The organism is Streptomyces sp. NPDC098781 (assembly GCF_044759995.1).
Lineage (GTDB): Bacteria > Actinomycetota > Actinomycetes > Streptomycetales > Streptomycetaceae > Streptomyces.
Genome location: NZ_JBIWAK010000014.1, coordinates 2,944 through 59,194 on the forward strand (window position 1 = coordinate 2,944; position 56,251 = coordinate 59,194).

General features: G+C 70.8%; 50 protein-coding genes, 1 tRNA gene and 2 pseudogenes (1 of these 53 cut by a window edge). 29 read left to right on the forward strand and 24 right to left on the reverse strand.

The features are described 5' to 3' along the window. The 3 genes and pseudogenes from ACIQWG_RS38400 to ACIQWG_RS38410 all read left to right on the forward strand — a co-directional run. Positions 1–112, forward strand: a pseudogene (locus ACIQWG_RS38400) (LacI family transcriptional regulator); the annotation flags it as partial. 74 nt (positions 113–186) lie between these two features. After that, positions 187–354, forward strand: a pseudogene (locus tag ACIQWG_RS38405) (substrate-binding domain-containing protein); the annotation flags it as partial. Positions 355–438: 84 nt separating this feature from the next. Next, positions 439–1,479 (forward strand): sulfotransferase family protein, encoded by a 1,041-nt coding sequence (locus tag ACIQWG_RS38410; protein ID WP_404105272.1) that lies wholly within the window; start codon positions 439–441, stop codon positions 1,477–1,479. Between the two features lie 349 nt (positions 1,480–1,828). On the opposite strand, the gene ACIQWG_RS38415 is transcribed toward ACIQWG_RS38410, so the two are convergent. Beyond that, positions 1,829–2,395 (reverse strand): GPR1/FUN34/YaaH family transporter, encoded by a 567-nt coding sequence (locus ACIQWG_RS38415; protein WP_404105006.1) that lies wholly within the window; start codon positions 2,393–2,395, stop codon positions 1,829–1,831. A gap of 150 nt (positions 2,396–2,545) precedes the next feature. Then, the gene (locus tag ACIQWG_RS38420) at positions 2,546–3,073 is read right to left on the reverse strand and encodes a universal stress protein (RefSeq protein ID WP_404105009.1); all 528 of its coding nucleotides are present in this window, start codon (positions 3,071–3,073) and stop codon (positions 2,546–2,548) included. A 362-nt stretch (positions 3,074–3,435) separates the two neighbouring features. On the opposite strand from ACIQWG_RS38420, the gene ACIQWG_RS38425 reads away from it, so the two are divergent. The 5 genes from ACIQWG_RS38425 to ACIQWG_RS38445 all read left to right on the forward strand — a co-directional run bounded on the left by ACIQWG_RS38425 (position 3,436) and on the right by ACIQWG_RS38445 (position 6,847). Next, positions 3,436–3,753, forward strand: a complete 318-nt coding sequence (locus tag ACIQWG_RS38425) for a hypothetical protein (RefSeq protein ID WP_404105011.1) — start codon at positions 3,436–3,438, stop codon at positions 3,751–3,753. A 377-nt stretch (positions 3,754–4,130) separates the two neighbouring features. Continuing rightward, positions 4,131–5,372, forward strand: a complete 1,242-nt coding sequence (locus tag ACIQWG_RS38430) for a helix-turn-helix domain-containing protein (RefSeq protein WP_404105014.1) — start codon at positions 4,131–4,133, stop codon at positions 5,370–5,372. 97 nt (positions 5,373–5,469) lie between these two features. Further along, positions 5,470–6,072 (forward strand): oligoribonuclease, encoded by a 603-nt coding sequence (gene orn / locus ACIQWG_RS38435; protein ID WP_404105016.1) that lies wholly within the window; start codon positions 5,470–5,472, stop codon positions 6,070–6,072. A gap of 117 nt (positions 6,073–6,189) precedes the next feature. Next, a tRNA-His gene (locus ACIQWG_RS38440) sits at positions 6,190–6,262 on the forward strand. A gap of 69 nt (positions 6,263–6,331) precedes the next feature. Next, complete coding sequence (locus ACIQWG_RS38445; protein WP_404105019.1) at positions 6,332–6,847, forward strand: GNAT family N-acetyltransferase; 516 nt, start codon at positions 6,332–6,334, stop codon at positions 6,845–6,847. 31 nt (positions 6,848–6,878) lie between these two features. Here ACIQWG_RS38445 and glmS read toward each other — a convergent pair whose 3' ends face one another. Both glmS and ACIQWG_RS38455 read right to left on the reverse strand, forming a co-directional pair. Further along, positions 6,879–8,696 (reverse strand): glutamine--fructose-6-phosphate transaminase (isomerizing), encoded by a 1,818-nt coding sequence (gene glmS / locus ACIQWG_RS38450; RefSeq protein WP_404105021.1) that lies wholly within the window; start codon positions 8,694–8,696, stop codon positions 6,879–6,881. A 14-nt stretch (positions 8,697–8,710) separates the two neighbouring features. Then, positions 8,711–8,968: a hypothetical protein gene (locus tag ACIQWG_RS38455; RefSeq protein ID WP_030944376.1), complete on the reverse strand. Its 258-nt coding sequence runs from the start codon at positions 8,966–8,968 to the stop codon at positions 8,711–8,713. A gap of 175 nt (positions 8,969–9,143) precedes the next feature. On the opposite strand from ACIQWG_RS38455, the gene ACIQWG_RS38460 reads away from it, so the two are divergent. Further along, entirely contained in the window at positions 9,144–10,706 is a 1,563-nt protein-coding gene (locus ACIQWG_RS38460) for a purple acid phosphatase family protein (protein WP_404105024.1), read from the forward strand. Between the two features lie 22 nt (positions 10,707–10,728). Here the strand turns inward: ACIQWG_RS38460 and ACIQWG_RS38465 are convergent, their stop codons facing one another. Continuing rightward, positions 10,729–11,586 carry a DUF4429 domain-containing protein gene (locus ACIQWG_RS38465; RefSeq protein ID WP_404105027.1) on the reverse strand — a complete coding sequence of 286 codons (858 nt, stop codon included), beginning with the start codon at positions 11,584–11,586 and terminating at the stop codon, positions 10,729–10,731. Between the two features lie 143 nt (positions 11,587–11,729). Here ACIQWG_RS38465 and ACIQWG_RS38470 point away from each other — a divergent pair, with 143 nt between their 5' ends. Then, positions 11,730–13,259: a beta-N-acetylhexosaminidase gene (locus ACIQWG_RS38470; protein WP_404105275.1), complete on the forward strand. Its 1,530-nt coding sequence runs from the start codon at positions 11,730–11,732 to the stop codon at positions 13,257–13,259. 137 nt (positions 13,260–13,396) lie between these two features. On the opposite strand, the gene ACIQWG_RS38475 is transcribed toward ACIQWG_RS38470, so the two are convergent. The 10 genes from ACIQWG_RS38475 to ACIQWG_RS38520 all read right to left on the reverse strand — a co-directional run bounded on the left by ACIQWG_RS38475 (position 13,397) and on the right by ACIQWG_RS38520 (position 26,631). Continuing rightward, positions 13,397–15,166 (reverse strand): IucA/IucC family protein, encoded by a 1,770-nt coding sequence (locus ACIQWG_RS38475; RefSeq protein WP_404105029.1) that lies wholly within the window; start codon positions 15,164–15,166, stop codon positions 13,397–13,399. Further along, positions 15,163–15,702, reverse strand: a complete 540-nt coding sequence (locus tag ACIQWG_RS38480) for a GNAT family N-acetyltransferase (protein WP_404105032.1) — start codon at positions 15,700–15,702, stop codon at positions 15,163–15,165. Before ACIQWG_RS38480 ends, ACIQWG_RS38475 begins: the two co-directional genes overlap by 4 nt. After that, positions 15,699–16,976, reverse strand: a complete 1,278-nt coding sequence (locus ACIQWG_RS38485; RefSeq protein WP_404105034.1) for a lysine N(6)-hydroxylase/L-ornithine N(5)-oxygenase family protein — start codon at positions 16,974–16,976, stop codon at positions 15,699–15,701. The genes ACIQWG_RS38480 and ACIQWG_RS38485 overlap by 4 nt, the downstream gene beginning before the upstream one ends. Beyond that, a complete protein-coding gene (desA, locus tag ACIQWG_RS38490; protein WP_404105037.1) occupies positions 16,960–18,402 on the reverse strand; it encodes a lysine decarboxylase DesA in 1,443 nt (480 codons plus the stop codon). Before desA ends, ACIQWG_RS38485 begins: the two co-directional genes overlap by 17 nt. 144 nt (positions 18,403–18,546) lie before the next feature. Further along, positions 18,547–19,356: a siderophore-interacting protein gene (locus tag ACIQWG_RS38495; RefSeq protein ID WP_404105039.1), complete on the reverse strand. Its 810-nt coding sequence runs from the start codon at positions 19,354–19,356 to the stop codon at positions 18,547–18,549. Positions 19,357–19,385: 29 nt separating this feature from the next. Beyond that, entirely contained in the window at positions 19,386–20,432 is a 1,047-nt protein-coding gene (locus tag ACIQWG_RS38500; RefSeq protein WP_404105042.1) for an ABC transporter substrate-binding protein, read from the reverse strand. A 558-nt stretch (positions 20,433–20,990) separates the two neighbouring features. Beyond that, the gene (locus ACIQWG_RS38505) at positions 20,991–22,151 is read right to left on the reverse strand and encodes an acyl-CoA dehydrogenase family protein (protein ID WP_404105046.1); all 1,161 of its coding nucleotides are present in this window, start codon (positions 22,149–22,151) and stop codon (positions 20,991–20,993) included. A gap of 6 nt (positions 22,152–22,157) precedes the next feature. Next, complete coding sequence (locus ACIQWG_RS38510; protein WP_404105049.1) at positions 22,158–23,093, reverse strand: hydroxymethylglutaryl-CoA lyase; 936 nt, start codon at positions 23,091–23,093, stop codon at positions 22,158–22,160. Beyond that, the gene (locus tag ACIQWG_RS38515; protein ID WP_404105052.1) at positions 23,093–25,003 is read right to left on the reverse strand and encodes a biotin carboxylase N-terminal domain-containing protein; all 1,911 of its coding nucleotides are present in this window, start codon (positions 25,001–25,003) and stop codon (positions 23,093–23,095) included. The genes ACIQWG_RS38510 and ACIQWG_RS38515 overlap by 1 nt, the downstream gene beginning before the upstream one ends. An 11-nt stretch (positions 25,004–25,014) precedes the next feature. After that, entirely contained in the window at positions 25,015–26,631 is a 1,617-nt protein-coding gene (locus ACIQWG_RS38520; protein WP_404105055.1) for a carboxyl transferase domain-containing protein, read from the reverse strand. A 95-nt stretch (positions 26,632–26,726) separates the two neighbouring features. Between ACIQWG_RS38520 and ACIQWG_RS38525 the strand changes: the two genes are divergently transcribed. Beyond that, complete coding sequence (locus tag ACIQWG_RS38525) at positions 26,727–27,323, forward strand: TetR/AcrR family transcriptional regulator (protein ID WP_404105058.1); 597 nt, start codon at positions 26,727–26,729, stop codon at positions 27,321–27,323. A gap of 16 nt (positions 27,324–27,339) precedes the next feature. On the opposite strand, the gene ACIQWG_RS38530 is transcribed toward ACIQWG_RS38525, so the two are convergent. Both ACIQWG_RS38530 and ACIQWG_RS38535 read right to left on the reverse strand, forming a co-directional pair. Continuing rightward, complete coding sequence (locus ACIQWG_RS38530; RefSeq protein ID WP_404105061.1) at positions 27,340–27,996, reverse strand: response regulator; 657 nt, start codon at positions 27,994–27,996, stop codon at positions 27,340–27,342. Positions 27,997–28,087: 91 nt separating this feature from the next. Continuing rightward, positions 28,088–29,218 carry a sensor histidine kinase gene (locus tag ACIQWG_RS38535; protein ID WP_404105064.1) on the reverse strand — a complete coding sequence of 377 codons (1,131 nt, stop codon included), beginning with the start codon at positions 29,216–29,218 and terminating at the stop codon, positions 28,088–28,090. A gap of 385 nt (positions 29,219–29,603) precedes the next feature. Between ACIQWG_RS38535 and ACIQWG_RS38540 the strand changes: the two genes are divergently transcribed. The 4 genes from ACIQWG_RS38540 to ACIQWG_RS38555 all read left to right on the forward strand — a co-directional run bounded on the left by ACIQWG_RS38540 (position 29,604) and on the right by ACIQWG_RS38555 (position 32,965). Continuing rightward, positions 29,604–30,233: a DedA family protein gene (locus ACIQWG_RS38540; RefSeq protein ID WP_404105277.1), complete on the forward strand. Its 630-nt coding sequence runs from the start codon at positions 29,604–29,606 to the stop codon at positions 30,231–30,233. 43 nt (positions 30,234–30,276) lie between these two features. Beyond that, positions 30,277–30,783, forward strand: a complete 507-nt coding sequence (locus ACIQWG_RS38545) for a pyridoxamine 5'-phosphate oxidase family protein (RefSeq protein WP_404105067.1) — start codon at positions 30,277–30,279, stop codon at positions 30,781–30,783. 96 nt (positions 30,784–30,879) lie between these two features. Further along, positions 30,880–32,037, forward strand: coding sequence for an acyl-CoA dehydrogenase family protein (locus ACIQWG_RS38550; protein WP_404105280.1), 1,158 nt, complete (start codon positions 30,880–30,882; stop codon positions 32,035–32,037). 61 nt (positions 32,038–32,098) lie between these two features. Further along, complete coding sequence (locus ACIQWG_RS38555) at positions 32,099–32,965, forward strand: acyl-CoA thioesterase (RefSeq protein ID WP_404105070.1); 867 nt, start codon at positions 32,099–32,101, stop codon at positions 32,963–32,965. 19 nt (positions 32,966–32,984) lie between these two features. Here the strand turns inward: ACIQWG_RS38555 and ACIQWG_RS38560 are convergent, their stop codons facing one another. The 3 genes from ACIQWG_RS38560 to ACIQWG_RS38570 form a co-directional block, all read right to left on the reverse strand. Continuing rightward, positions 32,985–34,178 (reverse strand): acyltransferase family protein, encoded by a 1,194-nt coding sequence (locus ACIQWG_RS38560; protein WP_404105073.1) that lies wholly within the window; start codon positions 34,176–34,178, stop codon positions 32,985–32,987. Between the two features lie 151 nt (positions 34,179–34,329). Continuing rightward, positions 34,330–35,121, reverse strand: a complete 792-nt coding sequence (locus ACIQWG_RS38565; protein WP_404105076.1) for a phosphatase — start codon at positions 35,119–35,121, stop codon at positions 34,330–34,332. Between the two features lie 114 nt (positions 35,122–35,235). Beyond that, entirely contained in the window at positions 35,236–37,053 is a 1,818-nt protein-coding gene (locus ACIQWG_RS38570) for a PucR family transcriptional regulator ligand-binding domain-containing protein (protein ID WP_404105079.1), read from the reverse strand. 190 nt (positions 37,054–37,243) lie between these two features. Here ACIQWG_RS38570 and ACIQWG_RS38575 point away from each other — a divergent pair, with 190 nt between their 5' ends. From ACIQWG_RS38575 to ACIQWG_RS38585, 3 genes are read left to right on the forward strand one after another with little or no spacing between them, the layout of a single operon-like run. After that, positions 37,244–38,704 (forward strand): sodium:solute symporter, encoded by a 1,461-nt coding sequence (locus ACIQWG_RS38575; protein ID WP_404105082.1) that lies wholly within the window; start codon positions 37,244–37,246, stop codon positions 38,702–38,704. A 57-nt stretch (positions 38,705–38,761) separates the two neighbouring features. Beyond that, the gene (gene speB, locus ACIQWG_RS38580) at positions 38,762–39,730 is read left to right on the forward strand and encodes an agmatinase (protein WP_404105085.1); all 969 of its coding nucleotides are present in this window, start codon (positions 38,762–38,764) and stop codon (positions 39,728–39,730) included. Next, positions 39,727–41,415, forward strand: a complete 1,689-nt coding sequence (locus tag ACIQWG_RS38585; protein WP_404105088.1) for a thiamine pyrophosphate-binding protein — start codon at positions 39,727–39,729, stop codon at positions 41,413–41,415. The genes speB and ACIQWG_RS38585 overlap by 4 nt, the downstream gene beginning before the upstream one ends. A gap of 4 nt (positions 41,416–41,419) precedes the next feature. Here ACIQWG_RS38585 and ACIQWG_RS38590 read toward each other — a convergent pair whose 3' ends face one another. The 3 genes from ACIQWG_RS38590 to ACIQWG_RS38600 form a co-directional block, all read right to left on the reverse strand. Beyond that, positions 41,420–41,647 carry a hypothetical protein gene (locus tag ACIQWG_RS38590; protein ID WP_404105091.1) on the reverse strand — a complete coding sequence of 76 codons (228 nt, stop codon included), beginning with the start codon at positions 41,645–41,647 and terminating at the stop codon, positions 41,420–41,422. A 117-nt stretch (positions 41,648–41,764) separates the two neighbouring features. Next, positions 41,765–42,574 (reverse strand): endonuclease I family protein, encoded by an 810-nt coding sequence (locus ACIQWG_RS38595; RefSeq protein ID WP_404105094.1) that lies wholly within the window; start codon positions 42,572–42,574, stop codon positions 41,765–41,767. A gap of 205 nt (positions 42,575–42,779) precedes the next feature. Further along, positions 42,780–45,062 (reverse strand): ArnT family glycosyltransferase, encoded by a 2,283-nt coding sequence (locus tag ACIQWG_RS38600; protein ID WP_404105097.1) that lies wholly within the window; start codon positions 45,060–45,062, stop codon positions 42,780–42,782. Positions 45,063–45,298: 236 nt separating this feature from the next. Here ACIQWG_RS38600 and ACIQWG_RS38605 point away from each other — a divergent pair, with 236 nt between their 5' ends. Further along, on the forward strand, positions 45,299–46,150 hold the full coding sequence (locus ACIQWG_RS38605; protein ID WP_404105100.1) for a serine hydrolase: 852 nt from the start codon (positions 45,299–45,301) through the stop codon (positions 46,148–46,150). A 68-nt stretch (positions 46,151–46,218) separates the two neighbouring features. Further along, the gene (locus ACIQWG_RS38610) at positions 46,219–47,253 is read left to right on the forward strand and encodes an esterase-like activity of phytase family protein (protein WP_404105103.1); all 1,035 of its coding nucleotides are present in this window, start codon (positions 46,219–46,221) and stop codon (positions 47,251–47,253) included. A gap of 182 nt (positions 47,254–47,435) precedes the next feature. Here ACIQWG_RS38610 and ACIQWG_RS38615 read toward each other — a convergent pair whose 3' ends face one another. Beyond that, positions 47,436–48,476, reverse strand: coding sequence for a LuxR C-terminal-related transcriptional regulator (locus ACIQWG_RS38615; RefSeq protein WP_404105106.1), 1,041 nt, complete (start codon positions 48,474–48,476; stop codon positions 47,436–47,438). 122 nt (positions 48,477–48,598) lie between these two features. Between ACIQWG_RS38615 and ACIQWG_RS38620 the strand changes: the two genes are divergently transcribed. The 9 genes from ACIQWG_RS38620 to ACIQWG_RS38660 form a co-directional block, all read left to right on the forward strand. Continuing rightward, positions 48,599–48,757, forward strand: a complete 159-nt coding sequence (locus ACIQWG_RS38620; protein WP_404105109.1) for a hypothetical protein — start codon at positions 48,599–48,601, stop codon at positions 48,755–48,757. A gap of 86 nt (positions 48,758–48,843) precedes the next feature. After that, a complete protein-coding gene (locus ACIQWG_RS38625; RefSeq protein WP_404105112.1) occupies positions 48,844–49,032 on the forward strand; it encodes a lysine biosynthesis protein LysW in 189 nt (62 codons plus the stop codon). Beyond that, a complete protein-coding gene (locus tag ACIQWG_RS38630; RefSeq protein ID WP_404105115.1) occupies positions 49,029–49,913 on the forward strand; it encodes a RimK family alpha-L-glutamate ligase in 885 nt (294 codons plus the stop codon). Before ACIQWG_RS38625 ends, ACIQWG_RS38630 begins: the two co-directional genes overlap by 4 nt. Before the next feature lie 243 nt (positions 49,914–50,156). Continuing rightward, positions 50,157–50,786, forward strand: a complete 630-nt coding sequence (locus tag ACIQWG_RS38635) for a degT/DnrJ/EryC1/StrS aminotransferase (protein ID WP_404105118.1) — start codon at positions 50,157–50,159, stop codon at positions 50,784–50,786. Next, on the forward strand, positions 50,786–52,105 hold the full coding sequence (locus ACIQWG_RS38640; protein ID WP_404105121.1) for a DegT/DnrJ/EryC1/StrS family aminotransferase: 1,320 nt from the start codon (positions 50,786–50,788) through the stop codon (positions 52,103–52,105). Before ACIQWG_RS38635 ends, ACIQWG_RS38640 begins: the two co-directional genes overlap by 1 nt. After that, complete coding sequence (argC, locus tag ACIQWG_RS38645; RefSeq protein WP_404105124.1) at positions 52,098–53,159, forward strand: N-acetyl-gamma-glutamyl-phosphate reductase; 1,062 nt, start codon at positions 52,098–52,100, stop codon at positions 53,157–53,159. The genes ACIQWG_RS38640 and argC overlap by 8 nt, the downstream gene beginning before the upstream one ends. After that, a complete protein-coding gene (locus ACIQWG_RS38650; RefSeq protein ID WP_404105127.1) occupies positions 53,156–55,054 on the forward strand; it encodes a M20/M25/M40 family metallo-hydrolase in 1,899 nt (632 codons plus the stop codon). The genes argC and ACIQWG_RS38650 overlap by 4 nt, the downstream gene beginning before the upstream one ends. Then, the gene (locus ACIQWG_RS38655; RefSeq protein ID WP_404105130.1) at positions 55,051–55,893 is read left to right on the forward strand and encodes a thiamine pyrophosphate-dependent enzyme; all 843 of its coding nucleotides are present in this window, start codon (positions 55,051–55,053) and stop codon (positions 55,891–55,893) included. Before ACIQWG_RS38650 ends, ACIQWG_RS38655 begins: the two co-directional genes overlap by 4 nt. After that, a protein-coding gene (locus ACIQWG_RS38660) for a transketolase family protein (RefSeq protein WP_404105133.1) crosses the window boundary here: on the forward strand, positions 55,890–56,251 show its 5' portion. It continues 649 nt past the right edge of the window; only the first 362 of its 1,011 coding nucleotides appear in the window; its start codon is at positions 55,890–55,892; the stop codon falls past the right edge of the window. Before ACIQWG_RS38655 ends, ACIQWG_RS38660 begins: the two co-directional genes overlap by 4 nt.

Consider the following 56,251-nt stretch of genomic DNA (forward strand, 5'->3'; position numbering starts at 1 on the left):
GATCGACCTGCTGCTGACCGAGATCGCGGACCGGCGTCCGGCGGTGTCGCGGGGGCTGGAGCGGACGCAGGCGGTGCTGGCGACGGAGCTGGTGATGCGGGCGTCGTCGTAGGGGACGGGTCACGCGTCCGGGGAGGTCGGGGCGGTGAAGGTCCCCATGACGGGCCGGCCGCCTCCACCCGCCGCATGGACCCGCCCCTCACCAGCGTCCGCCAGCCGATAGAGGAGATGGGCCGCCGCATGATCGACCTGCTGCTGACCGAGATCGCGGACCGGCGTCCGGCGGTGTCGCGGGGGCTGGAGCGGACGCAGGCGGTGCTGGCGACGGAGCTGGTGACGCGGGCGTCGTCGTAGGGGACGGGTCACGCGTCCGGGGAGGTCGGGGTGGTGAACGGCACCCATGGCGGGGCCGGCCGGTACAGAATGCGGAGGGTGACCATGCGTTCCCTGACCTTCGTCGTCGGTACGGGACGGAGCGGCTCGACCGCGCTGTCGCGCATCCTCAACCGCCACCCGGACGTACTGAGCCTCAACGAGTTCATGGCATCCGTGGGCGACGCCTCCTTCCCCGAAGGCAAGGTGAGCGGTGCCCAGTTCTGGCAGACGCTGTACCGGCCCGCCCCGCACTTCGACCGGATGATCCGCAGCGGGCTGCCCCTGCCGGAGTTCCTCTACACGCGCCGCCCCGGCAGATACTCGGCGGACACCACCGGCATCCCCGCGCTCTCCCTGATGGTGCTGCCGCACCTCACCGACGACCCGGACGCGCTGCTGGACGAACTCGGCGAGGCGGTGGTCCGGTGGCCGGAGCGTACCGCGGCCGAGCACCACCGGGCGCTGTACGACCTCCTGGGCGGGCGGTTCGGACGGACGGCCGTCGTCGAGCGGTCCGGCTACTCGACCGGCTGGGCACCGGGGCTGCGGGAGGCGTTCCCGGAGGCGAAGTTCGTGCACCTGTTCAGGGACGGTCCGGACTGTGCCCTGTCCATGAGCCGCCACCCCGGCTACCGCACGATCCTGCTGCTGCGCGAGATCAAGGCGCGAGCCGGCATCGACAGCTTCGCGGACCTGACCCCGGACCACGTACGCGCGCTCCCCGAGGACTTGGCGCCGCTGCTCGACGACCGCTTCGACCCCGCCCTCGTGCGCGACTGTGACATCCCGCTGCGCAGATTCGGCGCCCTGTGGTCCGAACTCGTCGCCGACGGCACGGAGTTCCTGGCCCGACTGCCCGCCGGTCAGGGCACCACGCTGTCCTACGAGGACCTCCTCGACCGTCCCGAGGAGGAGCTGACCCGCCTGGCCGGGTTCATCGGTGTCGATCCTCTGCCGCAGTGGCTGGACTCCGGGTCGGCATTGCTCGACCCCACCCGACGCGGCTCCGCACGCAGGCTGCCCGCCCCGGATCTCGCCGAACTGACGGAGAGCTGCGCCCCGGGCACCCGCGCGCTGCACGACGGTCGGGCAACGCCCCGCTAGGGCCTGTCGTTTGGATCATGCCGACCCGAGCGGGGTCTGGCACGCACATCTGCCGCGTTGTCGTCACTCGCCGACGCTCCGCGTCGACTCCCTCCTCCGCCTTGCAGTTGCACGCACCAGACCCCGCTCGGGTCGGCCGAGAGGCGCAGTTCCTCTCAGCCGGCCTGATCCAAACGACAGGCTCTAGGGGCGCGGGGCTGTACTGAGTGCGGCTCCGCCGCACGGGCGCGACCAGCCCCAACCCACCGGCAGCGGCCGGACAAACGGACGGACCCCCACGTGATGCCACCACTCACGGGGGGTCCGTATCGGATCGCCGGGGGGCCGCCCAACCCCCCGGCCTGCGCGGCTAACCGGTGGCCGTCACTCCCCGGCCCGCAGCGCGTCGAGGAAGTGCCGTCGGCCAGTGCGCGAGGGCCGCGGTCGCGGCGTACCAGGCCACCGCGCCCGCCGCGACGGCGAACCAGCCGCCCACCTTGGTGAGTCCGTCGTTGTCGGCGAAGCCCGCGATGGCCATCAGCAGCAGGGCGACGAAGAACAGCCCGTACATGCCCTGACCGAGCTGGTCGCCACCGGCGACGGTGAGGGACAGGGCCACGAGGGCGAACAGCAGCAGGAAGAGCCCTGCGGCATTGGTGGACACCTGGTTGTCGGCGGCGACGGCCCAGGTGAACCAGAGGGCGCCGAGCGCCACGAACGCGGTTCCGTTCGCCGCGTCACGTTCGCGCAGCGCCATCACTCCGGCGACGAAGAGGGCAATGCCGCCCACGTACTGGGCGATTGATACGGCGTCAGCGGCCGACACGCCGTCGATGACATCGGTGTACCCCAGGCCGAAGGCCAACAGGGTGATGCCCAGGGCGAGTCGGCCGACCACGGTGGTGATTCCGCTTCCCGCAGAGACGTCGTTGTCCACGGCGGGCTCCCTTCATGCATGTGCAGTTGTGCGGTGTGCCATATATGCCCTTCACAAGGGCACAAACACCTCTACGCGTGAGTAGGTTCACGCTTCGCACAACGGGATCCGCCGACTCGAACGGCTCATCTCACCTGGGACAACGGCGAGTTACGGAATGACAACGACAGGACGCTTGGCGCGCTTGGCGAGCCGCCCCGCCACGGACCCGAAGATCCGTCCGACGATGCCGTGGGTGGAACCGACGACGATCGCGTCCGCCTCGTACTCCTGCCCGACCTCTTCGAGTTCGTGGCAGATGTCGCCGCCGCGCTCGACCAGGATCCACGGCACCTCGGTGAGGTAGTCCGCGCACGCGAGTTCGAGACCGAGCACCTCGGTGCGGTGGTCCGGTACGTCGACGAAGACCGGTGGCTCGCAGCCGGCCCACACCGTGGTGGGCAGCCGGTTGGCGACATGGACGATGATCAGGCCCGACCCGGAGCGATGGGCCATGCCGATGGCGTACGCGAGGGCGCGCTCACTGGAGGTGGAGCCGTCGAAGCCGACGACGACGCCGTGCTTGAAGGCGGGATCGCAGGAATGGCGTGGCTCTTCCGCCGCCAGGGGCTCGGCCGCCGTGGGGTCGGCGACGGGCCGCTTGCGGTCCGCTGGTTCGAAGAATTCGTGACCGGCCATGGCTGTCTCGGCGTCTTGATCCTTTTATGGGTGGCCCGCGAGCGGAGCTCGTTGACAGATGGGGGCAGTGTGCGGCGGAGCTGTGTCCGGGAATCGTCTTCCCAACCCCATACCCCAAGGGTACGGCGGCACGCCTCCTTAGCCCAGATACCCGCTCACGGTCGGTGCGGGTTCCAGGGAGCATGCACGAGGGGCGGCCCGTAACGCAATGGTTGCTGCGGTGTACAGGCGGTTTGCACAGGATTCACTTGCGTGCGTCGTGCGTACGGCCAGGTACCGGCGGTCCGGCACCAGTGACCGACCGCTCCGGCGCGCGTTGATCACCACGAGCCACCGCCCAGGGAGCCCAGGAGCACGCACCCATGTCCGGACCCCGCACCCCCGCCGAGGACAGCGTCACCGATGTGGTCCGCTGGGCGGCCTTCAGCTGCGTCCTGGTCCCCGTGGTGCTCCTCTGGTACGGCACCTCGCTGGCCGGCGCCACCGGCACGGCCCTCGGTCTCGCGGCCGTGACGGGCGTCTGCCGGTTGCTGTTGCGTCAGTCGGAACGCGGCGCGGCACGGCTGCGGCAGGAGCAGCGCCACGGTCCGTCACCCCGGCGGCGCGGGCGTCACCACAGGACGGGAACCGGGGCCCATCGAGGCGGACGTCACACTGGGGGAAATACACCGGTCGGCTGACCGGTTTCCGCGCACGGGCACGCTACTTTTCAGCCAACTTCTGGCGCGCATGCATCCCCCGTCCAGAACACCCCCCAACCCCCGTTCCACCTGCACGGAAAGGGCCTCAGGGCACCTGCGCACCCTACGTGGATTGGCCACTGCGACAAGGCGCACTTCCCTGCACGGCCCGTGAGTGCAACGCTTCGTGATCGAATGCTTCACGCCAAGTTGCCAAGTCGACAATGTGCCGAGTGATGAACCGGCCACTGACGCACGACGCGACACAGTAGATTCGATCTTGACTGTCTACGGCGGGGGACTCGTGCAGGACCGAGGGGAAACGTGCAGGAGCGACACAACCGAGGAGCCGCGACCACCGAGGGGGGCTTAGCAGTATGAGCCACGACTCCACTGCCGCGCCGGAAGCCGCGGCCCGGAAACTTTCCGGGCGTCGCCGCAAGGAGATCGTCGCGGTGCTGCTGTTCAGCGGCGGCCCCATCTTCGAGAGTTCCATACCGCTGTCGGTGTTCGGGATAGACCGCCAGGACGCCGGCGTGCCGCGCTACCGCCTATTGGTGTGCGGCGGCGAGGAAGGCCCACTGCGGACCACAGGGGGCCTGGAACTCACCGCGCCACATGGCCTGGAGGCGATCTCACGGGCGGGCACGGTCGTCGTGCCGGCCTGGCGTTCGATCACTTCGCCGCCGCCCGAGGAGGCGCTCGACGCGCTGCGCCGGGCGCACGAGGAGGGCGCCCGCATCGTCGGGCTGTGCACCGGCGCCTTCGTCCTCGCGGCGGCGGGCCTGCTGGACGGCCGTCCCGCGACGACGCACTGGATGTACGCACCGACGCTGGCCAAGCGCTATCCGTCGGTGCACGTGGATCCGCGCGAACTGTTCGTCGACGACGGCGACGTGCTGACATCGGCCGGCACCGCGGCCGGAATCGATCTCTGTCTCCACATCGTGCGGACGGACCACGGCAACGAGGCGGCCGGAGCGCTCGCCCGCCGTCTGGTGGTCCCGCCGCGCCGATCCGGCGGTCAGGAGCGCTACCTCGATCGATCTTTACCGGAGGAGATCGGCGCCGACCCGCTCGCGGAGGTCGTCGCCTGGGCGCTGGAGCACCTGCACGAGCAGTTCGACGTGGAGACGCTGGCGGCACGCGCGTACATGAGCCGGCGCACCTTCGACCGCCGGTTCCGCTCGCTGACGGGCAGCGCGCCGCTCCAGTGGCTGATCACCCAGCGGGTGCTCCAGGCACAGCGGCTGCTGGAGACGTCCGACTACTCGGTGGACGAGGTCGCGGGCCGGTGCGGCTTCCGCTCGCCGGTGGCGCTGCGCGGCCACTTCCGCCGGCAGCTCGGCTCGTCGCCGGCCGCGTACCGGGCGGCGTACCGTGCCCGGCGCCCGCAGGCCGACAGGCCGGTGGACCCGGAGCCCACGGTCGGCCCGAGCCCGCTGCCGCAGGGCCCACCGCCCGTCCCGTACCCGGAGGGCGGCCCCGTGCCGCTCCAGACCCGGCGCACTCCGGCGCCCCTGGGCAGCTCCGCGCCGCTCTCGGTGCCGTCGGAGCACGGGCGTGAGGCGTACGCGGGCAGCCGGGCGAGCCTGCCGGGACAGCGCAGCGGGTCCTAGCCCGCGACTTCGACCTGCCCTGGAGGCGACAGCCCCAGGGCAGGTCGGGTGCGACACCGGGCCTCCCAAAAGCGGACGTCAGCTTTAGGGTGGTCGCATGAACGATCGCATGGTGTGGATCGACTGCGAGATGACCGGCCTCTCGCTGTCCGACGACGCGCTCATCGAGGTTGCCGCCCTCGTCACCGACTCCGAGCTGAACGTCCTCGGCGAGGGCGTGGACATCGTCATCCGTCCGCCGGACTCGGCGCTGGAGACGATGCCGGAGGTGGTGCGTCAGATGCACACCGCGTCCGGGCTGCTGGACGAACTCGCCGGTGGCACGACGCTCAAGGACGCCGAGGACCAGGTCCTGGCGTACGTACGCGAACACGTCAAGGAACCCGGCAAGGCGCCGCTGTGCGGCAACTCCGTCGGCACCGACCGCGGGTTCCTGCTGCGCGACATGCCGACGCTGGAGGACTACCTCCACTACCGCATCGTCGACGTCTCCTCGATCAAGGAGCTGGCCCGCCGCTGGTACCCGCGCGCCTACTTCAACAGCCCGGAGAAGAACGGCAACCACCGCGCTCTCGCCGACATCCGCGAGTCGATCGCGGAACTGCGCTACTACCGCGAGGCCGTCTTCGTACCCCAGCCGGGCCCCGACTCGGACACCGCGAAGTCGATCGCGGCGAAGTACGTCCTGCCTGCTCAGTAGGGCTGTGAGGGGGGTCGCACCCGGGCGCCGGAAAAGGCGTGCGCGAGCACCCCTTCGGACCCTGTACACTTTTTCTCGGCCGGTCGGAGACTCCACGGAAGTCAACAACCGGTCATGGTGGGTGTAGCTCAGCTGGTAGAGCACCTGGTTGTGGTCCAGGATGCCGCGGGTTCGAGTCCCGTCACTCACCCTTGGTATTCAGCCGGTGACTTCGATGAAGTCACCGGCTGAAGCTTTTTCCGGGGCTACGCTGCCTGCGATGTCCGAACCCCGTATGACTGCCGATCCCATCCGCACCGAGCGGCTCGATCTGCTCCCCCTGCGCGTCGAGCACGCCGAGGAGATGGCCGTCGTCCTCTCGGATCCGGCGCTGCACCGCTTCATCGGCGGCAGCCCGTACAGCCCCGACGATCTGCGCGCCCGCTACGAGCGGCTCGTCGCCGGGGCTCCGGAGCCAGGTGTGTCCTGGTGCAACTGGGTGCTGTGGCTGCGCGCCGAGGCGTGTCTCGTGGGGACCGTCCAGGCCACCGTCACCGAGGGCGCGGTGGCCGAGATCGCCTGGGTGGTCGGCACGCCGTGGCAGGGCCAGGGGCTGGCGTCCGAGGCGGCTCGGGCGCTCGTCGCCCGGCTCGGGCAGCGCTCCGTCCGTACGGTCGTCGCGCACATCCACCCCGACCACCGCGCGTCGGCGGCGGTCGCCACGGCGGCCGGGATGAGCGCGACCGAGGAGGAGCAGGAGGGGGAGACGCGGTGGCGCGTGGTGCTGAGCCCGTGATGCCGCCACCGCGTGGAGCCCCCGGCGCTTGCTACTCCACCGTCACCGACTTGGCGAGGTTGCGCGGCTTGTCGATGTCCCGGCCGAGCGCCAGCGCCGTGTGGTACGCCAGGAGTTGGAGCGGGATGCCCATCAGGATGGGGTCGAGCTCGTCCTCGTTCTTCGGGACGACGATCGTCTGGTCCGCCTTCTCCTGGTGCTGGTGGGCCACCGCGAGGATCCTGCCGCTGCGGGCCTTGATCTCCTCCATGGCCGCGCGGTTCTTCTCCAGCAGATCGTCGTCGGGGACGATCGCGACCGTGGGCAGGGCCGGCTCGATCAGGGCCAGCGGGCCGTGCTTGAGCTCGGAGGCCGGGTAGGCCTCGGCGTGGATGTACGAGACCTCCTTGAGCTTGAGGGAGGCCTCACGGGCGACCGGGTAGCCCCGGACACGGCCGATGAAGAGCATCGAGCGGGCCTCGGCGTACTGCTGGGCCAGCTTCTCGATCTCCTCCTCCTGCTCCATGATCTCGGCGATCTGGGCGGGCAGCTTGCGCAGACCCTCGATGATCCGCTTGCCGTCCCGGACGGAGAGGTCGCGGGTGCGGCCCAGGTGCAGGGCGAGCAGCGCGAAGGCGACCGTGGTGTTGGTGAAGCACTTCGTGGAGACCACGCAGACCTCGGGGCCGGCGTGCACGTAGATGCCGCCGTCCGCCTCGCGGGCGATGGCGGAACCGACGACGTTCACGACGCCGAGGACCCGCGCGCCCTTGCGCTTCAGCTCCTGGACGGCCGCGAGGACGTCGTAGGTCTCACCGGACTGGGAGACGGCGATGTAGAGGGTGTCGGGGTCCACGACCGCGTTGCGGTAGCGGAATTCCGAGGCGGGCTCGGCGTCCGCGGGGATGCGGGCCAGCTCCTCGATCATCTGGGCGCCGATCATGCCCGCGTGGTACGAGGTGCCGCAGCCGAGGATCTTCACCCGGCGGATCTGCCGGGCCTCACGGGCGTCCAGGTTCAGGCCGCCGAGGTGCACGGTGGAGAAGCGGTCGTCGATGCGGCCGCGCAGCACGCGGTCCACGGCGTCGGCCTGCTCGTGGATCTCCTTGTGCATGTAGGTGTCGTGGCCGCCCATGTCGTAGGAGGCGGCCTCCCACTCGACGGTGGTGGGCTCGGCGGTCGTGCGCGTGCCCTCCGTCGTGTAGGTGCGGAAGTCGTCGGCCTTCAGGGTGGCCATCTCGCCGTCGTCCAGCGTCACTATCTGGCGCGTGTGGGTGACCAGGGCCGCGATGTCCGAGGCGACGAACATCTCCTTCTCGCCGATACCGAGCACGACCGGGGAGCCGTTGCGGGCGACCACGATGCGGTCCGGGAAGTCGGCGTGCAGGACCGCGATGCCGTACGTGCCCTCGATGAGCCGGAGGGTCTCGCGGACCTTGTCCTCCAGCTTCTCCGCCTGCGAGCGGGAGATGAGATGGACGAGGACCTCGGTGTCGGTCTCGGAGAGGAACTCGACGCCGTCCGCCTCCAGCTTGCGGCGCAGGTCGGAGGCGTTGTCGATGATGCCGTTGTGGACGACGGCGACCTTGCCCTCGGCGTCCAGGTGCGGGTGGGCGTTCACGTCGGAGGGGGCGCCGTGGGTGGCCCAGCGGGTGTGCGCGATGCCGGTCGTGCCCTTGAAGCGCGCCGGGACCTTGGCCTCCAGGTCACGGACCCGGCCCTTGGCCTTGACCATCTTCAGGGCCGGCGCCTTCGGGGAGGAGACGACCACACCGGCCGAGTCGTAGCCGCGGTACTCCAGGCGCTGGAGGCCCTCGAGGAGCAGCGGGGCCACGTCACGCTTCCCGATGTATCCGACGATTCCGCACATATATATAGGTATCCCTAGCCGTAGACGATCCGGCGCAGCTGGCGGAGCGTGAGCTCCGGTGGTGCCACGGTCCGGTACTTCAGGTCCGCCTCGATCCGTTCGAAGATCGTCGCGTTCACCAGGCCCTGGGCCTGGAGCTCGCGATGGCGGCGACGGACGAACTCCTCGGTCGTCTCGTCGAAATAGGCGAGCACGTCCTGGATCACCCGCAGTGCCTCGCCCCGGCTCAGGGGCGTGCTGCGGGTCAGGTGATCAACAAGGTCGTCGTGCACTCGGTAGATCCTGGGGGATGGGAAATGGGTTCGCAAGAATCCTGCCCGATTTCGGGCAAGAGGGTGTCAGAGGGCTTTGGGACAGTTATGGAACGTCCATGGGTGTTCGTTGGGCGGTTGTTCCGCGGGGGGATGTGTGCAGCGACCAGCTTGTGTCGCCATGGACATTCCTCGCATGGGTGTACCCCAGCAGCTGGCCGAGCACATGAGCATGGCCGAACAGCACGAGTACCTGCGCAGCAAGTTCTCCCGGCGCACGATGATCAGAGGCGGCGCCGTCACCCTCGGCGCCGTCGCGGGCGGCACGTTCGTGCCGGGTGCCACCGCCCAGGCGGCCACCCGGACCCAGCCCCTGACCCAGACCGAGACCGTCGACGGCGCCGTCGTCGCCCCCTTCGGCCGCCACCTCGCCTACGGCAACGACGCGCGCACCGAGATGACCGTCTCCTGGCAGGTGCCGGTCGCCGTGAAGAAGCCGTTCGTCCGGATCGGCGCCCACCCCTGGGACCTCTCCCGCAAGATCGAGGCCGAGGTCCGCACCCTCTACACCCCGGCCGGTGTCGGTGCCAGCGCCGACCACACCCAGTACTACGTCCATGCCAAGCTGACCCACCTGCGCCCCGGCCGGACCTACTACTACGGCGTCGGCCACCAGGGCTTCGACCCCGCCGAGGCACACCTGCTGGGCACCCTCGGCACCTTCACCACCGCGCCCTCGCACAAGGAGCCGTTCACCTTCACGGCTTTCGGCGACCAGGGCGTCAGCTACCACGCGCTGGCCAACGACAGCCTGATCCTCGGCCAGAACCCGAGCTTCCATCTGCACGCCGGCGACATCGCGTACGGCGACCCGGCCGGCCAGGGCAAGACCTCCGACACCGGCTTCGACTCGCGCACCTGGGACCAGTTCCTCTACCAGACCGAGTCGGTCGCCAAGTCCGTGCCGTGGATGGTGAGTTACGGCAACCACGACATGGAGGCCTGGTACTCGCCCAACGGCTACGGCGGCGAGGAGGCCCGCTTCACGCTCCCCGACAACGGGCCGGACAAGAAGAACCTGCCGGGCGTGTACTCCTTCGTCCACGGCAACACGGCGATCATCTCGCTCGACCCGAACGACGTGTCGTACGAGATCCCCGCCAACCTGGGCATCTCCGGGGGCACGCAGACCACGTGGTTCGAGGCGCAGCTGAAGAAGTACCGGGCCGCCCACGACATCGACTTCGTCATCGTGTTCTTCCACCACTGCGCGTACTGCACCTCCACCGCGCACGCCTCGGAGGGGGGCGTGCGCCAGGAGTGGGTGCCGCTGTTCGAGAAGTACCAGGTGGACCTCGTCATCAACGGTCACAACCACCAGTACGAGCGCACCGACGTCATCAAGGGCGACAAGGTCACCAAGAAGCTGGAGATCGGTGGCACGGCCTACCCCGAGACCGAGGGGGTCGTCTACGTCACGGCGGGCGCGGCCGGCCGCAGCCTGTACGCCTTCTCCGCCCCCGACTCCTACGAGGGGCACGAGAACGAGGTCGACTCCGTGGCCTCCTTCGTCAACCTCAAGGACGGCAAGAAGAACGAGACGGTCACCTGGTCGCGTGTGCGCTACCTGAACTACTCGTTCCTGCGCGTCGACGTGAACCCCGCGCCGCGCGGCCGCTACGCCACCCTGAAGGTGCAGGGCATCGCCGAGACCGGTGACCGGATCGACCACTTCACGGTGGCGCGCAGGGCCAAGTAGGCGGGCAGGGCGAGCGGGCGCGCTACATCCGCTTCAGCACCGCCTGCTTGGCCATCGTGAACTCCTCGTCCGTCAGCACTCCCGTGCGGTGGAGTTCGCCCAGTTCGCGCAGCCGGCGCAGGAGGGCGTCGTGGTCCTGCACCACGGTGTCCTCCTGCCCCACGGCCACCAGGGCCGGGGCGGCCGGATGCGGCAGCCGCGCCTGGACCGCCGCCGCGACCAGGGCCATCAGCGGGTCCTTCTTGAAGCCCCAGAGCTCCACCGAGTTGGGGTCGTACTTGGGCGGGGCCTTGGTGGGCGCGTTCGTGACGACGAAGCGGAGGTAGCCGTTCTCCAGACCCGCCGCCGGATGCCACTCCACCGCCGAGATGTCGGCGAGGGTGAGGGAGCGGGTGCCGGCGGCGGCCTTGGCGTCCTCCGTCTTCCAGTTCCACTCCAGCCGGACGTGCTCCCCGTCGAAGCTCGCGGTGGCGTCCCCGGCGGAGACCGACAGGGGCACCGAGGGGCCCGGCAGCAGATAGCCGTCGACCGGTTCGGCGGGCACCTGGTCCAGCAGCAGGGCGTTGCGCACCTCGTCCACGAAGTACTCCGCGACGCCGTACCGGTCGGACTCCACGATCAGCTGGTACGGGTCATGGGGTTCGGTGAGCCGGCCGCCGGTGGCGTGCAGCAGCGGGTCGGCTCCGTCGCGCAGCCGCAGCCTGAGCCGCCCGGCCTTCTTGCCCTGCTCGAACGAGACCCCCGCCAACGCCCCCAGAGGGACGACCAGTTCACCCAGCGTCTTGCGGAACAGACTGACGTTCTTGTCGCGTCCGGGAGTCAGCCTCAGTGCGTCGCCGTCGAAGACCCACGTGCCGTCCTTCTGGATGATTTCCGCCATGGGGTGGATTGTTCCATCAGTCTCACGAGAGAGTGGTCCAGACCTCTTGGAGCTCAACGGCTCATGGAAGGGACGGCTTTGTGAGACACGGTTTGGTGAGACACAGAACACTGCGCCTTCTCGGTTCCCTGCTGCTGGTCGCGATGGGCGTCTCCGTCACCGGGGCCGCGCCGGCACAGGCAGCATCACCCACCCCCCTCGACCGGCTGGTCCCCGCGCCCGCCTCGGTCGCCCCGGGCGGATCGCCGTACAAGATCACCCGTGGCACCCGCATTCGCGTGGACGACTCCCGCGAGACCCGCCGCATCGGCGAGTACCTCGCCTCCGTCCTGCGCCCCTCCACCGGCTACCGCCTCCCCGTCACCACACACGGTGACGGTGGCATCCAACTGCGCCTCGCCCAGGGCTCGTTCGGCGCCGAGGGCTACCGCCTCGACAGTGGCCGCAAGGGCGTGACGATCACCGCGGCCAAGCCCGCCGGCCTCTTCCACGGTGTGCAGACCCTGCGCCAGCTGCTCCCGGCGGCCGTCGAGAAGGACTCCGTCCAGCCCGGCCCCTGGCTGGTCGCGGGCGGCACGGTCCGGGACACCCCGCGCTACGGCTGGCGCGGCGCGATGCTCGACGTCTCCCGGCACTTCTTCACCGTCGACCAGGTCAAGCGTTACATCGACCAGCTCGCCCTCTACAAGATCAACAAGCTGCATCTGCACCTCAGCGACGACCAGGGCTGGCGGATCGCCATCGACTCCTGGCCGCGCCTCGCGGCCTACGGCGGCTCCACCCAGGTCGGCGGCGGCCCCGGCGGCCACTACACCAAGGCCGACTACAAGGAGATCGTCCGCTACGCCACCTCCCGCTATCTGGAGGTCGTCCCCGAGATCGACATGCCCGGCCACACCAACGCCGCGCTGGCCTCGTACGCCGAGCTGAACTGCGACGGTGTCGCGCCCCCGCTCTACACCGGCACGGAGGTCGGCTTCAGCTCGCTGTGCGTCAACAAGGAGATCACGTACGACTTCGTGGACGACGTCATCCGGGAGCTGGCCGCGCTCACGCCCGGCAAGTACCTCCACATCGGCGGTGACGAGGCGCACTCGACCAGCCACGAGGACTATGTGACGTTCATGGACCGCGTGCAGCCGCTCGTCGCCGAGTACGGCAAGACGGTGGTCGGCTGGCACCAGCTGACCGGCGCGACCCCGGCGAAGGGCGCGCTCGCCCAGTACTGGGGGCTGGACGACACCAGCGCGGAGGAGAAGGCGCAGGTCGCGAAGGCCGCGCAGAACGGGACGGGGATCATTCTGTCGCCGGCCGACCGGATCTACCTCGACATGAAGTACACCGCCGAGACGCCGTTGGGGCTGGACTGGGCCGGTCTGGTCGAGGTGAAGCGGTCGTACGACTGGGATCCCGGCAACTACCTGCCGGGGGCGCCCGGTTCGGCGATCCGCGGGGTCGAGGCCCCGATGTGGACGGAGACGCTCAGCAAGTCGGCCGACCTCGAGTACATGGCGTTCCCGAGGCTGGCGGGGGTGGCCGAGCTGGGGTGGTCGCCGGCTGCGACGCATGACTGGGATGCCTACAAGGTGCGGCTTGCTGCGCAGGCTGAGCGGTGGGAGGCGTTGGGGATCAACTTCTATCGGTCGCCGCAGGTGCCGTGGCCCACGGCGTAGGCGTGGTGATTCGGCTGCGGGTCCGGTGGGGGCTGGTCGCGCAGTTCCCCGCGCCCCCAAGAAAGGGCGCGCACGCCCTGGACGTATAGACGTGCACCCCCGGAGGACCGTACTCCGGGGGTGCACGCCTGTCTGTGTCAGAGCCCCGCGATGGGGTTCTTCAGGTTGCCGACCAGCTGGAGGGCGCCGGCCGGGTCCGCCAGGTCCACCATCTGCTTGTTGTTGCGCAGCTGGAGGCGGTTGAGACAGGACAGCGCGAACTCGGGGGCGAACATGTCGTACCGCTCGAACTTCTCGGCGAGTTCGGGCACCGAGTGCTGGTAGTCCCGGGTGACCTCGGCGACCGTGCGCCAGAAGTCGTCCTCCTCCAGGATCCCCTCGGCCGCGAGGTTCGCGGCGAGGAAGCGGAAGAAGCAGTCGAAGACGTCCGTGAAGATCGACAGGAGCTTCTTCTCCTCCGGCACGTCCACGCGCAGCCGCTCGACCGTCGGCGGCAGCACCGCGTCCGGGTCCATGACGGCGATCTCCTCGGCGATGTCCTTGTAGATCGCACGCTCGACGACGCCGTCCTTCAGGACGAGGATGACGTTCTCGCCGTGCGGCATGAACACCAGGTCGTAGGCGTAGAAGCTGTGCAGGAGCGGGGTGAAGTACGCCTTCAGATAGCGGCGCAGCCACTCCGTCGGGGTCAGTCCGGACTGGGCGATCAGCGCCCCGGCGAAGGACGCGCCCTCGTGGTCGACGTGCACCAGGGAGGCCATGGTGGCCAGGGACTCGCCGTCACGCAGGGACGCCACCGGGCTCTCGCGCCACAGCGCCGCCAGCATCTTGCGGTACGGCGAGTAACGGTCGGTCGCCTTCTCGTACTCCAGGTGCCGGTAGCCGACGGCCGCGCGCTCGCGGATGATCGACAGACCGGTCTCCCGGAGCACCGGGTCGCCCTCGATCAGCTGGGCCAGCCAGTCGTTGATGGCGGGCGTGGCCTCCATGTAGGCGGCCGAGAGTCCGCGCATGAAGCCCATGTTGATGACGGACAGCGCCGTCTTCACGTAGTGCTTCTCGGGGCTGGAGGCGTTGAAGAAGGTCCGGATGGACTGCTGGGCCAGGTACTCGTCGTCGCCCTCGCCCAGGCACACCAGGTGCTTCTGCGCCACCTCGGCGGCGAAGGTCACCGTCAGCTTGTTCCACCACTGCCAGGGGTGGACGGGGATGAGGAGGAAGTCGGCGGGGTCGAGGTCCTGCTCGCGCAGGACGCCGTGGAAGCGCTCGACGGTCTCCACGCCCAGCTCGTCACGGACGAACGACTCGTAGTCGATGCCGACACCGGCCGTGAACGCGGCCCGCGAACGGTGGGCCGCGAGCCACACCAGCCGGACCGGGCTCGCGGTCTCCGGGGCGTACGACAGGTACTCGTGGATGCCGAAGCCGAGCCGCCCGTTGTTGGCGACGAAGCAGGGGTGGCCCTCGGTCATGCCGGTCTCGATGGCCTGGAAGCCGCCCCCGGCCAGCTCGGCGACCGGGACCTGCGGCTTGGTGAGCTTGTAGCAGGTGCCGGAGAGGGTGGAGGAGATCTCCTCCAGATAGACCGGCAGCACCTCGTCGCTCAGGCCCAGGGACTTCTGGAGCTCGATGAAGAAGTCCAGGGCGGCGAGCGGGAGTTCGGCACCGTCGCGGTGCCGGGTGATCGAGTCGGCGTCGACCTGCCAGTGGTCGAGCGCGCGGAGCACCGCGGTGAAGGTGTACCGGGTCAGACCGTCGTCGCTGCGGACGACGTACTGGTCACCGTCCTTCTCGGGGGTGATCAGCCGCTCGTGCGCGAACTCGGCGAGGGCCTTGCGGATCAGGAGGCGGTTGGCCCGCGCCCAGCGGTGGGGGGACAGATGCGCTACGGCGTCGGACAGGGTCATACGGCTGCTCCTTGGGCGGCCAAGAACTGCTCACGTGTGCAGAAGCTCAGCAGCGCCTTCTTCTCCGGCTTCTGGATTTCCCGTTCGGGCACGAACCCGACGGCTTCGTTCAGGGCGTGCACGGCCTTGTTGTCCACGTCCGGCTCGACGACGACACGCCGCACCGCGGGGTCCTCGAAGAGGTGCGCCATCACGGCGGTGATGACGGACCGGGTGAAGCCGCGGACGGGCTTGTCGGTGGGCGGCGTCAGGAAGTGCATGCCGATGTCGCCCGGCTGCGGCTCGTACAGGCCGACGAGTTCGCGGTGGGCGGGGTCGTAGTACTCCATCAGGAAGACCGGTTCGCCGTCCTGAAGGCCGAGCACCGCGTGGTGGTGCTCGTCGGCCGCGATCTCCATGTAGGCGCGCTCGACGTCCACCAGGCCGGCGTCCTGCATCATCCAGAACGCCGCCTTGGGGTGGGTGACCCAGCCGTGCAGCAGCTCGGCGTCCTGGAGCGGATCGAGCGGGCGGAAGGTGAAGGTACCGATGCTCATACGGAGAACTCCTGGAACGCGATCGTCTTCTCGACCGGGTAGTACTCGGTGCCGAGCAGCTCGCGGATGATGTACGCGTTCCGGTACGGGCCCATGCCCAGGTCGGGGCTGGTGATGCTGTGCGTGTGGACGCCGGCGTTCTGGAGGAACACCCCGCGGCCGGTGACGTCGACGGCGTAGTTGCGGGCGACGTCGAAGTTGCCCTGCGAGTCGTAGACCAGGCGGTCCTTGACCGGCGTCAGGAACTCCGGCTCGGCGTACTTGTACCCGGTGGCCAGCACCAGGCCCTGCGAGTCGAGCTCGAAGTCCTTGCCCTGCTCCTCCTGACGGAAGGAGAGGGTGTACGTGCCGTTCTCGTACCGCGCGCCGTTCAGCGAGGAGTTGGTGAGCAGACGGGTGGGCACGGGGCCGCCGAGGTTCTTCTGGTAGAGCAGGTCGAAGATCTCGTTGATCAGGTCGCCGTCGATGCCCTTGAACAGGCCCTTCTGCTCGGCGGTGAGCCGGTAGCGGGTGGCCTCGGGCAGCTCGCGGAAGTAGTCGACGTACTCCGGGGACGTCATCTCCAGCGTGAGCTTGGTGTACTCCAGCGGGAAGAAGCGCGGGGAGCGGGTGACCCAGTTCAGCCGGTAGCCGTGGACGTCGATCTCGCTGAGCAGGTCGTAGTAGATCTCGGCCGCGGACTGCCCGGAGCCGACCAGGGTGATCGACTCCTTCTGCTGGAGCTCCGCCTTGTGCTGGAGATAGCGGGAGTTGTGCAGGAAGTCGCCGCCGAGCTCCCGGCACGCCTCGGGTATGTAGGGCGGGGTGCCCGTGCCGAGGACGAGGTGACGGGCGCGGTAGGTGTCACCGGCGGTCGTCCGGACGACGTAGACCTCGTCCTCGTACGTCACCTCCGTGACCGTGGTGCCGAAGCGGATGCTGCTCAGCTTGCCCGCGGCCCAGCGGCAGTAGTCGTCGTACTCGACCCGCAGTGGGTAGAAGTTCTCCCGGATGTAGAACGAGTACAGCCGCCCCTTCTCCTTCAGGTAGTTCAGGAAGGAGTACGGCGAGGTCGGGTCGGCCAGGGTGACCAGGTCCGACATGAACGGGGTCTGGAGGTGGGCGCCGTCCAGGAACATGCCCGCGTGCCACTCGAAGTCGGGCTTCGACTCCAGGAAGACACCGTCGAGTTCCTCGATCGGCTCGGTCAGACAGGCGAGGCCGAGGTTGAACGGGCCGAGCCCGATCCCCACGAAGTCATGGGTTTTGGTCGGGTTTTCAGGACGCGCGGTCAAGGGACTCTCCCAGGTACTGCTCGGCATGGCCGGCGATCAGGTCGAGGACGGCGGCGATGTCTTCGGTCGTCGTCTCGGGGTTGAGCAAGGTGAACTTCAGGTAGTGGCGGCCCTGGACCTTCGTGCCCGCGACCACCGCGGCGCCGGAGGCGAACAGGGCCTTGCGGGCGTACAGGTTGGCGCGGTCGATCTCGGCCGGGTCGGTGACGGCGCCCGGGATGTAGCGGAAGACCAGGGTGGAGAGCGAGGGCTCCACGACCACGTCGAAGCGCGGGTCGGCGGCCAGCAGCTTCCAGCCCTCCACGGCCAGGTCGCAGACCTCGTCGAAGAGCTGCCCGATGCCGTCGGCGCCCATCGTGCGCAGCGTCATCCACAGCTTGAGGGCGTCGAACCGGCGGGTGGTCTGGAGGGACTTGTCGACCTGGTTGGGGATGCGCTCGGTGACCATGCGCTTGGGGTTGAGGTACTCGGCGTGGTAGGTCGCGTGGCGCAGCGTCGAGGCGTCGCGCACGAGTACCGCCGACGAACTCACCGGCTGGAAGAAGGACTTGTGGTAGTCGACGGTGACCGAGTCGGCGCGCTCGATGCCCTCGATACGGCCCCGGTACTTCACGGAGGCCAGCAGGCCGCAGCCGTAGGCGGCGTCGACATGCATCCAGGTGCCGAACTGCTCACACAGCTCGGCGATCTCGGGCAGCGGGTCGATGGAGCCGAAGTCGGTGGTGCCGGCGGTGGCGACGACGGCCATCGGGACCAGGCCGTCCTTCCTGCACCGCTCCAGCTCGTACGCGAGGGCGACGGTCTGCATCCGCTTGTCGTGGTCGACGGGGATGGACACGACGGCGTCCTGGCCCAGGCCGAGCAGTTTGGCCGACTTCTTCACGCTGAAGTGGCTGACCTCGGAGGCGAAGATGCGCAGTTTGGCCAGGCTGTCGCTCTTGGCCTCCTCACGGGCGAGGAGGAGCGCCTGGAGGTTGGACTGCGTGCCGCCCGAGGTGAAGACACCGTCGGCGTTCTCGCCGAGGCCTATGCGGGCCGTCGTCCAGTCGATGAGCTTGCGCTCGATGAGCGTGCCGCCGGCCGACTGGTCCCAGGTGTCCAGGGAGGAGTTGACGGCGGAGAGGATCGCCTCGCCGAGCACCGCCGGTATGACGACCGGGCAGTTGAGGTGGGCGAGATAGCGGGGGTGGTGGAAGTAGATCGCGTCCCGGAGGTACACGTCCTCCAGTTCGTCGAGCACCGCGGCCGTGTCGAGCAGCGGCTGGTCGAGGTCGATCGCGTCGATGGTGGGGGCGAGGGCGTCGACGGTGACACCGGTGAACGGACGGTCGGTGGCGGCGAGTTTGGCTGCCACCCGCTCTATACCTTCGGTCACGGAGCTGCGGTACCGCTCCGCGGTCGTGTCATTGAGCAGGTGCGAGCGCATGGGGAGGTCCTCCGGTGGGGACGGGCCGTGTGGTGCGGGGGTGCGTGCGTGGGGTGCGTGGTGAACTTAGGTTAGCCTAACCTAAGTAATGCGGTGTCAGGGCAGCCTCGACCGTGACTGTGATCACGTGGCTCCCGGGGGTGACTACTCGGCGGCGCGCAGCTGTTCCTCGGTCATTCCCTGGCGCCAGTAGCCGACGAACGTCACCCGGCGCCGGTCGATCCCGCGCTCACCGACGACGTGCCGGCGCAACGCCTTCACGCGGCCCGACTCACCGGCGATCCAGACGTACGGACGCTCGGCGGGCGGCAGTTCGGCGGCGCGGACGGCGGCGAGACCGTCCTCGTCGACCAGCCAGGTGATCTCGGCGTCGGCCTCGGTCGCCAGGTCCTGGATGTCCCCGGCGTCGTGCACCTCGAGCCACACCCGGGCGCGGGTGCCGGCGGGCAGGGTTTCGAGGATGGCGGAGACGGCGGGTACGGCCGTGTCGTCGCCCCAGATGACGACCAGGTCGGTGTCCTGCGGCGGCCGGAACCGGATCGCCCGGTTGTCGGCGATGGCGGGACCGAGCAGCAGGACGCGGTCGCCGGCGGTGGCGTGGGAGGCCCAGTGCGAGGCGTGGCCGGCGGGTTCGTGCAGGACGAAGTCGATGTCGATCTCGTCGGGGTTCCGGCGCAGGGCGCGCAGGGTGTACGAGCGCATCACCGCCCGTACGCCGTCCGGGAGTTCACGCCAGCCCTGCCACCAGCCGTCTCCGAGCTCGATCGGGACCCGGGGCTCGTGCTGCCCGGGGTGCGGCAGGAACAACGACAGGGACTGGTCGCGCCCGTCGGAGAAGAAGTACGCCAGATCGTCCCCGCCGAAGGTGATCCGGACCATGGACGGACCGAGCCGCCTCGTCCGTATGACCTGTAGGGGGAAGAAACGGAACGGGGCGGCTACGGCGGTCGTCACTGTGACTCCTTCAGCTGGCCGTGTCGGTCTTAACCGACCTTCTTGGCCTTCTCGATGGCCTCGGCGAGGTTCGTCAGAAGCGGGGTGCACTTGGCGTAGGACAGGATCGGCTCCGGCGAGCGGGCGATGACCTGGCCGGCCTTCACCGCGGGCAGCTTCTTCCACGTGGCCTCGGTGATGTCCTTCGGCTGGATCGTCGAGGAGCGGTCGTCCATCATGATGATGTCGGCCGGGTACTTGTCGACGTTCTCCCAGCTGAGGCTCTCGAACCAGCCGCCGCCCTCCTTCTTGGCGCTCTCCGGCGGCTCGACGAAGTTCACGCCGAGGGACTTGAAGTACTCCAGGTCGATGGAGAGGTTGGTGCCGGAGACGTAGAAGATGTCCTGGCTGGCGGAGCCGGCCATCACCTTGATCTCGGGGCGGGACTTGGCGGCCTTGCGCAGGCGCTCGGCGGCGGCCTCGAAGTCCTTCTTGGCCTGAGCGGTCTTGGCGGCCTTCATGTCGGCGCCGAGGGACTCGGCCAGCTCCCACATCTTTTGCAGCGGCTGGGTGATCTGGCGGTCGTAGACGGAGATCGCGGCGCTCGGGGCGAGCTTGGCGATCTTGTCCTTGGACGCCTCGGGGACGTACCAGAGGGTGCCGGCGCTGTCGAAGGTCGTGGAGATGAGGACCTCGGGGGCGAACGCCGCGTACTGCTCGACGTTGAACTGGTCCCAGACGTTGCCGAAGACGGTCAGCTTGCTGACGTCCATGTCACCGGCCTGGACGTCGGCCTTGCCGTCCTGCGTCTTGGTCGGGCCGAAGACGCCCTTGACGTCGATGCCGTAGTCGTACAGGGCGGCGGCGACGCCGACGAAGGCGACGATCTTCGTCGGGACCTTGTCGAGCTTCACCGTGGTGCCGCGGTCGTCCTTGAACGTCCAGGGGCCCGACTTGCCGGCGGTCGTGGCCTCACCGGAACCGTCGCTTTTCGCGTCGTCGTCCCCGCACGCGGCAAGCACGGCCCCGAGTCCGAGGGCACCACCGGCGGCGAGGATGCCGCGGCGGGTGAGGTGGGAGGCTCTGGCGTTGGGCATGGGTACGCTGCTTTCGAACAGGGCGGATCACCCGCCGGACAATTCGAAGGTAGGTTAGCCTAACCTGAGCTGATCTCCCAGGGGTGGGGGCCTTGTGATGGAAGCTGTGGGTGGGCTGTGGGATGCGTTCCCGTGGCCGGCACGGGCCAAGTCCCTTGCATTGACCGCCTATTGGTGGGGTCGGCTGTGACGGGAGCGAGCTCGCGGCCGGTCTCGTCCCGCGGCGCGGACTGTTCAAGGTCGCCTTCGACCTCGAGCCGGAGCATGCGGACTGGCCGCCTGTCTCGGTGGAACGCCTCTGGGGCGAGAAGACGGACGCCTCCTGGCCGTCGACATCCCGCCGACGGCCCACTACGGGGAGCTGCGGCCGTGGTTGACCCGGCTCCGTGACTCCGGCGGTCTCGAGTTCCAGGAGAGCGCGATCTCGGCGCTTCACCGGGGACAGCTCAACGGCGCCTCCTAGCCCCTCGGACCACCGCGGAGCAACCACAGGGTCCGGTCCATCCGTCGAACCGGACCCCGCAACCTTGGCCGGCCTGCGCCCGGCAGGCGGTGGGCCTAGCCCACCAACCCCAGCTCCCGGGCGATCAGCATCCGCTGCACCTCGCTCGTGCCCTCGCCGATCTCCAGGATCTTGGAGTCGCGCCACATCCGGGCCACCGGGTACTCGTTCATGAAGCCGTAGCCGCCGTGGATCTGGGTCGCGTCGCGGGCGTTGTCCACCGCGATCGTGGACGAGTACAGCTTCGCCAGGGCCGCCTCCTTCTTGAAGGGCTCACCGGCGACCAGGCGTGAGGCCGCGTCGCGCCAGGCCAGGCGGGACGTGTGGGCCTTCATCTCCATGTCGGCGATCTTGAACTGGATGGCCTGGTTGGCGCCGATCGGGCGGCCGAAGGCGTGGCGTTCCTTGGCGTACTTCACCGACTCGTCCACGCAGCCCTGCGCCAGGCCCGTCCCGAGCGCAGCGATGGCGATCCGGCCCTCGTCCAGGATGCGCAGGAACTGGGCGTAGCCGCGGCCCTCCTCGCCCAGGAGGTTGGCCGCGGGGACACGGACGTCCTGGAAGGACAGTTCACGGGTGTCCGACGCGTTCCAGCCGACCTTCGAGTACGGGGCCGCGACCGTGAAGCCCGGGGTGCCCGACGGGACGATGATCGAGGAGATCAGGGGCTTGCCGTCCGGCTTGCGGCCGGTCACCGCCGTCACCGTGACCAGGCCCGTGACGTCCGTGCCCGAGTTGGTGATGAAGCACTTCGTGCCGTTGATCACCCACTCGTTCGTCGACTCGTCCAGGCGGGCCGTGGTGCGCGTCGCGCCCGCGTCGGAGCCGCCGTCGGGCTCGGTCAGACCGAAGGCGCCCAGGATCTCGCCCGCGCACAGCCGGGGCAGCCACTCGCGCTTCTGCTCCTCGGTGCCGAACAGGTGGATCGGCATCGCGCCGAGTGAGACGCCCGCCTCCAGCGTGATGGCCACCGAGGAGTCCACCCGGGCCAGTTCCTCCAGCGCGATGCCCAGCGCCAGATAGTCGCCGCCCATACCGCCGTACTCCTCGGGGAACGGCAGCCCGAACAGGCCCATGCGGCCCATCTCCCGCACGATCTCGTACGGGAACTCATGGCGCTCGTAGAAGTCGCCGATCTTGGGTGCCACGACGTCGTGGGCGAACTCCTCCACCGTGCGGCGGAGATCCTCCAGTTCGGGGGAGAGACGGTGGTCCATGGCTGTTCACTGCTCCTTGTGGGAGAGGGCTCGTACGGTGCGGGACGGGCTGGGTCGGCCCAGTTGTCCGGCCATCCACGTGCTCGTGGCGACGAGGCGGTCGAGGTCGACTCCGGTGTCGATGCCAAGGCCCCGCAGCATCCACACGAGGTCTTCCGTGGCGAGGTTTCCGGTGGCGGACTTGGCGTAGGGGCAGCCGCCCAGCCCACCGGCGGAGGCGTCGATCGTGGTGACGCCGTGTTCCAGGGCGGCGTAGGTGTTGGCCAGCGCCTGGCCGTAGGTGTCGTGGAAGTGCACGCCGATGACGTTCGTCGGCACGCCCTCCTCGTTGAGGAGGGAGAGGAGTTCCAGCACGTGGCCGGGGGTCGCGACGCCGATCGTGTCGCCGAGGCTCAGCTCGTCGCAGCCCATCGCGACGAGCGCCTTGCAGACCCGGGCGACCTGGTGGAGGGGGACCTCGCCCTCCCAGGGGTCGCCGAAGCACATCGACACGTAACCGCGGACGTGCACGCCCTCGTCCTTCGCTCGCTTCACGACCGGCTCGAAGACCGCCAGCGACTCGTCCAGCGTGCGGTTGAGGTTGGCCTTGGCGAAGGACTCCGTGGCGCTCGCGAAGACGGCGATACGGCGGGCGCCCAGGGCCAGGGCGCGGTCCAGGCCGCGGGCGTTGGGGACCAGGACGGGCAGCCGTACGCCCTCGAGTCCGGACACGAGCGGGAACAGCTGCTCGGCGTCGGCGAGTTGGGGCACCCACTTGGGGTGCACGAAGCTCGTCGCCTCGATCGTCGTCAGTCCGGCGTCGGCGAGCCGGCGCACGAACTCCGCCTTGACCTCGGTCGGCACGGTCGACTTCTCGTTCTGAAGGCCGTCGCGCGCGCCGACCTCGTGGATGCGGACCCGGGCGGGCAGGTCCGCGGCCGGCACCGTCATGGGCAGCGTCATCAGTCCTCCTCCGTCGGCGTGATGACGGCCAGGACCTGGTCCATGGCGACCGTCGTGCCGGGTGTGACGTCCAGTTCGGCGACGGTGCCGGCGTGCGGGGCGGAGATGACGTGCTCCATCTTCATCGCCTCCACCACCAGCAGGCTCTGCCCGGCGGCCACTTCGTCGCCCACCGCCACCTTCACCACCGTCACCGTCCCCGGCATCGGCGCGGTGAGCGAGTCGGCGCCCGCGTGCCCCGCGCGCGTGAGGGACGCGGCCACCGGGTCGTGGTCGCGTACGTGCCACGCGTCGCCGTCCCGGCCGAGCCAGTCGGCGGCCCGGTGGAAGGTGTGGCGGACGCCGTCGAGGGTGACGGCCACCTGGTCGTCGGTGACGGTGGCGGAACCGCGCGGGGCGTGCTCCACCGGGTCCTGTACCCGCAGGTGGAAGCCGACGGGCCTGGGCTCGCCGCCCAGCCGCCAGCCGCTCGGCACGGAGAACGGGTCGGTCCACCCCCGCGCGCGGGGCCGCAGCGCGTCCAGCCGTACGGCCGCCGCCGCCTCGTACACCTCCTCGGGCACGTCGGTCGACACCAGGGAGTCCACTTCGCGCTCCACCAGCCCGGTGTCCAACTCGCCCGCCACGACCGCCGGATGCGCGAGCAGCCGACGCAGGAACCCGGCGTTGGTCTGCACGCCCAGCGTGACCGTCTCCGCGAGAGCCGCCCGGAGCCTGCGCAGCGCGGTCGCGCGGTCGGGGCCGTACGCGATCACCTTGGACAGCATCGGGTCGTACAGGCTGCCGACCTCCGTGCCCTCGCTGAGCCCGGAGTCGGTGCGGACGCCGTCGCCCTGGGGTTCGCGCAGCTTGAGGACGGTGCCGCCGGACGGCAGGAACCCGCGCGCGGGGTCCTCGGCGCAGATACGGGCCTCCACCGCGTGCCCGGTCAGCCGGATCTCGTCCTGCGCGCACGGCAGCCGCTCACCGGCCGCCACCCGCAGCTGCCACTCCACCAGGTCGAGGCCGGTGACGAGTTCGGTGACCGGGTGCTCCACCTGGAGCCGGGTGTTCATCTCCATGAAGTAGTACGACGACGGATCGCCGCCGGGCACGATGAACTCCACCGTGCCCGCGCCCCGGTAGCCGCAGGACCGTGCCGCCTGGACCGCGGCCTCGCCCATCGACGCGCGCGTGGCCTCGTCGAGGAGCACACTCGGTGCCTCCTCGATGATCTTCTGGTGCCGTCGCTGCAACGAGCACTCTCGCTCGCCCAGGTGCAGCACATTGCCGTGGCCGTCGGCCAGCACCTGGATCTCGATGTGCCGGGGGCGGTCGATCCACCGCTCGACCAGGAGGGTGTCGTCGCCGAAGGAGGCGCGGGCCTCCCGGCGGGCGGCGGCGATCTCGTCGTCCAGGAGATCGAGATCCCTGATCAGCCGCATGCCCTTGCCGCCGCCGCCGGCGCTGGGCTTCAGCAGGACCGGGGCGCCCAGTTCGCGGGCCGCCTCGGCCAGGTCGGGGTCGCGGCCGCCGGGCACGACGGGCACGCCCGCGGCCTGCACGGTCTCCTTGGCGCGGATCTTGTCGCCCATCAGCGCGATCGCGTCCGCGGGCGGGCCGATGAACACCAGCCCGGCGTCGGCGCACGCGCGCGCGAAGGCGGCGTTCTCCGCTAGGAAGCCGTATCCGGGGTGCACCGCCTGGGCGCCGGAGCGGGCCGCCGCGTCCAGGATGCGCTCCACCGACAGATAGCTCTCGGCGGCCGGCGCCGGGCCGAGCCGTACCGCGGTGTCGGCCTCCCGGACGTGCCGGGCGTCCGCGTCCGCGTCCGAGAAGACGGCCACCGAGCGCACGCCCAGCGCGCGCAGGGTCCGGATCACGCGGACGGCGATCTCACCCCGGTTGGCCACAAGTACCGTGTCGAACATGAGTCCCCTCATCACATCCGGAAGACGCCGAACTGGGGCTCGCCCAGGGGCGCGTTGGCGCAGGCGGTCAAGGCCAGACCCAGCACCTGGCGGGTCTCCAGGGGGTCGATGACCCCGTCGTCCCACAGGCGGGCGGTCGCGTAGTAGGCGTTGCCCTGGCGCTCGTACTGCGCGCGGATCGGGTCCTTGAAGTCTTCTTCCTCCTGCGCGGGCCAGTCCTCGCCGCGCGCCTCCAACTGGTCCCGCTTGACGGTCGCGAGGACCGAGGCGGCCTGCTCGCCGCCCATGACGGAGATCTTGGCGTTGGGCCACATCCACAGGAAGCGGGGGGAGTACGCCCGCCCGCACATGGAGTAGTTGCCGGCGCCGTACGACCCGCCGACCACGACCGTCAGCTTCGGCACCCGCGTGCACGCCACCGCCGTCACCATCTTGGCGCCGTGCTTGGCGATACCGCCCGCCTCGTAGTCCTTGCCGACCATGAACCCGGAGATGTTCTGGAGGAACACCAGCGGGATCCCGCGCTGGTCGCACAGCTCGATGAAGTGGGCGCCCTTCTGGGCCGACTCGGAGAACAGGATGCCGTTGTTGGCGACGATGCCGACCGGGTGGCCGTGGATCCGGGCGAAGCCGGTGATCAGGGTCTGCCCGAACTCCGCCTTGAACTCCGCGAAACGGGAGCCGTCGGCCACGCGCGCGATGATCTCGCGTACGTCATAGGGGGTGCGGGAGTCGACGGGGACCGCGCCGTAGAGGCCGTAAGGGTCGACCTTCGGCTCGGCGGCGGCCGTGACCTCCCAGGGGAGGGTGCCGCGCGCGGGGAGGGTGGCGACGATGTTCCGGACGATTCGCAGGGCGTGGGCGTCGTCCTCGGCGAGGTGGTCGGTCACGCCGGACACCCGTGAGTGGACTTCGCCGCCGCCGAGCTCCTCCGCCGTGACGACCTCGCCGGTGGCGGCCTTCACCAGCGGCGGGCCGCCGAGGAAGATCGTGCCCTGGTTGCGGACGATGACGGCCTCGTCGCTCATGGCGGGGACGTACGCGCCGCCCGCCGTGCACGAGCCGAGCACCGCCGCGACCTGGGGGATCCCGGCACCCGACATCCGGGCCTGGTTGTAGAAGATCCGGCCGAAGTGCTCGCGGTCCGGGAAGACCTCGTCCTGCATGGGCAGGAAGGCCCCGCCCGAGTCGACGAGGTACAGACACGGCAGCCGGTTCTCCAGGGCCACCTCCTGCGCGCGCAGGTGCTTCTTCACGGTCATCGGGTAGTACGTGCCGCCCTTGACCGTGGCGTCGTTCGCGACGATCACGCACTCGCGGCCGCTGACCCGGCCGATGCCGGCGATGACCCCGGCGGCCGGGGCCTGTCCGTCATACATCCCGTCGGCGGCCAGGGGAGCGAGCTCCAGGAAGGGTGAGCCGGGGTCGAGGAGGGTGTCCACCCGGTCCCTCGGCAGCAGCTTGCCGCGCGCGGTGTGCCGGGCGCGGGCCTTCTCACCGCCGCCGAGCCGGGCCGCGCCGAGCTTGCCGCGCAGTTCCTCGACGAGCGCCCGGTGGGCCTCCTCGTTGGCCCGAAAGGCCTCCGACGCGGGATCTGCCGCGCTGTGAAGCTCCGGTGCCTCATGCATCCTGCGGTCCCCTCACCCAGTGATCGACTGTTAATGAGCGTTAACCATTTCCTTCAGGTTAACGACCGCTAACCTCCCTGTCTAGAATTGCTTCCATGGCCACCAGAACCGACGCCCCCACCCGCCGCGAACAGATCCTCAAGGAGGCCGCGCGGCTGTTCGCCGAGCGCGGCTTCCACGGCGTCGGTGTCGACGAGATAGGCGCCGCCGTGGGCATCAGCGGGCCCGGTCTGTACCGGCACTTCGCCGGCAAGGACGCGATGCTCGCCGAACTGCTGGTCGGCATCAGCGGTCAGCTGCTGACGGGCGCGAAGCGGCGCCTCGCGGAGGCCGACGGGGTGCCTGCCGAGGCGGTCCTCGACTCCCTCATCGAGGGCCACATCGACTTCGCCCTCGACGACCGTCCCCTCATCACCCTGCACGACCGTGAGCTGGACCGCCTGCGCGACAGCGACCGCAAGCTGGTACGGCAGCTCCAGCGGCAGTACGTCGAGCTGTGGGTGGAGGTGGTGCGCGAGGTGTACCCGGAGCTGACGGAGCCGACCGCCCGCTCGGCGGTGCACTCGGTGTTCGGGCTGCTCAACTCGACGCCGCACCTGGGCCGGCCGGGGGCGCTGCCGGGGCGGGGCGTCACGGCGGTGCTGCTGCACCGGATGGCCCGGGGGGCGTTCGCGGCGGCCGGAGCGGAGTGAGCCGCACGTCCGGCCGCTATCCCTCGGCGGGGGCGCTCAGATGGCGCAGCACCGCGAGGACCCGGCGGCTGTAGCCGGTCGTGCCGGTGAGGCCGAGCTTGTCGAAGATGGCGTTGGTGTGTTTCTCCACGGCGCTCAGGGAGACGTAGAGCCGCCGCGCGATGGCCGCGTTGGTGCAGCCCTGGGCCATCAGTGCCAGGACGTCACGCTCGCGCGGGGTGAGCCGGTGCAGCGGGTCGGTGCGCGCGCCCCGGGCCAGGAGCCGCCGCACCACCTCGGGGTCGAAGGCGGTGCCGCCGGAGCCGACCCGTTCCAGGGCGTCGAGGAACTCCTCCACCTGCATGACCCGGTCCTTGAGCAGATAGCCCACCCCTTCGCTGCTGCCGCTGAGCAGCTCGGTGGCGTAGCGGCCCTCGACGTACTGGGAGAGGACCAGGACGGCCGTACCGGAATGCCGCTCCCGGATCCGAAGCGCGGCCCGCAGCCCCTCGTCGGTGTGCGAGGGCGGCATGCGCACATCCACGACGACGATGTCGGGCGGGTCCGCCGCCACGGCCGCGAGGAGGGCGTCCGCGTTCCCCACGGCGGCCGTCACCTCGTGTCCCTCGTCGGCGAGCAGCCGGACGAGGCCCTCGCGCAGAAGTGCCGAGTCCTCGGCGATCATGACGCGCATGGAGGCTCCGGGGGGTCGAGTGTCCTGGGTGGGGCGGGCGGCCGTACGAGCGTGGATCCGAGTGTCCCGCTGCCGCGGCCGGTGGCGATCGTCACGTGCACGGCAGCTCCGCGGTGATCACGGTCGGGCCGCCGGGCGGGCTGTGCACGTCCAGTCGGCCGTCGAGGGCGGCGACGCGGCGGGACAGACCGAGCAGGCCGCCGGTCGTGGGGTGCGGCGGGGCGCCTCCGGTGCCGTCGTCCTCGACGCGTATCAGCAGTTCGTCGCCGTGTCGGGTCACGCGGATGCCCGCGCGGGTGGCGCCGGAGTGCTTCAGGGTGTTGGTGACGGCCTCGGCGGCGACGAAGTACGCCACCGTCTGGACGAGGACGGGGATCAGCGGTGGGGTGCCGTCCAGGTCGTACGTCACCTCCACGGGCAGGACCGAACGCTCGGCCAGGTCCTCCAGCGCGGCGGCCAGCCCGCGCTCGTCCAAGGTCGCGGGGTAGATCCGCCAGGCCGTCTCGCGCAGCTCCGTGAGGGCGTGGGCGGACTCCTCGTGCGCCTGGCGGAGCAGGGCGTCCGCCTTGGCCGGGTCGGTGGCGCGGCGGGCCCGGCCGAGGAGCATGCCGAGGGCGACGAGGCGTTGCTGCACTCCGTCGTGCAGGTCGCGTTCGATGCGCCGCCGCTCGTCGTGCACGGCCTGCACCACTCCGGCGCGGGTCTCGGCCAGCTCCCCGACCCGGCGCCGCAGCAGTTCCGTCTCGCTGGGGCCGAGGTGGCGGCGGGCCAGCTGTTCGTCCAGCTGTGCCAGGCCGCGTCCGCCCTGCGCGCACAGGAACAGCAGGAACAGCCCGCCCAGCCCGGAGACCACGATGTCTGCGGGATCGTCCGGCTCCAGCACGAACCACGCCCACAGCGGTACCGACGCGTAGACGAGGGCGATCAGCGCGGTCAGCAGCACCAGCAGCCCGAACAGGCCCAGCGGCCAGCGTGCGGCCAGATATCCGAACGCCGCCTGCCCGCCGCGCGGCGCGTCCAGCTCGGCGCCGTGAAACACCGCGAGCCGACGGCGCTCCAGCCCGGCCAGGCGCAGCGCGCTCGCGGGGACGCGCTCGGCGCGGCGGGACCCCAGCCTGCGCGTCCAGCCGCCGATGACGTGCACAAGCTCGGCCACGGCCGTCAGCCCGCCCAGCAGGAGCCCGGCGGCGAGGCGGAGCCAGCGCTCGGTTAATCGGATCACGACGGGTCAGGCTAGCCGGGGCCGCGGGGCCGGTGCCCTGCGGAGAACCGCATTGTTGAGGTGCGGGTCGCCGTAGTCGGTCGTGTGTGCTTCGGCGCGGTCAGGCGCAGCGTGCTCGTGGGGGCGGACGTGGCGTGCTGAGGCCGCTGTCTGTGGGGTCGGCGTCCGGTGAATCGGGTCACGTGGGGGCAAGGCAGCGGGGGCCGCCGGGTCGGTGCCCTGCGGGAAACCGCACTTCTGGCGTGCCGATCGCCACAGCCGGTCGTGCGGTCTTCCTCATACCGTCTTTAGGTCAAGAGTTCGTAAAGTGGCCTGCATGATCATTGCTGTCGCGTCCGCGTCCGAGGCGCCGGTCGGTGGAGTCGCCGGCTGGGCCGCCGACCTCATGGAGAAGCTGGGCGGCCCGGGTGCCGGGCTGGCCATCGCGCTGGAGAACCTCTTCCCGCCGCTGCCCAGCGAGGTGATCCTGCCGCTGGCGGGGTTCACCGCGAGTCAGGGCCGGATGGACGTCGTCGGCGCCGTCGCCTGGACGACGGCCGGCTCGGTGGTGGGCGCGCTGGTCCTGTACCTGCTCGGCGCGCTCTTCGGCCGCGAGCGGCTGATCGCGGTGGCGGCCCGGCTGCCGCTGGTGAAGGTCGCCGACGTGGAGCGGACCGAGGCGTGGTTCCTCCGGCACGGCACCAAGGCCGTCTTCTTCGGCCGCTTCGTGCCGATCTTCCGCAGCCTGATCTCGATACCGGCCGGCGTCGAACGCATGCGGCTCCCCGTGTTCCTCGCCCTCACCGCCGCGGGCAGCCTCATCTGGAACACCGCCTTCATCGCGGGCGGCTACGCCCTCGGCGCGCGCTGGCACGAGGTCACCGACGTGGTGGGCCTGTACTCCAAGGTGATCCTGGTCGTCGTGGCCGTGGCGGTCCTGGCGTTCGTGGGGCTACGGCTGCTGCGGGCAGGGCGCGGGCGGCGGCGTGCGGAGCGGCGGTCTCCGGTCGGGTCGGATTCCGGGCGGCGCTCCTAGAGTGGTGTCCTCTCCAGCGGACCGCCGAGGGGGCGAGGGGCGTATGACCGAGAGAGCCGACGGCACCGGCGCGGCGCGGACGATCATCGACGGCAACATGTACATGGTGCTGGCCACCACGGGCCCCGACGGCGCGCCCTGGGCCACGCCCGTCTTCTACTCCACCGAGGACGGGCGGGACTTCTACTGGGTCTCGTCGCCCGAGGTCACCCACTCCCGCAATCTCGCCCACGACGACCGCGTCGGCATCGTCATCCACGACTCCCGCGCCCCGGTCGGCACGGCGGGTCCGCGGGCGCTGTACATGACCGCCACGGCGAGGGAGCTGGGCGGGGCGGAGGCGCTGGAGGGGCTGCGGATCATCCCGGGCCCCGCCGGCCGGGGCGGACGGGCGCTCGCCCCGGAGGAGGTGCGTCCGCCCGCGCCGTGGCGGGTGTACCGGGCGAGGGTCACCGCGTACTCCATGATCTGCCCGCGCGACGAGGGCAGGCCGTGTGCCGAGCACGGGCTGGACTACGAGCACCGGGGAGATGTACGGCTCGGAGCGTGACGAGCGTTACGGACCTTGACCCCTGGACGCCTGTGGATACTCGCCGGTACGGTGAATGAGCAAGCGCTTAGACATGTACCGGTGGAGGTGGACGGCGTGCGCCGTACGGTGTTCAACGAGGATCACGAGGCGTTCCGGGAGACCATCCGGGCCTTCATCGAGGCCGAGGTCGCCCCGGTCTACGACGAGTGGTTCGCGGCGGGCCAGGCGCCCCGCGACTTCTACTACAAGCTCGCCGAGCTCGGCGTCTTCGGCATCCGCGTCGACGAGGAGTACGGCGGCGCCGGCATCGACTCGTACAAGTTCGAGGCGGTGATGTACGAGGAGACCGCCCGCGCCGGTGTGCAGTTCGGCGGCTCCGGCGTGCACGTGCTGCTCGGCCTGCCGTACATCAAGATGCTCGCCAGCGACGAGCAGAAGAAGCGCTTCCTGCCGAAGTTCGTCTCCGGCGAGGAGATGTGGGCCCTCGCGATGACCGAGCCGGGCACCGGCTCCGACCTCGCGGGCATGAAGACCACCGCCAAGCTCTCCGAGGACGGCACGCACTACGTCCTCAACGGCTCCAAGACCTTCATCACCGGTGGCGTGCACGCCGACCGGGTCATCGTCTGCGCCCGCACCTCGGCGTCCACCGCCGAGGACCGCCGCTTCGGCATCTCCCTGTTCGCCGTGGACACCAAGTCCGAGGGCTACTCCATCGGCCGCAAGCTCGACAAGCTCGGCCTGCGCACCTCCGACACCGCCGAGCTGGCCTTCGTCGACGTCAAGGTCCCGGTCGAGGACCTCCTCGGCGAGGAGAACAAGGGCTTCTACTACCTCGGCCACAACCTCGCCTCCGAGCGCTGGGGCATCGCCTACGGCGCCTACGCGCAGGCCAAGGCCGCCGTGCGGTTCGCCCAGCAGTACGTCACCGAGCGCACCGTCTTCGGCAAGCCGGTCGCCGCCTTCCAGAACACCAAGTTCGAGCTGGCCGCCTGCCAGGCAGAGGTCGACGCCGCCGAGGCCGTCGCGGACCGCGCCCTGGAGGCCCTGGACGCCGGCGAGCTCACGCCCGCCGAGGCCGCCTCCGCCAAGCTCTTCTGCACCGAGGTCGCGCACCGCGTGATCGACCGCTGCCTCCAGCTGCACGGCGGCTACGGCTTCATGAACGAGTACCCGATCGCCCGCCTGTACGCGGACAACCGCGTCAACCGCATCTACGGCGGCACCAGCGAGATCATGAAGTCGATCATCGCGAAGGACATGGGTCTGTAGGACACAGCCCCGTAAGGTCCCGGAAATTACCCGTCAGTAGAAGGTCAGTAGAAAAGGTGCCATGAACCAGGCACTACAGGACCTCCTCGATCTGCTCGACCTGGAGCAGATCGAGGTGGACATCTTCCGCGGCCAGTCCCGGTCCGCCGTCGTCCCGCGGGTCTTCGGCGGCCAGGTCGCGGCCCAGGCGCTCGTCGCCGCCGGCCGCACGGTCCCCGCGGACCGGCCCGCCCACTCCCTCCACGCGTACTTCCTGCGCATGGGGGACCCGGGCGCGCCCATCGTCTACAACGTCGACCGCATGCGTGACGGCCGCTCCTTCACCACCCGCCGGGTGGTCGCCGTCCAGCACGGCAAGCCGATCTTCGCGCTGTCGGCGTCCTTCCAGACGTACGAGGAGGGCCTGGACCACCAGGCCCCGATGCCGCCCTCGCCCGACCCGGCGACGCTCCCCACCTCCGAGGAGCGGCTGCGCGGCTACGACCACCTCGACCCCGGGGTCGTCGAGCGGTTCCTGGAGGCGCGGCAGGCGGTCGACCTGCGCTATGTCGAGGAGCCGCCGTACGGAAAGTTCGGCGAGCCGCGCGAACCGCACTCCCAGGTCTGGTTCCGCACCGACGGCAAGCTCGCCGACGACCCGCTGCTGCACGTCGTACTCGCCACCTACGTCTCCGACATGACCCTGCTCGACTCGGTCCTGCTCGCGCACGGCCGGGGCGGCTGGGCCGTCGGCGACGTGGTCGGCGCCTCGCTGGACCACGCGATGTGGTTCCACCGGCCGTTCCGCGCCGACGAGTGGCTGCTCTACGACCAGGAGTCGCCGTCCGCGTACGCCGGGCGGGGGCTCGGGCAGGCCCGTATCTACACCCAGGACGGGCGGCTCGCGGTGTCGGTCATCCAGGAGGGCGTGGTCCGGGTTCCGCGCTGACGACTTGTCGCCCGGCCGCTCACGCGCGCGTCGCGTTGCGCAGCCGGGCGAAGGACGTGTCCAGCCCTTGCTTCAGCAGCCGTGCCGCCGGCCGCTCCACGCACCGGTGGACCAGCCAGCTCAGCACCAGGAACGCGGCGATCACCACCGCGACCAGCAGCCGCGGGTCCATGGTGTCCCGCAGCCGGCTGATCAGCGTCGTACCGGCCAGGTAGTGCGTCAGATAGAGCGGATACGTCAGCGCACCCGCGGTGACCAGCCACTTCCAGCGGACGCGGTCGGTGAAGCCCAGCGCGACGGCCACCATGAACAGCAGGAACACCGTGTAGATCAGGGCGCTGCCCCGCCAGCCGGAGACATGCTCGACGGACTCGATCCGGCGCCCTATCTCCACCTGCGCCATCAGCCACGACAGGGTCAGCATGCCCCACAGCAGCAGATCCTGGCCGAACCGGTACATCAGGTAGAGCACCAGCCCGGCGATGAAGAACCAGGCCGCGACCGGGTTCACGATCAGGATCATCAGGCGCAGCTCGGAGATCGGCGCGATCATGGCCGCGGTGCCCCACACACAGCAGAACACGACGACTCTTCGGTAGGTGAGTCCCATGGCCACGACCACCAGGAAGAGCAGGTAGAAGCGCAGCTCGGTCCACAGGGTCCAGTAGACGCCGTCGACGTGCGGTGAGGCCGAACCGGACTGGAGCATCGTGAGGTTGAGCAGGATGTCCCGCAGCCGCAGCCGTTCCCACACCCCGGGCAGGGCCACGATCACGGCCGTGGTGAAGGCGATGGCGAACCAGTACGCCGGGTAGAGCCGGATGATCCTGGAGACGAAGAACTGCCGCGGGGTGCGGCCCCAGCACGACATACAGATCACGAAGCCGCTGATCACGAAGAAGATCTCGACGCCGATCCAGCCGTAGGCCGAGAAGCGGAACACCGTGGGCATGATCTCGGACACCGGCCGGCCCCACACCGGGTTGTCCGGCTGGTCCAGCCGGTCGGTGCCGGTGAAGTGGTGCACGGCCACCAGCAGGGCGGCGAGCAGCCGGACGCCGTCGATGACATACAGCCGGCGGCCCTCCCGTGCGGGAGGTGCCGGTTGCTTCCTCAACCGGGCCGGGCGGGGCGGGTGTTCGGGCACCACCGCGGCGAGCGGGGGGAGGGGCTGTGCGGGAAGCCCTGCGTATCCACTGTTCAAACCGTGCATCAGCACCATCCGTTCCCCTGAAACGTTCCGTCACTTCCGTTCCTGGTTGAACAGACAGGGGCGGCTATCAGGGGGATGTGTGCAGAGACGGAACCTCCATGAAGAAATCCCAGAGGGTTCGCCGAGATTTCAACGAGGCCGAGTACAACCCCTACTCGACCAGGCCCGCCTCGTTCAGCAGATACGCCGTCATCGGGTCGTAGTGGCGCGGGCTGACCACGTGGTCGTCCAGCGGCACCACCACCTGGACGGTCCCCTCGGCCTCCGCGAGGAACAGCGCCGGGTCGTTGCAGTCGGCGTACCCGAGGGAGTCCACCCCGTGCTGTCCGGCGTATCCGGCCCAGCCGTGGTCGGCCACCACCAGGTCCGGCAGCGGGCGTCCCTCGCGCTCGAGGCCCGTCAGGATGGCCTTCATCGGCTCACCGGAGTGGGTGTGCCACAGGGTGGCGCCGTGTTCGAGGACCGCGACGTCCGCGAACTGCATCACGTACCCCTCGTCGGTCTGAAGACCCTCCGGGATCACGACGATCTCGCAGCCCGCCGTGCGCAGCGCGTCCGCCGTGGCGCGGTGGACGTCCAGCAGGCCGCCGGGGTGGCCGGTCGCGAACAGGACCCGCTGCCCGCCGTCCGCCGCCTTGCGCAGCCGGGCCGCCATGCGCTCCAGCGCGGCCACCGTCAGCTCGGGGTCGATGGTGTCCTGGCCGTGGCGGTGCTCGGCGTCGTCGTTCACACCGACGCGCTCCGCCATCACCGCGAGGACGTCCTGCTCGTCGGTCCAGCGGTCGCCGAGCTCCAGGCCGAGCCAGTAGTGGCGGTCGCCGTTCGCCAGCTTGCGGTAGTGGGAGAGGTTGTTCTCGCGGGGAGTGGCGACATCGCCCGCGATACGGGTTCTGACTAGGTGGTCGACGAGCTCGGCGCGGCTGGGTGTCCTGGGTATCGGCATGGTCCCCATTGTGAGGCAGACAACTGTCGGAACGCCCGGCTCCGGGGCGCGTGCGACGCGGGTCACTGTGCGGATCATGGCGCGATGGCGCGGTTCATGGCCGGATGGCGCGGTTCATGCCTCGACGTGGCGCAGGGCGAACCACAACTCCATCCGTACGTCCGGGTCGTCCAGGTCCGTGCCGAGCAGCGCCGCGCACCGGGCGATCCGCTGGCGGACGGTGTTGCGGTGCACGGAGAGGGCGACCGCGGTGCGGTCCCAACTGCCGTGCAGGGAGAGCCAGGTGCGCAGGGTCTCGGTGAGGGGCGGGGCGAGGGGCGCGAGGAGGGTGCGGGCGTGGGTCTCGGCCGCCTCGGGGGAGAGCAGTTCGGTGAGGCCGGGCCGGTGGGTGCCGTGCCGGTGCAGCGGCGTACGGGTCGCTGTCGCCCGGGCCAGGGCGCGGGCCGCCTGGGCGTCGGCCGAGGGCCAGTCCGGGGCGGTCGCGGGGGCGCTGACACCCAGGGTCCAGCCGGGCTGCGGGGACGGTTCGCGGTCCGCCGGAACCAGGACGCGTACGACGTCCCGGGCCAGGTCGACCAGCGGGGAGCCGAGCGCGGCGCCCAGCGCGGAGGCGGCCACGGCGTCGCAGGGCTGGCCGTCGGGCCGGCCGTGCACCACGAACCGGCGGTCACCGCCCAGCAGCGGGGCCACCGCTTCCGGCTCGGCGCCGAGCAGCAGCCGCACCAGCGCCGACGAGCGCGCCGCACCCGACCCGCTCTGGTGCTCGCCGGTGAGCAGCGAGAGCAGTACGGCGGCGACGGAGGCGATGGTGTGATCACCGGGGTCCCGCCGTGGCGCGGCCACCCCGAGCACGAACCCCTGACCGGCACCGAGGGCGTAGGCGGCGAGGTGGGTACCGGCGGCGGTGTCGGCGGCGGAGGTGGGGGTGCCCGGCCCGGCGGGGCGTACGACCTGGGCGAGGGCGGCCAGGGAGGTGGCTGCGGGGTCCTGGGGCTCTGGGGAGTTGTAGTGCGCCGAGTCGTCCTGCGGGCGATGGCTCGGGGAGCCGGTCGCCGGGCTCTGTGCGGGCTGACCCGCCACCGGTCGCGGCGGCGCCTGCGCGGGCGGGCCGCTCACCGGGTTCCGCGGGCCTCGGCCTGCCACCGGGGCCGGCGACGTCCGGGCCGGTGATCCGGCGGGGGTGTCCTGCGGGGACCGGCCTGCCGCCTCATCTTGCGGTGCCTTGGCGGACGACTCGCTCGCCGGGTCCTGTGCGCGCCGCCCGGCCGCCCCGTCCCGCTGTCCCCGGCCCGGCACCCCGGCCGCCCCGCCCCGCGGCCCCCGCCCGGCCGCCGCACCCCCAGGCCGCCGTCCCGCCGCGGCGACCTCCGTCCCCTCCGGGCCGTACAGCACCGCCCAGCCCTCCACCCGCTGGGCCAGTTGTCGCAGGACCGCGCGGACCGGGTCGGGGCGGGAGGCCGCTGACGCCAGGCTCTGCTGGGCCTCCGTCACGCGGCGGAGTTCGGCGTGGCGGGCCTGGGCCATCAGCTGCCAGACCGCGCGGGCCACGCCGGAGAAGGTGGTCCGGGGCGGGACCTCCAGCAGCGGGAGCTCGTAGGAGTCGCACGCCTCGACCAGGGCGCGCGGAACCGTGTCGTGCACGGGCGCGAGACCGAAGCCGAGGGCCGCGCCGCCCGCCTCGACGATCCGCGACACATAGTCGTCGAAGTAGGTCCCCGAGCCCGCCGCCTCGGGGATGTGGACGCCGGCCGTCAGCAGCAGCTCGCCGCCCAGCAGATACGGATACGGATCGGCCATCTCCGAGGTGTGCGCCCAGTGCACGGCCGTGGCCCGGTCCGCCGGCCCGGCGATCTGCCGCAGGCCCAAATCCTCGCGGGCCAGGAGCGCCGAGAGCGGTACGGGCGGAGTGGGCGGAACGGCGGGATCCGGCATGGGATGTTTCCTACACTCGCGCGGTATCGGATGGATGAAACGTACACTTCGCAGTCACTTTCCGGCCACCTACTGTCGTTCGGGACCGGCAGCCGCGGGTACGGGCGGATGTCCCCGCGAGCCGCTGCCGAACGTCCACCCCCCTCACCTGCACGACACGCCACCGGGATGTGAGCGAAGGAGGCCCCACATGGCCGTCGACTACACCGTCATCGTCGTCTATCTGGCCGGCATGCTGGCCATGGGCTGGTGGGGCATGCGCCGCGCCAAGTCCAAGAGCGAGTTCCTGGTCGCGGGCCGCCGGCTCGGCCCGACCATGTACTCCGGCACCATGGCCGCGATCGTCCTCGGCGGCGCGTCCACCATCGGCGGCGTCGGGCTCGGCTACCAGTACGGGCTCTCCGGCGCGTGGATGGTGTTCACCATCGGCCTCGGGCTGCTCGCCCTCTCCGTCTTCTTCTCCGCCCGTATCGCCCGGCTGAAGGTCTACACCGTCTCCGAGATGCTCGACCTGCGCTACGGCGGCCGGGCCGGTGTCATCTCCGGTGTCGTCATGTGGGCGTACACCCTGATGCTCGCGGTCACGTCGACCATCGCCTACGCCACGATCTTCGACGTCCTCTTCGACATGAACCGCACCCTCGCGATCGTCCTCGGCGGCTCGATCGTCGTCGCCTACTCGACGCTCGGCGGCATGTGGTCGATCACCCTCACCGACATGGTGCAGTTCGTGGTGAAGACGGTCGGCGTGCTCCTGCTGCTCCTGCCGATCGCCGTCGTCAAGGCGGGCGGGTTCTCCGAGATGAAGGCCCAGCTGCCCACCGAGTACTTCGACCCGCTGGGCATCGGCGGCGAGACGATCTTCACCTACGTGCTGATCTACACCTTCGGCATGCTCATCGGGCAGGACATCTGGCAGCGCGTCTTCACCGCCCGCAGCGACAAGACCGCCAAGTGGGGCGGCACCGTCGCCGGCACCTACTGTCTCGCCTACGCCCTGGCCGGCGCCGTCATCGGTACCGCGGCCAAGGTGCTCTACCCCAAGCTGGGCAGCCCGGACGACGCCTTCGCGACCATCGTCAAGGACGAACTCCCCGTAGGTGTACGCGGGTTGGTGCTGGCCGCTGCTCTCGCCGCCGTCATGTCCACCTCCTCCGGCGCGCTGATCGCCTGCGCGACCGTCGCCAACAACGACATCTGGTCGCGGCTGCGCGGAGCGGTACGGCCCTCGGCGGAGCAGCACGACGAGGTGAAGGGCAACCGCGCCTTCATCCTGCTCATGGGCCTCGCCGTCATCGCCACGGCGATCGCGCTGAACAACGTCGTCGAGGCGCTGACCGTCGCCTACAACCTGCTCGTCGGCGGATTGCTGGTGCCGATCCTCGGCGGGCTGCTGTGGCGGCGCGGGACCGCACAGGGCGCGCTCGCCTCGGTGGTGGTCGGCGGCGTCGCGGTGATCACCCTGATGGCGACCCACGGCATTCTGGCCAACGAACCGGTCTACTACGGCCTGCTGTCTTCCCTCGCCGCGTACATCGCCGTCTCCTTGATGACGAGGCCGACCGACGCTGCCGTACTCGCCGCCTGGCGTGAGCGTCTCGCCGGGCGGGACCCCGAACTCGTGTCCGAGCCGGTGCCGGCTCACCAGTAGAGTCGTAGGCAGATATCACGCATACGCGATGAAGCGTAGGAAAGAAGGCATTTCCTTATGACCAGCAACGAGACGCCCCGCGGCCCCGTCGACTCCTCCCGCATCCCGCGGTACGCGGGTCCCGCGACCTTCGCCCGGCTCCCGCGCCTCGACGAGGTCGGCCGCACCGACGTCGCCGTGATCGGCGTGCCGTTCGACTCGGGCGTCTCGTACCGGCCGGGCGCCCGCTTCGGCGGCAACGCGATCCGCGAGGCGTCCCGGCTGCTGCGCCCGTATAACCCGGCGCAGGACGCGTCGCCGTTCGCCCTCGCCCAGGTCGCGGACGGCGGCGACATCGCGGTGAACCCGTTCAACATCAACGAGGCCGTCGAGACCGTCGAGGCGGCGGCGGACGAGCTGATCGGCACCGGCGCCCGGCTGATGACGCTGGGCGGCGACCACACCATCGCGCTGCCGCTGCTGCGCTCGGTGGCGAAGAAGCACGGACCGGTCGCGCTGCTCCACTTCGACGCCCACCTGGACACCTGGGACACCTACTTCGGCGCGGAGTACACCCACGGCACGCCCTTCCGGCGCGCGGTCGAGGAGGGCATCCTCGACACCTCCGCCCTCTCCCACGTCGGCATCCGCGGCCCGCTGTACGGCAAGCAGGACCTCACGGACGACGAGAAGATGGGCTTCGGCATCGTCACGTCGGCCGATGTGTACCGCCGTGGCGCCGACGAGGTGGCCGACCAGCTGCGCCAGCGCATCGGCGACCGCCCGCTGTACATCTCCATCGACATCGACTGCCTCGACCCGGCCCACGCGCCCGGCACCGGCACCCCCGAGGCGGGCGGCATGACCTCCCGCGAGCTGCTGGAGATCCTGCGGGGCCTGGCATCCTGCAACCTGGTGTCGGCGGATGTCGTCGAGGTGGCACCGGCGTACGACCACGCCGAGATCACGTCGGTGGCGGCCTCCCACACCGCGTACGAACTGACCACGATCATGTCCCGCCAGATTGCAGAGGCCCGAGCGAAGTGACTCACGACCACGACCTGGTGCTCCGCCCGACGGAGGAGCAGATTGCCGCCGCACTGAATCCTCCCGCCGGCCGCAACGGCGGGGACCTGGTCGTGGAGACGCTGGCGGCGCTCGGCACGACGACGGTCTTCGGCCTCCCCGGCCAGCACGCCCTCGGCATGTTCGACGCCCTGCGCCGCAGCGATCTGCGTTACATCGGCCTGCGCGTGGAGAACAACGCCGGGTTCGCGGCGGACGCGTACGGCCGGATGACCGGTGAGGCGGCCCCGCTGCTGCTGTCGACGGGGCCGGGCGCGCTGACCTCGCTGGCCGCGCTCCAGGAGGCAGCCGCGGCCAGCGCCCCCGTGCTGGCGATCAGCAGCCAGATCCCGACGGCGGGCCTGGGCGGCGGCCGCCACGGCTATCTGCACGAACTCCCCGACCAGTCGGCCTCGTTCCGGGGCGTGGTGAAGTCGGTCCACACGGTCCGCACCCAGTCCCAGATCCCGTCCGCGATCGAGGCGGCCTGGAAGTCGGCGCTCACCGCCCCGCACGGCCCGGTGTGGGTGGAGATCCCGCAGGACGTGCTGCTGGCCGAGACCTCGATCCCGGTGGTGACGGGCGGCGACGCGTTCCCCGAGGAACTGCCCCCGCGCCCCGAACTGACCGCCGTGGCGGCCGACCTGCTGTCGAAGGCGGCCCGTCCGGCGATCATCGCGGGCGGGGGAGTGGTACGGGCGGACGCGAGCGGCAAGCTGCGACAGCTGGCGGAGCTGATCCAGGCCCCGGTGGTCACCACGCCCGGCGGCAAGGGGGCGTTCCCCTGGCAGCACCCGCTGTCGCTCCAGTCGTGGATCGAGGACCGCCACACCACCGACTTCCTGGAGGACGCGGACGTAGTCCTGGTCGTCGGCTCGGGCCTGGGCGAACTGTCCTCCAACTACCACACGTTCAAGCCGCGCGGCCGGGTCGTCCAGATCGAGGCCGACCTCGGCAAGCTGGAGTCCAACCACCCGGCGCTGGGCATCCACGCGGACGCCCGCCTCGCGTTGCAGGCGTTGCTGGAGACGGTGACCGGACGGGAGGACCCCTCGGCGCCGGAGCGGGTCCGTGAGGTCCTCGCGAAGGTCGCCGAGCGTATCGCCGCCCAGGAACTCACCCTGGAACAGCAGGTCCTGGCAGCCGTACGCGGTGCCCTCCCGGCCGACTCGCCGTCCTTCTGGGACATGACGATCCTGGCCTACTGGGCCTGGTCGGCCTTCGACGCCAAGGGCCCCAACCACCTGCACTCCGCCCAGGGCGCCGGCGGCCTCGGGTACGGCTTCCCCGCGGCGCTCGGCGCGGCGGTCGCCGACCCGACCCGCCCGGTGCTCGCGGTGTCCGGCGACGGCGGCGCCCTCTACTCGATCGCCGAACTGGCCACGGCCCGCCAGTACGACCTGAACGTCACCTGGCTGATCGTCGACGACGGCGGCTACGGCATCCTGCGCGAGTACATGACCGACGCCTTCGGACAGGCCACGGCGACGGAACTGACCCGGCCCGACTATGTTGCCCTCGCCGAGTCCTTCGGTGTCCCCGGGGTCCGTACGACCCCGGAGACACTGGAGACCGATCTGGCGAAGGCGCTTCAGACCCCTGGCCCGTCGGTGGTCGTACTCCCGGCGGTGCTGCGGATGTTCGCGCCCACGCACCTCGCTACGTGATGCCTCAGCGGCTGTCGCTCATGTAGTAGACGTGGTCGCGGTTGTTGCACGCGTCGTCCACCGAGGGGCCGGTCAGCGGTACGGCCCACGGGACGAGCGCGAGTGCCTCCCGGCAGAGGCCGGGGGTGGAGTAGCCGGCGATGGTGACCCGGCCCCGGTCGTCGGCGTGGGCCGGGGCGGCGAGTACGAGGGCTGCCATGGTGAGCGCGGCGAGCGCGCTGATCTTCTTCATGGCCGGTCAACGGCGCCGGATCGGTGCAGGTCATTCCGCTGTACAGGTGGTGACGAAGCGCGCCAGGGCCGAGGGGGCCCTGGCGCGGCTACGGCGACCGGAACAGCGTCCGACGGCCTACCAGATCGACTCCACCCACTCCGGGTGGTCGATGAACGGGTTGCGGTTGCCCTGGTAGGAGTCGTAGATGACCTCGTTGCGGCGCTCCTCGAAGGCGTCCGGCGGGTCCTCGTCGTTCCAGGCCTTCAGGACCGACAGACGGCCGTGGTACGGGACGCTGCCGTTGGTGACGGCGTCGTTGGGCTCCAGGTCGGGCCAGCTGTCGTCGCCCTCGTAGCGGACGGCCATGTAGAGGATCATGCGGGCCACATCGCCCTTGACGGCGTCGCGCGGCTCGAAGGAGTTGGAGTCGGTCAGGCTGCCGCCGGAGTTGGTGAAGCTGCTGCCGCCGTTGTCGAAGTCCTTGTTGCCGCGGATGCTGTTGACCTGCACGTCCTCGGGACGCAGATGGTGCAGGTCGGTGCCCGGGCCGGCGGAGGTGCCGAAGTCGCCGTGGGACTGGGCCCACACGTGCTCGCGGTTCCAGTTGCCGGTGTTGCCGCCGTTCAGGGACTTGCTGCGGGAGATGCCGCTGTAGAGCAGCTTCACGTTGCTGCTGTTGTTCGGGTCCTGGTCGGTGACCTTCAGGGCGTTCCAGACGGCCGAGTACGAGAGCTTGGTCTGGTCGCTGATGATCTCGTGGAGCGAGTCCTTCAGGGCCGTGCCGGTCTTGCCGATCGCGTCGGCGTAGTACGTGTCGTCGTACTCCGTCGTGGTCGCGGCGGCCGGGGAGGCGGTGAGCGCCGGGGTGGTGAGGCCGACCAGGACGGCGGCGGTCGTCAGCGCCAAGGACTTCCAGCGGCGGTGGCGTATGGGTGTCGCCGGCATGTGGGGTTCCCATCTATGCGGGGATCTACGCGGGTTGATTGAGGCGGCAACGAGAGCGTGGCATGGACATGAGGGGGTGTCGAGGGTCGGCACGTGTCCATTGGGTGACGGGAAGCGGCAAATCGGGGCGGGGCTACGCGAGTTGACGCGCCGAAACGGCCCCCGGCGGGTGTGCCGGGGGCCGTTGGGTGGGCAGCGGCGGTCGCTAGCCGACGTCGGACGGGTCGAGGCGGTAGAGGGCGGACTGGTTGGTCTGGGACGAGGACGAGGAGGTCGAGGACGATGAGGATGAGGATGTCGAGCCGGAGCTGTACTCGCTCTCCTTCACCGCCGTGCCGTTCTTCTGCACCCACTCCGTGACTTCGGTGCTGACGCTGCTGCCGCCGCCGGGGCCGCCGCCCATGCCGCCGCCACCGATCTGGATGTAGTGCAGCTCGCCCTTCTTCACCAGCTCCTTGAGCCTGGCCAGGGTCATCGCGTTGTCGGAGCCGGACCAGCCCCACATGGAGATCACGGGCTCACCGCTGCTGAGGATCAGCTGCGCCGCGCTCTGTGAACTCGACACCGCGAGCAGCCACTTGGCGCCGTCCTGGTGCTTCTTGAGGTAGGAGATCAGCTCGGTGCTCGCGCCACCGCCCATGCCGCCTCCGCCCATGCCGCCTCCGCTCATGCCGCCTCCGCCCGCGCCGCCTCCGCTCATGCCGCCGGGAGCCTGGCCGTTCTGCCCGCCTTGGCCGTTCGGCGGCTCGCCGTTCCCGCCGCCCGGCGTCATCTGCCCGCCGTCGCCCTGGCCTTGTTCCTGCCCACCGGGGAAGCCGCCGCCCTGCTGTCCGTAGGTGCCGTTCTGCCCGCCGGCCTGGCTGTTCTGCCCGTCCTGCTGAGCACCCCCCGGCACCTGCCCGCCGCCGAAGCCACCCCGGCCGCCACCGCCCCCGCCAGGACCGCCACCCCCGCCGGGTCCGCCGCCGAAGCCGCTCCCCGTCGAGGGCCCGGCCGTCGGGTTCGTACCGCCCATGCCGCCGCCCGAACCGGACGGCACCGACCAGGCGTAAGCCGCCGGGCCCGCCACCGCGGCGACCACGGCCGCTGCCACGGATGCCGCCAGGAGCCGTGTCCGCGGGCCCGACGCGGACCGCAGGACCAGCAGTCCCACGATCGCCAGCGCCATGACGACGGCGACGGCCGGCCACAGCCAGGTGTTCCAGCCGGAGGCCCGTCGCAGCAGTACGACCGCCCAGACGGCCGTGACGGCCAGCCCCGCGGGCAGCACCCACGCCCACCGCCGGTCGGCGCGGAAGGCGCGCAGCAGCATCACGCCGCCGCCTCCGCACAGTGCCGCGATGCCCGGGGCGAGAGCGGTCGTGTAGTACGGGTGCATCGTGCCCTCGGCCATGGCGAAGGTCAGGTAGTGCAGGGCCGTCCAGCCGCCCCACAGCACCAGGGCGGCGCGGGTGAGATCGGTGCGCGGGGCGCGCCCGCGGAGCACCAGTCCGCCGACGCAGGCGATCGCGGCGAAGGGGATCAGCCAGGAGATCTGACCGCCCAGGATGTCGTTGAACAGCCGGCCGATCCCGGCGGTCCCGGAGAAGCCGCCGCCTCCGCCTCCGCCACCGCCGCCGTTGCCCTCGCCGCCGAGGATCCGGCCGAGGCCGTTGTAGCCCATGATCAGGTCCCAGGCCGAGCCGTCCGTCGAACCGCCGATGTAGGGGCGGTCGTCGGCGGGGACGAGGGAGACGGCAGCCGCCCACCAGAAGCTGGAGACGGCGAGGGCGACACCCGCGACGAGCAGGTTGACGACCCGCTTCACGAACCTCGGCTTCGCCGCGTACAGATAGACGGCGAAGACGGCGGGCAGCGCGATGTAGCCCTGGAGCATCTTCGTGTTGAACGCGAGCCCGAAGCACACGGCGGAGCCGACCAGCGGCAGCAACTTCCCGTTGTGGACGGCACGCAGGGCGAGCGCCGCGCCGCCGGCCATCAGGAACACCAGCAGTGTGTCGGGGTTGTTGTCCCGGTTGATGGCGACCGTGATCGGCGTCAGGGCGAGGACCAGCGCGGCGACCGTTGCCGCGCCGTGGCCCCACACCCGCTTCACCGAGGCGTGCACGATCCAGATCGTCGCGAGGGCGGCCAGGATCATCGGCAGCATCATCTGCCAGGTGCCGTAACCGAACACCCGGCAGGACAGGCCCATGACCATCAGGGCGAACGGCGGCTTGTCGACGGTGAGGAAGTTGCCCGCGTCCAGCGAGCCGAAGAACCACGCCTTCCAGCTCTGGGTGCCGCTGAGGACGGCCGCGCTGTAGAAGCTGTTGAGGCTGGATCCGGAGAGGTTCCAGGAGTACAGCACCGCAGCCAGGATCAGGATCGCGATCAGCGCGGGGAGCGACCAGCGCGGCGCCCGGTCCGGGGGCGCCGCGGGCGGGGCCGGCGGGGGCACGTCGGGGGTCACGGTCGTGTGGGGGTGGGGATCGGTGGCTGATGTCACCAGGGCAGCGTGGGCTGTGGGGGTGGGTGGGGGCTGTGGCGTGGCTGGCCCTCTCCTGTGAATACGCAAAGGGGTCCGTAAAGGAGCCCGCGAGGACGCCCCGGACGTCGAGCCTGCGCCTTTCGGAGCAAGGACACGGCGGTCAATACGCTGTCAGTGGTCATCATGCGTGCGGTCTTGCTCGTGTGCTCGTTGGTCGACACGACATGACTCAGGGGACAACGAACGAGAAGCCAATGGGCGTTTCCAGGCGCGGCAGAGCGGTCGTCGCGGTGGGAGTGGGCGCCGGTGTCGTCATGGCGGCCATCGCCGGTGCCGCTCCCGCCGCGGCGGCGGACCCGCCCACCGTCAGCTGTACGTCCGCCAAGGCCGGCCTCGCCCGCAAGCTGGAGAAGGGCATCGCGGCCGCCGTCGGCAACCGGGAGGGCGCCGTCGCGGTCGGCCTCCATGACCGTGCCACCGACACCACGTGTACGTTCCGGCCCACCTCCGCCTACGACTCCGCCAGCATCACCAAGGTCACCGTGCTCGCCGCGCTGCTGTGGGACGCCAAGAGGCAGGACCGGTATCTCAGCGACCGCGAGGTGTCCCTCAGCCGGGCGATGATCACCCGGTCGGACAACGCCGCGACCCGCACCCTGTGGAAGCAGCTCGGCATGGCGAGGATCAAGGCGTTCCTCGCCGCCGTCGGCATGAGCCGGACCAAGCCCGGCAACAACGGCTACTGGGGCCTCACCCGGATCACCGTCACCGACGAGCAGAAGCTGCTCCGGCTCATCACGCGCGAGAACCCCGTGCTCAGCGACAACTCCCGCGCCTACATCCTGAAGCTGATGAGCCAGGTCGTCCCCTCCCAGCGCTGGGGCACACCGCACGGAGTGCCGTCCGGTGTCTCCGTGGCCGTCAAGAACGGCTGGCTGCGGCGGGCCGCCCACGGCTGGCGGGTGCACAGCGTCGGCGCCTTCGAAGGCCGCGGCCACGACTACACGATGACGGTGCTCACGCACGGCAACCGCACCATGGACTACGGCGTCACGACCATCCAGGACGTCGCCAAGGTCATCCACCGGGAACTGACGGCGAACTGACTCCGAAGCGGGCCACGCTTCACGAGCCGGTCTCCCCTGCGTCACCGACCCGCCCTACGGTGACCCCCATGCGTCTGAGAACCGTACTCGCGACCGCCACCGCGGGCCTCGCGGCGGCCACCTGCCTCACCGCCGCCGGCCCGGCCACCGCCCACGCCAACGTGCCGGGCCGGCACGCCTGTTCGCCCGTCGTCTCCATCGACCGCTTCTCCGACGCGCTCGACAAGACGACGTACGAGGGCACCTTCGTCGGCAACTTCTCCGCGCTCGCGGTGGACCGGGACGGTTCGCTCGCGGCTCTGTCCGACCGCTCCTCCCTCTTCGGCCTCAGCGGCAGGACGCTCGCGCCGAAGGCCGTCGTCCCGCTCGCCGACGAGAGCGGGGCCGCCCTCGACTCCGAGGGGCTCGTCGTCGACCGCGACGGCAGCTACCTCGTCTCCTCCGAGACCGAGCCCTCCGTACGCCGCTACTCCCGCGACGGCAAGATCCTCGACCGGCTGCCCGTCCCGGACGCCCTCCGCGTCGCCCCGGCCGGCCGGGCCGTCTCCAACGGGACCTTCGAGGGCCTGACCCTGCTTCCCGGCGGCCGCACGCTGCTCGCGTCGATGGAGTACGCGCTCAGCGGCGACACCGCCGGCATCGTCCGCTTCCAGACCTGGCGCAAGACCCGGGGCGGCCACTTCGAGCTCGGCCGCCAGTACGCCTACCGGGCGGACACCGGGCTCGGCGTCCCCGAGGTCCAGGCGACCCCGGACGGCCGACTCCTCGTCCTGGAGCGCGGGTTCACCGCCGGCGTCGGCAACACCGTCCGCCTCTACCTGGCCGACCCGCGCCGCGCCACGGACACCGCCCGCGTGGAGAACCTCACCGGTCAGGACGGCGTACGCCTGGTCGGCAAGACGCTCCTGGCGGACATCGCCGCCTGCCCGTCCCTGGGCGCCACCGCCAAGCAGCCCCAGCCGAACCCCCTGCTCGACAACATCGAGGGCATGGCGATCACCGGCCACTCACGGGGCCGCCTGAAGGTGCTGCTGGTCAGCGACGACAACCAGAACGCGGTGCAGACGACGCGCTTCTACCAGCTGCGGGTGCGGATCGCCTAGGGCCTGTCGTTTGGATCAGGCCGGCTGGGAGGAACTGCGCCTGTCGGCCGAGCCGAGCGGGGTCTGGTGCGTGCAGCTGCAAGGCGGAGGAGGGAGTCGACGCGGAGCGTCGGCGAGTGACGACAACGCGGCAGATGTGCGTGCCAGGCCCCGCGACGCCGGCATGATCCAAACGACAGGCCCTAGTCCGGCGTGTGCCGCCGACGGCAGGGCGGGGGCGGGGCGTCGTCCAGCAGGCCGCTCTGCGCGGTCAGATAGGCCAGCTGGGCACGGCTGTTGCTGCCCAGCTGGTCGGCCACCTTCTTCAGATGGCTGGCCACACTGCGTGTGCTCATGCCCAGCCGGCCGGCGATGGCGGCGTCGGTGTAGCCGTCCACCATCAGCCGCAGGACGCGCAGCCGGGTCTCGTCGGTGAGGAGCCGGGGCCGCTGCTGGTCGTGCTCGTAGACGATCGGCTCGGCCCGCTCCCAGGTGTGCTCGAACACCGAGACCAGGAACTGCACGACACCGGGGTCGGTGACCCGCAGGGCGTGGTTGCGGTGCTCCTTCTCCTTGTCGGGGATGAAGGCGACGCAGCGGTCGTAGATGAGCAGCCGGTCGAAGACCTCGTCCACCGTCCGCACCTGCACCCCGACCTCGGTGACGGCCTTGATGTAGTCGAGGGTGGGGCCGTGGCTGCGCACCGTGTGCTGGTACAGGGTGCGCTGGTTGATGCCCCTGCTGCGGGCCGCCAGGGCGATCGGCAGCGCCTCGGCGAGCAGGTGCTCGGGCCGTCCGCCCCCCGGATGCGCGGTCAGAGATTCGTGCTGCGCGGAGCGGGCCGCCTCGTCTATCGCGGAGGTGATCACCGAGGCGCCGGTGAGTCGCTGGACGACGCCGCTGTCCTGCCGGCGCAGATCCCGGTAGCAGCTCTCCACCTGCGCCATCGTCTCGTGCACGGCGGTCATCGCCCGTTGCTGCTCCAGGATCCGCTGCTCCAGCGGGTGCGTCAGCGCCGCCGTGGCCACCTCGGGCGGAACCGGCACGACGGATCGCGGGTCGTCCACGGCCGGTGCCAGCAGCCCGAGCGCGGACAGGCACCGCGGGGCGCCGTCCCTTGCCCTCTTCCCCCGCGCCACGGCGGTCCGGTAGAACTCGACTCCCGCGGAGCAGAGCGCTATCTGTCCGTCTTCTTCACCTGTGTCCGTCTTCTCGCACATGGTGCGGTCCCCCTTCTGACTCATGCAACGCAAGATCATGAACCCTTGAGTCGCTTCCGGCAACCCCGCCCCGCAAGGCATTCTCTTCTGTGTGCGGGCAGCTCCGAAGGATGAACTGCCCGGGATTATCCAGGGGGGAACTGGAAATGAAGCGCGTCTCGTTCGTTCGCAGGTTTGCCGGAGCGCTGGGTGTGCTCGCCGCTGCGGCACTGGCCTTTTCAGGCGTTTCCCTGACCGGCGGCCACACCGTTTCGACCGCCGCCAACGGGGCCGTGGCCTCGCCCGACGACGACCGCTGGGGCTGATCGGCGCCCACCGGAAAGACTCTGCATTTCCGCTTCCGAACACATCCGGGCCTTTCCATGCGGCCCGTTGAGAAGGAGTTACAGGAATGACCCTTGCCGTCATGGCTCCGAAGTGCCTCGTCTGCGACACCGAATTCGAGGTGCGTGCGGACTGGGAAAAGGGGGAGATCACCGAGTGCGCGGCCTGTGGCCAGGAACACGAGGTCGTGGAGAAGAGCGACGCGGCCGTGCGCCTGGACCTCGCCCCCGAGGTGGAAGAGGACTGGGGCGAGTGACCGTCTCGGACCAGGTCCTGGTCTCGGTCACGATGCTGCGGCCCGAGGAGAAGCTGCTCCTGGAGGCGCTGCGGGCCGAGGGACTGACGGCGCGTCCGCTGCTGAGAGAGGATCTGGCCGATGTCGTGGCGGGCCGCGTCGAGCCGCCCGCGCTCGTCCTGATCCGGAACCTCTCGCACCGGGACGCCATCGGTGTCTCCCGCCGGCTCGAACACTCCGGCATCCCCACCCTCAACCGGGCCTCGACCATCGAGACCTGCAACGACAAGGGGTTGCAGGCGCTGCTCTTCGCCCGGCACGGCATCCCGCACCCGGTCACCCGGCACGCCTTCAGCTACGACCAGGTCCGGGCCACCGTCGCCGAACTGGGTCTGCCCGCCGTCGTCAAGCCCGTCAGCGGGTCCTGGGGGCGCGGCGTGACCAAGATGGCCAACGCCGAGTGCGTGGAGGCGTGGGCCGGCGGTCGTGAGTCCGCCGACGCCGCGGGGAAGCTGTTCCCCGTCGTCGTCCAGGAGTACGTCGACAAGCCGGGGCACGATCTCCGGGTGGTCGTCGTGGGGCGTACGCCGGTCGTGGCGATCGAGCGTGTCTCCGCCGACTGGCGGACGAACACCCACCTCGGCGCCTCCGTGCGGCGCGTCGACGTCACCGCGGAGATCGAGAAGCTCTGCGGGCAGGTCGTCGACATCCTCGGCCCCGGCTTCTACGGAGTCGACCTGGTCGAGGACCGGACCACCGGGGAACTGCTCGTCCTGGAGGTCAACGCCAACCCCGAGTTCGCCCGCTCCTCGTCCCAGCACGGGGTGGACGTGGCCGCCCACCTGGCCGCGTACGTCACGGGGCAGCTCGCCCCCGCAGAGGCGGAACCTGCGGTCGCCTAGCGCCCGCGCCGGACAGCCGCGTTCGCTGCGGCCCCGAGCGCCAACAGGCCGACCGTGCCTGGCCGACCGCCGATGACGCCGGTCGGCCACCGCCGGGGCCGCATGCCCTCTGTCACCGGAGCCGGCCGGCCGCCTCGTCGCGCCCCGACTCCCCCCGCGGAAGACCGCAGAGCACCGCTGAGCACCGCAGAGCACCGCAGACACCGGAGAACACCGGACAAAACCGGAGAAAGCCCGACACCCATGGATCTTTTCGACACCGCCACGGTGCTCACCCGCGTCCTGACCTCGGGCGTGGTCATGAGCATCGAGAAGAGCGACCGGGAACTGCCCGGTCTCGAACGGCTGTTGACCAAGCAGACCGGACGCGCCAAGGCCGTCCTGCTCAACAGCCGCACCGCGGCCGTGCACGCGGCTCTCGCCGGCCAGGGCATCGGCCACGGCGACAGCATCCGGCTGCCCGCCGCCGACGCCGGCACCGAGGCGTTCGTGAACTGGCTCGGCGTCACCGTCAGCGCGGACGCGGGCCCGGCGGCCTTCGACCACATCGCGCTGGACCACTCGAACGCCCACCGCCTGTCCGAGTCGGCCGCCGAGGCCACCGCCCCCGCGCTGGTCGTGGACCTCACCGGCCTCGGCTTCGGCCCGGCCGCCGCCGTCCTGACCGACGACGAGCGCATCTGGGCCCGCGCCGAGCGCCTGAAGATCTTCGGCGCCTACGACCTGCGCACGATGTGGACGCAGGACGAGGCGGACGCCTCCCTGGTGCCCGGCGTGCAGTTCAACTACCGGCTCAGCCCGCTGGTGGCCGCCTGCCTGCGGATGGCCCTGACCCATGCGACGCGTCCCGCCGCCGTATCCGGAGCCCACTGATGATCACTGACTTCCCGGCAGCCCCGCTGCCCCTGCCCGACGCCGCCGAACTCGACGCCGAGCTCGCCGCCCTCGGCGGCGGCGCGCTGGTTCCCAAGGAGCTGCGCCGCACCCTCTTCCCGGTCATCACCAAGGAAGACGTCTTCAACCTGCTGCTCGCCCAGCGCCAGGCACCCGAGAAGGTCGTCGCCGACTTCGCCGAGGCCTACCGCGCCTACGTCGGTGCCGCGCACGCCCTGCCCACCGCCAGCGGCACCTCCAGCCTGCACATGGCCCTGGTCGGCGCCGGAGTGCGGCCGGGCGACGAGGTGATCGTGCCCGCGTTCACCTTCATCGCCACCGCGCAGGCCGTCGTCGCCGCGCACGCGATCCCCGTGTTCGTCGACATCGACCCGGTCACCTACTGCATGGACCCCGACGCCGCCGCGGCCGCGGTCACCGACCGCACCCGGGCGCTGATGCCGGTGCATGTGCACGGCCTGCCCGCCGACGTGCCCGCGCTGCGCGCCCTCGCCGACCGCCACGGCATCGCCCTCGTCGAGGACGCCTCGCACGCCCACTCCGCGAAGATCGGCGAGCGGGTCGCCGGCTCCCTCGGCGACGCGGCCGGGCAGAGCCTGATGGCCGACAAGAACTTCCCGCTCGGCGGCGAGGGCGGCATCGCCTTCTTCGCCACGGGCGAGGCGTACGACCGTGCCGTCGCGTACCTGGAGCGGCACGGCATCGACTACGGCATGTCGTGGGTGGCCGCCGCCTTCGGCGCGAGCCAGCTGAAGCGCCTGCCGTACTACGACGCGATCCGCGCCCGCAACGCGGAGCTGCTCGGGGCGGCGCTGCACGAGACCGGCCTGTTTACTCCGCCGCACGTCCCCGACGGGCACGTCCACGCCTACAACATGTACCGGACCACCCTGCACCCGGAGGCGGTGGGTCTCGGCGACCTGCCGGTGTTCGCGGTCAAGGAGGCGGTGCACGAACTGCTCGTCGCCGAGGGCGTACCGGCCCGCGAGTGGCAGAACACCCCGATCCCGTGCCATCTGCCCTTCCGGCACCGCGACGGCTTCGGCGGCGGCTACCCCTTCACGCTCAACCCGGCCGCCGTGCGCGACCACCGCCCGGAGGACTTCCCGGTCACCCTGGGGATGCTCGACTCCACCCTCGTCCTGTGCCGCGAACTGCGCTCCCCGGTCGAGTACGAGCGGATCCTGCGCTACTCCGACGCCTTCCGGAAGGTCGCCCGGCGCCCGGACGCCATCCGCAAGCTGGTCGAGACGCGCGAGTACCGCCGCCCGTACGAGAAGGCGGCCCGCCTTGGCTGACCACGACACGATCAGGGTCGCCGTCGTGGGTGCCAGCGGCTACACCGGCGGTGAGGTGATCCGCCTCCTGCTCGAACACCCGCATGTCGAGCTCGCGTTCCTCTCCGCGGAGCGTGCCGCCGGCGCCACGATCGGCAGCGTCCACCCCTGGCTGCGCAACCATCCGCGCGCGGCCGGCCTCACCCTCCGGCCGCTCGCCGACCTCGCCGGCATCGAGCCCGTGGACATCGCCTTCGGCTGCCTGCCCACCGGGACGCTGCCCGAGCGGCTGCCGCTGATCGCCGAGCGCGCCAAGCGGGTGCTGAACCTCGGCGGCGACTTCCGGCTGCGCGACGCCGGGCAGATACGCGCCCACTACCCGGCCACCGCCGCCCACCCGCCGCTGGAGGACTTCGCGTACTACGTACCGGAGTTGAGCCCCGCGGTACCCGAGAGCCGGTTCATCAGCCTGCCCGGCTGCATGGCCGTCACCACGATCTACGCCCTCTACCCGCTGTTCGCGCAGGGCGCCCCGCTGGTCGGCGAGCGGGTGATCGTCGACGCCAAGACCGGCTCCACCGGCGGTGGCCGTGCCGCCGGCGAGCCGCCCGCCGAGCGCAGCGGCAACTTCCGGGTGCACAAGCTGCACGGCCACCGGCACGCGCCGGAGATCCAGCAGGCGCTCGCCGACTTCACCTCGACCGCCGTGGACCTGCGGTTCTCCACCCACAGCCTCGACGTGGCGCGCGGCATCATGGTCACCGCGTACACCGAACTGCGCGACGGCGTCACGCCGTTGGACGTCAAGCGCGCCTACGCCAAGGCCTACGTCGGGCGGCCGTTCCTCCGGGTCCGGCCCGCCCCCAAGGCACCGCAGGACTTCCCGATGCTCAAGGCCGTCGTCGGCTCCAACGTCGCCGAGGTCGCCCTCTCCGTCCGTGACGGCCAGTGCGTCACCGTCGCCGCCCTCGACAACCTGATCAAGGGCGCGGCCGGGCAGGCGATCCAGGCCATGAACCTGATCTCCGGCTTCCCCGAGACGGCCGGACTGCCCACCACGGCGGTGTCGCCATGACCCGGCCCCTGTACGTCGTCAAGGCGGGCAGCGCGACCCTCGACCGAGGGCTCGTCCTCAAGGAGGTGGCCGACCTCGTGGCGCGCGGCGCCCGGGTGCTGCTGGTCGCCGGTGGCGCCACCGGAATCGCCCGCCACTACGCGGCGATCGGCCGGCCCGAGCCCAGGCTGCGGCTCGCGAACGGCGACGAAGTGCGCTACTGCCCGCCGCAGGAGATGGCACATCTGGTCGACGCCTACGAGCGGGTCACCCTGCCCGCCGTCGAGGAGGGCCTCACGGCCCTCGGGCTGAGCGTGTTCACCGCGGTCGCCGCACGCGGCCGCCTCGTCACCGGCCGGGCCAACCGGCCCCTGAAGGCGCTGTCCGCCGAGGACCGTCCCCTCGTGGTCCGCGACCACCGGGCCGGCGTCCCCGTCGCCGCCGACACGGCACGGCTGGCGGCCCTGTTGGAGGCGTACGACGTCGTCTGCGTGTCGCCGCCGGTCGCCGACGCCGCCGGGGGAGCCCCGCTGAACGTCGACGCCGATGTGCTCGCCGCCGTCCTCGCCGGTGCCCTGGGCGCCGACCATCTGCGGCTGGTCACCGGCACCGCCGGACTGCTCACCGACCCCGACGACCCGGGCTCCACCCTCACCGACGCCTACCGCGGCGACGGCGCCCGCTACGCCGGGGGCAGGATGCGCCAGAAGGTCCGCGCCGCCGAGATCGCCCTGGACGGCGTCGCCGACGTGGCCATCACCGGACCGCACACGCTGGGCGAGGCGACCGGCTGGACCCGCTTCTGGCCCACCCGGGAACCCGCCGCCGACCTCGCGCTGCTCACCCGTGTGGTCAGCGTCCCGTCGGTCTCCGGCGACGAGACGGAACTAGCCGCCTACCTCGCCGAGTGGTGCCGGCAGCGCGGCATCGACGCCCATGTCGACGCCGTCGGCAACCTCGTCGCCACCCGGGGCCGGGGCCCGCGACGGCTGCTGCTCCTCGGCCACCTCGACACGGTGCCGCACGTGTGGCGCGCGCAGTGGCGCGACGGCGAGCTGTGGGGGCGCGGCAGCGTCGACGCCAAGGGCAGTCTGGCCTCCTTCCTGGAGGTGCTCGCGCACGCCGACATCCCCGAGGACGGCCAACTCGTCGTGGTCGGCGCGGTGGAGGAGGAGATCTCGTCCTCCAAGGGCGCCTTCCACGCCCGCGACCACTACCCGGCCGACGCCGTCGTCATCGGCGAACCCAGCGGCGCGCGGAAGCTCACCCTGGGCTACTTCGGCCTGTTCAAGCTGAAGGTGACCGCGTCCGTCCCCACCGGCCACTCGGCCGGACTGGACGCCGTGTCCGCCCCGGACCGCCTGATCAGCGCCCTCGGTGAGATCCGTACCGCCGTCCTCGCCGTCGCCCCGGACGCGCTGAGCGCCGTGATCGACGTCCGCGTGGAGACGGGACGGGAGCTGGGCCGGGCCGCCGGGATCCTCAACTTCCGGGTGCCGCCGGGAGCCGACCTGGACGCACTGCGCACGGCCGCGCTCGCGCACGCCGAAGGCCCCGTCGACATCGAGGTGCTGCGGGCGACACCGGGGCACGCGAGCGGCCGTACCGGACCGCTGGTGAAGGCGTTCACCCGTGCCTTCGCCGCGGCGGAGATCCGGCCCCGGTTCGTGGTGAAGAAGGGCACCTCGGACATGAACACGCTGGCCACGACCTGGCACGACGTGCCGATGGTGGCCTACGGGCCGGGCGACTCAACCCTCGACCACACCGACGAGGAGCGCATCGACGCGATGGAGTACCGCACCGCGCGGACCCTGCTGGCCGACGCGGTCCACCGCTGGTTCGCGCTGACGGGCCACGCACTCGACGCGGACAAGGGAGCCGAGGCGGACCAGGACAAGGGAGGCCGGTCATGAGCGCCGTACTGGAACACGCGCCGCCGCCCGCGCCCGACGCGCCGGCGATCCCCGCCCAGGTCCTCGCCGACCTCGCGGACCGTGCCGTACGGGCCCGTCGTCTCGTCGTCGACATGGCGGCGAGCCCGCGCGGCTGCCACCTGGGCGGCAGCCTGTCCGTACTGGACATCCTGATCGCGGCCCTGCACCGGGCCGCCGCCGGGGACGGCACCGAGGTGGTGCTGAGCAAGGGCCACGCGGCCGCCGGGCTGTACGCGGCGCTGCACGTCAGCGGCGTCCTCCCGGAGAACCCGGCGCCCCGCTACGGCCTGGCCGGCGAGCCGTACACCGGCCACCCGGGGCCCAAGGTGCCGGGCGTCCGGTTCCCGACCGGCAGTCTCGGGCACGGCGTTCCGTACGCCGCCGGGTGGGCGCTGGCCCGCCGGCTGGGCGGGCGGGGCGGGCTCGGAATCGCGGTCGCCGGCGACGGGGAACTCCAGGAGGGCCTGGTCTGGGAGACCTGCCAGGTCGCCGCCGCACAGGAGTTGGGCAACTTCGTGCTGGTCGTGGACCGCAACGGCGGCCAGAACGACGGGCTCGTCGCGGACATCTCCCCGCTGCCGCGCCTCGCCGAGCGGTTCGCCGCGTTCGGGTTCGACACCGCCGAGGTGGACGGCCACGACCTGGCGGCGCTGGCCGAGCTGTTCGCCGCGGACCGCTCGACGGCCCGCCGTCCGCTGGCCGTGATCGCCGACACCGTGAAGGGCAAGGGCGTACGCGCCGTCGAGGGCAAGGCGGGCTCCCACTACGTGACCATCGACGCGGCCCGCGCCGACAAGTGGAAGCGAGCCATCCGATGACCGCCGCCGCCGTGCCGACGACACCGGCCCCGCCCCTGTCGGGCCGTGACGCCTACCGCGACGAACTCACCCGCCTCGCCGCCGAGGACGCCTCGATCCTCTGCCTGGAGGCGGACCTCGGCGGCAAGGGCCACCCCTTCCAGAGCGCACACCCCGAGCGGTTCCTCAACCTCGGCATCGCCGAGGGCGCCATGGTCGACATGGCCGCCGGCCTGGCCGCGGGCGGCTACAAGCCCTTCGTCAGCACCTTCGCGCCGTTCGCGGCGCTGCGCGCGGCGGAGAGCCTGAAGCTGACCCTGGGCTACCTGCACGCGGGCGTCACCGTCGTGGCGCCGTACGCGGGTGTCTCCGGCGCCTG

Coding starts and splice junctions, on each gene's coding strand:
- ACIQWG_RS38410 (WP_404105272.1), top strand. CDS start 439: ATGCGTTCCCTGACCTTCGTCGTCGGTACGGGACGGAGCGGCTCGACC.
- ACIQWG_RS38420 (WP_404105009.1), bottom strand. CDS start 3,073: ATGGCCGGTCACGAATTCTTCGAACCAGCGGACCGCAAGCGGCCCGTC.
- ACIQWG_RS38425 (WP_404105011.1), top strand. CDS start 3,436: ATGTCCGGACCCCGCACCCCCGCCGAGGACAGCGTCACCGATGTGGTC.
- ACIQWG_RS38430 (WP_404105014.1), top strand. CDS start 4,131: ATGAGCCACGACTCCACTGCCGCGCCGGAAGCCGCGGCCCGGAAACTT.
- orn (WP_404105016.1), top strand. CDS start 5,470: ATGAACGATCGCATGGTGTGGATCGACTGCGAGATGACCGGCCTCTCG.
- ACIQWG_RS38445 (WP_404105019.1), top strand. CDS start 6,332: ATGTCCGAACCCCGTATGACTGCCGATCCCATCCGCACCGAGCGGCTC.
- glmS (WP_404105021.1), bottom strand. CDS start 8,696: ATGTGCGGAATCGTCGGATACATCGGGAAGCGTGACGTGGCCCCGCTG.
- ACIQWG_RS38460 (WP_404105024.1), top strand. CDS start 9,144: ATGGGTGTACCCCAGCAGCTGGCCGAGCACATGAGCATGGCCGAACAG.
- ACIQWG_RS38465 (WP_404105027.1), bottom strand. CDS start 11,586: ATGGCGGAAATCATCCAGAAGGACGGCACGTGGGTCTTCGACGGCGAC.
- ACIQWG_RS38470 (WP_404105275.1), top strand. CDS start 11,730: ATGGGCGTCTCCGTCACCGGGGCCGCGCCGGCACAGGCAGCATCACCC.
- ACIQWG_RS38475 (WP_404105029.1), bottom strand. CDS start 15,166: ATGACCCTGTCCGACGCCGTAGCGCATCTGTCCCCCCACCGCTGGGCG.
- ACIQWG_RS38480 (WP_404105032.1), bottom strand. CDS start 15,702: ATGAGCATCGGTACCTTCACCTTCCGCCCGCTCGATCCGCTCCAGGAC.
- desA (WP_404105037.1), bottom strand. CDS start 18,402: ATGCGCTCGCACCTGCTCAATGACACGACCGCGGAGCGGTACCGCAGC.
- ACIQWG_RS38500 (WP_404105042.1), bottom strand. CDS start 20,432: ATGCCCAACGCCAGAGCCTCCCACCTCACCCGCCGCGGCATCCTCGCC.
- ACIQWG_RS38505 (WP_404105046.1), bottom strand. CDS start 22,151: ATGGACCACCGTCTCTCCCCCGAACTGGAGGATCTCCGCCGCACGGTG.
- ACIQWG_RS38510 (WP_404105049.1), bottom strand. CDS start 23,093: ATGACGCTGCCCATGACGGTGCCGGCCGCGGACCTGCCCGCCCGGGTC.
- ACIQWG_RS38515 (WP_404105052.1), bottom strand. CDS start 25,003: ATGTTCGACACGGTACTTGTGGCCAACCGGGGTGAGATCGCCGTCCGC.
- ACIQWG_RS38520 (WP_404105055.1), bottom strand. CDS start 26,631: ATGCATGAGGCACCGGAGCTTCACAGCGCGGCAGATCCCGCGTCGGAG.
- ACIQWG_RS38525 (WP_404105058.1), top strand. CDS start 26,727: ATGGCCACCAGAACCGACGCCCCCACCCGCCGCGAACAGATCCTCAAG.
- ACIQWG_RS38530 (WP_404105061.1), bottom strand. CDS start 27,996: ATGCGCGTCATGATCGCCGAGGACTCGGCACTTCTGCGCGAGGGCCTC.
- ACIQWG_RS38540 (WP_404105277.1), top strand. CDS start 29,604: ATGGAGAAGCTGGGCGGCCCGGGTGCCGGGCTGGCCATCGCGCTGGAG.
- ACIQWG_RS38545 (WP_404105067.1), top strand. CDS start 30,277: ATGACCGAGAGAGCCGACGGCACCGGCGCGGCGCGGACGATCATCGAC.
- ACIQWG_RS38555 (WP_404105070.1), top strand. CDS start 32,099: ATGAACCAGGCACTACAGGACCTCCTCGATCTGCTCGACCTGGAGCAG.
- ACIQWG_RS38560 (WP_404105073.1), bottom strand. CDS start 34,178: ATGCACGGTTTGAACAGTGGATACGCAGGGCTTCCCGCACAGCCCCTC.
- ACIQWG_RS38565 (WP_404105076.1), bottom strand. CDS start 35,121: ATGCCGATACCCAGGACACCCAGCCGCGCCGAGCTCGTCGACCACCTA.
- ACIQWG_RS38570 (WP_404105079.1), bottom strand. CDS start 37,053: ATGCCGGATCCCGCCGTTCCGCCCACTCCGCCCGTACCGCTCTCGGCG.
- ACIQWG_RS38575 (WP_404105082.1), top strand. CDS start 37,244: ATGGCCGTCGACTACACCGTCATCGTCGTCTATCTGGCCGGCATGCTG.
- speB (WP_404105085.1), top strand. CDS start 38,762: ATGACCAGCAACGAGACGCCCCGCGGCCCCGTCGACTCCTCCCGCATC.
- ACIQWG_RS38590 (WP_404105091.1), bottom strand. CDS start 41,647: ATGAAGAAGATCAGCGCGCTCGCCGCGCTCACCATGGCAGCCCTCGTA.
- ACIQWG_RS38595 (WP_404105094.1), bottom strand. CDS start 42,574: ATGCCGGCGACACCCATACGCCACCGCCGCTGGAAGTCCTTGGCGCTG.
- ACIQWG_RS38605 (WP_404105100.1), top strand. CDS start 45,299: ATGGGCGTTTCCAGGCGCGGCAGAGCGGTCGTCGCGGTGGGAGTGGGC.
- ACIQWG_RS38610 (WP_404105103.1), top strand. CDS start 46,219: ATGCGTCTGAGAACCGTACTCGCGACCGCCACCGCGGGCCTCGCGGCG.
- ACIQWG_RS38615 (WP_404105106.1), bottom strand. CDS start 48,476: ATGAGTCAGAAGGGGGACCGCACCATGTGCGAGAAGACGGACACAGGT.
- ACIQWG_RS38620 (WP_404105109.1), top strand. CDS start 48,599: ATGAAGCGCGTCTCGTTCGTTCGCAGGTTTGCCGGAGCGCTGGGTGTG.
- ACIQWG_RS38625 (WP_404105112.1), top strand. CDS start 48,844: ATGACCCTTGCCGTCATGGCTCCGAAGTGCCTCGTCTGCGACACCGAA.
- ACIQWG_RS38635 (WP_404105118.1), top strand. CDS start 50,157: ATGGATCTTTTCGACACCGCCACGGTGCTCACCCGCGTCCTGACCTCG.
- ACIQWG_RS38640 (WP_404105121.1), top strand. CDS start 50,786: ATGATCACTGACTTCCCGGCAGCCCCGCTGCCCCTGCCCGACGCCGCC.
- ACIQWG_RS38650 (WP_404105127.1), top strand. CDS start 53,156: ATGACCCGGCCCCTGTACGTCGTCAAGGCGGGCAGCGCGACCCTCGAC.
- ACIQWG_RS38655 (WP_404105130.1), top strand. CDS start 55,051: ATGAGCGCCGTACTGGAACACGCGCCGCCGCCCGCGCCCGACGCGCCG.